The organism is Prevotella sp. SGI.167 (assembly GCF_050313615.1).
Lineage (GTDB): Bacteria > Bacteroidota > Bacteroidia > Bacteroidales > Bacteroidaceae > Prevotella.
Genome location: NZ_JBNPLT010000011.1, coordinates 57,672 through 112,435, shown reverse-complemented (window position 1 = coordinate 112,435; position 54,764 = coordinate 57,672). Strand labels below are relative to the sequence as shown.

Below are 54,764 nucleotides of genomic sequence, written 5' to 3'. Positions count from 1 at the left end.
CATTAGCATTTCTTAATATAAGTTATTGATTTACAGACGATTAAATGTTAATTTAACGCAGTATTGATTTATATATAATATAAGGTATGGGAAAGAGGGGGAGGATGCAAAAAACAGCTGTTAACTGTTAACCTGTTAACTCCTTGCCCTCTTTGTTAACGAATCTAACTCATAGTTTTCTTCCCCAAAACTCACCGTTTCTCGGTACAGAAGTCATCGTTTTCTTCTTGGCAACTCATCGCTTACCGAATCAAAATCCTTGTTTTTTTAATGATTTCATGTTAAAAAAATAACACGGACAAATTCAATTTGTCCGGACTAATTGTCCGATGACTTATAAACAACTGATTATTGGATAGTTACAAGCATCCTGACAAAAGAGCCGGACAAATTCAATTTGCCCGTGTTTTATTTTTCAACCGAAAATCGAATATAAGTTCTATCATCGAAGCTCTTATTGCCCTCTACGATGCCCTTGGTGGCGATAAAGGAATGGATGTTCTGAGGGTCGTTGGCAATCTGCTCTGCCAATGCCACCTCGCTCGCTGCCAAGGTTGTCTCCAGGAACGGATAGCCATCGCTCGCCAAGACTATCTCGGAGGAAGAGACAAAAATTGTACCTGATGCAGAAACGGAGTCAGAGCAAGGGACAGAATCTGATGCTGGGACAGAATCTTGAACAGAATCTTGAACAGAACAAGAATCTGAAACAGAGACAACCTTCACTCCCTCCCGATAGATAGGAAATCCATCGATAACCGTATAGGTCCGGTTCTGCCCCGAAAGCATCGCCTTGATAAGCAATGGCTCTATCTGCTTTCTAGCCACAGCAGGCGAAAGTCCCTGCTCTATCAGTTCTACCCTCTTTCTGGCAATCTCCTGCTCATAAGGCTTGCCGTTCTCATAGAGCTTTCCATCGATGATGGCCTGGCAATCGCCCAGCATCCAGACTTCATTTCTTGTCCGGCTATAAAGGATAGCCGAGGCAGTAAGTCGCTCTTCGGGATGCTCCTTCAAACGTTCTTCCACCCCTAGCTTTTCATACACTTTATTATATATATACGCCGTTACGCCCTGGCAGAAATCATCCGCCGAGGCATCCGCTTTCAACTCCTCACGAATATACTCCGAGATAAGCATCATGGCATATCTTCCGTTCTTCATATCAGGATTGAGATGCTTCGGCGTCTTGCTCGTACTGCCATCAATCACAGCGATGAAATCATCGGTAACTACCATTCCATCCTCACAAGCCTCCTGGCTCTTCTTTCCTATAATGCTGCTTTCTATTATCTTCATAAAATCTACTAATCTATCTGATTACATATCTGAAAAAAGGCTACCCATTCAGGTAACCTTTTTACTCGTTTATTATCTCTTAAGCCTTTGCTTTCTTTAATCTGATAATCAGCTGTATAAAACTTGGAATCATGATGCAGAGAGAGAAGCCTACGGCATAATACATGGTCTTCTCATCGCCATGGAAGAGGTCGATGAGCTTGCCATCGCTCTGCGGCATGATATTGGAAAGTACATACGCCATCGTGTTGTTCACCCAGTGGAGCAGGATGCCCGGAACAAGACTCCCGGTGCGATAATACATCCAACCCAGGAGCAAACCCATCAGAAGGGCATTGATAAACTGCGCCTGGTTGCAATGAACCGCTCCGAAGATGGCTGCCGAAATCATGATGGCTACCCAATGGTTCTTCTTGCTCATGATGCCCAGCAGGGTGCGGAGGATGGCTCCACGGAATACAACCTCTTCGGCAAGAGGCGCCAGGATGCCGACCGCTACATAGCCCCAAGGCTCCTTCATCAGCGAGGTGAATATCTGCTGAGTATTCTCATCCATCTCGATGCCCAGCTGTTCATAGAGGAACGACAGGGGAATGATGGTTCCCAGGGAGAACAATGCCACCCAGAGAAGCGTGCCCCAAGGCTTGGAAAGCAGATAACCGCGGGTAAGCGGAGTCCACTTCGTCTTCAGGAAGATGATGAGGGTGATGACACTGCTGAACACCGAAACAAGCGCCGTAAGAATGGCGTTACCGCCCGTACTTGCAGCCTGAAGCGTTGCCTGATAACCTTCGCCCTTGATGCCTGCCCAGATTCCTGTGCCGGCATACATCATGATGATCTGTACTACTATAAATATAATAAGGTAGAGGACTACATCCGTCAAACCTCTCTTTAAATTAATCTTTGCCATTTTCTATCTCCTTATTAAAAAATTCCATAACCGTCTTTTCATCCTCCTTCAACTGCTCTGCCAGTTCCTCAGGCGAATCAAACTTCTGCTCGCCCCGTATCCGCTTCATAAAGCCTACAAGCAGGAGCTGGTCGTAGATGTCGCCATCGAAATTGAAGACATGAGCCTCCAGGGTTATCTGCTTACCATTGAAGGTTGGGCGATTGCCCACATTCATCATTCCCCGTTTCCATACCACCGTATTCTCCAGTCTTACCTTTACGGCATAGACACCAGGAGCAGGAATCAACTGTCCGAAATGCGAGATATCGAGATTGGCTGTAGGGAAGCCGAGTTTTCTGCCTTCATGGAATCCATTCACCACCTTTCCGATGAGGGTGTAAGGGAAACCGAGGCACCGGGCTGCCATCTCCACTTCTCCCTCTTTCAGGAATGAGCGGATTACGGAAGAAGAGATGTTGATGCCATCTATCTGGAAGGCCTCGTTCCTGATTACCTCAATGCCAATCTCCCTGCCGTAGCGCACGTAATCTTCGAAAGTCTCCTCACGGTTGTGCCCGAATCGATGGTCGTAGCCGATGAAGAGTTTCCTTACGTTGAGATGGTCGTGGAGCACCTGCTGCATAAACTCTCTTGCCGACATCGCAGCCATCGCCTTGTCGAAATGCAGCACCACGGCATTATCCACTTCCGTCTTCGAAAGCAGCAGCAGCTTGGAATCGAGCGTGCTCAGCATCTCAGGCTGATAATCCGCCTGCAATACCTTGCGGGGATGCGCATCGAAGGTGATGACGGTAGATTGCAAGCCATCCTTTCGTGCTGTCTCTACGAGATGATGAATCAGGAACTGATGTCCCCGATGCACCCCATCGAAGAATCCGATGGTTGCCACACATAGCGGCAACTGCACGGTATCGTTATAATGTATTGTATTCATTCTATCTTTATCGTTCATATCAGAAGAATCCCCTGTGGGTTATCTTCTCTTTGCCATCATTCTCTTAAAAGCTCTCCATAGCTCGCCCACCCAAAGTACAACGGAGGTTGAGCCGATGATGAGCAGCCACTCGTGGAGCGACAATGGTGTGGTGCGGAACATTTCGCCACCAAAGGTTACGATAATCCACTGACCCACCAATACCAGTACAAGCACCAGAATCATTCCCTTATCCTTCAGGAAATGGCGGAAGGCGGTGTGATGACTCATCAGCGCCTTGGCATTGAAGAGGTTCCAGAACTGGATCATCACGAAGGTGGTGAAGAACATGGTCAGTTCATGCACATCTACTCCACCCTTGCCTCTGCGCTCACAGTAAACCAGCAGGGCAAACATCACGAGGAAGAAGACGATGCCGCAGAACAGGATACCGAAACCGATGCTCTTGTTGATGATGAAATCGGATGCCTTGCGTGGCTTATCCTTCATCACCTCGTGAGATGGAGGCAATGAGGCAAGTGCCAGGGCTGCGAAGGTATCCATGATAAGGTTCACCCAAAGAATCTGGGTTACCGTCAACGGCATTTCAGTTCCGATAACTGAGCCGCCAAGCACCAGCAGGAGAGCTGCCACATTGACTACCAACTGGAAGAAGAGGAAACGCTGCAGGTTGCGATAGAGCGAGCGTCCCCACATCACGGCGTTGGCGATAGACTTGAAGGAATCATCGAGCAGGGTCATATCCGAAGCCTCCTTAGCCACGGAAGTTCCCGAACCCAGCGACAAGCCCACGTGGGCATAGTGAAGCGCCGGAGCATCGTTGGTACCGTCGCCTGTTACAGCAACCACCTCGCCACGCTTCTGGAGCATGGCCACCAGTCGCTGCTTATCGGTAGGACGGGCACGGCTCATCACACGGATATCCTTCGCCCGTTCGTAAGCCTCTTCATCAGAAAGAGCCTCCCACTGTTCACCCGTAATCATCTGCTGGTCGAGCGAGGTCAGAGAGCCATCAGCTCCGATATTCTCAGGTTCATCTTCGAAGACACCTATCTGCTTGCCTATCTCCAAGGCGGTGGCAGCCGTATCACCCGTAACCACCTTCACCTCGATACCCGCATGGCGGCACTCCTGCACGGCAGCAGGAACATCAGGACGGATAGGATCGACAATGGCTGCAATGGCCTGCAACTGAAGATCGTTGGCATCGAGAAGTGCTACCACTTCGGCAGTAGAGGTTCTGGAAGTTCTCATGATAGAAGTTTCTATCTTCTTATAGGCGAATGCCAGGGTTCTCATAGCCTTATGCTGCCACTCATCGAGTTCTTCGGCTGACTGTCTCAGCATTCTATCTTCAATGATGCATTTCTTCATCACGATTTCAGGCGCACCCTTCACGAAGAGATAGGTCTCGCCATCAACTTCTGCCAAGGTTGCCATCATCTTTCTCTCGGTAGAGAAAGGCAACTGCTTGAGCACATTCACCTGCTTGCGGAGTTCTTCATAATCCTTGCCCTGGGCATCGAGCCAGAGCAGGAGAGCCGACTCGGTAGGGTTTCCGATAGGTTTGCCGTCATTCAACTCGGCTGTAGAGTTGAGGGCGATGGCAGTATCGAGCAGCGCCTCATCGCCCTGCTTGAGTTCCAGGGCGCTCACCTGCATCTTGTTCTGGGTAAGCGTACCGGTTTTATCGGTACAGATCACGGTAACGGCACCCATGGTTTCGCAGGCATGAAGCTTGCGCACCAGATTGTTCGACTTCAGCATTCTTCGCATGTTGAGCGCCAGAGAAAGGGTAATCGCCATCGGCAATCCCTCAGGCACCGCCATCACAATCAGGGTAACAGCCATCATGAAGTATTTCAGCACGATTTCTGCCATATAGAAATAATCCTTGCCACCCCATGCCGGGTTGGTGAGGATATCATGAATCAGGAAGATGAAGAAGGCTGCCACAGATACTACGGAGCCTACCTTGGAAATCATCTTTGCCAACTTATCGAGCTGCATGTGTAGCGGTGTCTCCACCGAAGTCTGCTCGGTAGATTTCTTCGCCACCTTACCAATCTCGGTAGCATCGCCCACGGCAGTAACCACGAACTCGCCCCTACCATTCATCACCATGGTAGAACGGAGGATGACGTTGCGTGGATAGGCTCCATCGCCACCGCCCTCCAGAGATTTCTCGGTAACGGGTTCGCCCGTAAGGGCAGATTCATTAATCTGCAGGTCGTTGCAGACGATGAGTTCGCCATCGGCAGGCACCTCGTCGCCCACTTCCACGAGTACCACATCTCCCACCACCACATCGTGGCGCGGAATTTCCATCACCTTACCATTGCGGCGCACCTTTACCGGCTGCTCTTCGCTGAGTGCCGTGAGCAGATTAAACTTCTTAGCCGCATCGCGCTCAAAGTAGAAGCCCACGGTAGTAGCAAGGAAAACTGCCACGAAGATACCGATGGTCTCCATGAAATTCTTTTCGATAAAAGCGAGGATAAGGGATACGAAAGCCGCCACAAGAAGTATCTGGATAATCGGATCGCGATACTTATCCAAATACAGTTTCCATAATGAGGTACGTTGAGGAGGGGTTAGCACGTTTTTGCCATGCTGTTCCCTACTCTGTTTTACTTGTTCGTCGGTAAGACCGATTCTTTTGTTTTTGTCTATGTCCATTTCTGAATAGAAATACTTTTCTTTTGTACGATTAATAAGTACATACGCACGTGTGCGCACATAATTTTGGTGCAAAGATACGCTATTTTTCTGATTCAAGGAAAATTTTTAAGATTTTATTTGGTTATTTGCCCAAAATCTAGTATCTTTGCACTCGAATTTGATAAAAATTCAATGGACTTGTAGCTCAGTTGGTTAGAGCAACAGACTCATAATCTGGAGGTCCTAGGTTCAAGCCCTAGCTGGTCCACTTTGAAAATCAAGCAGTTAAGCAGAAAGTGCTTAACTGCTTTTTTCGTTTTCAGGAAACAATGATTGAAACCGCGCATTCAAGCATGCAGAAAGAATGTACATCCTAAAAGCAACACCGTAATTCCTCTTTTAAAATTTGGTGGTTTCAATTATTTGCCGTATCTTTGCGCCATACAAATAAAGGAGAAAGGATTATGGCAAACAATGAATACAGAAAGCTGCCTATAGGCATACAATCTTTCAACAAGATAAGAGAAGAAAACTATCTCTATGTTGATAAGACTGACATCATTTGGGATTTGGCGAACAAAGGTAGAAGGTATAATTACTTGAGCCGTCCTCGCCGATTCGGAAAGTCTGTGCTCATTGATACGCTACAATGTTACTTTGAAGGAAGAAAGGAACTCTTCGAAGGTCTCAAAATCATGGACTTGGAGAAGGATTGGAAGGCATATCCTGTGATTCGACTCGACATGAGCCGTGGAGGAGCCAATGCAGAAACCTTGCGTTCGTACCTGAATCTGCGATTCGGATACTACGAAGAGAAGTATGCCATCACTCCCGATCCTACCGCCCAGCTTGCCGACCGCTTTGATGCCATCATTACGACGGCATACAAACAGACGGGCTTGAAGGTTGCCATCCTCATCGACGAATATGACTCTCCACTCCAGCACTCTTGGAAGACCCCGGAACACGAAGCATGCACCGAGGTATATCGTGAAGTCTTTGCCATTTTAAAGGCCGATGATGAATACGAGCGTCTGGTCTTTATCACAGGCATCACCAAGTTTACGCAGATTTCCCTTTTCTCCGTGCTCAACAATTTAACCAACATCAGTTTCCTCCCTGAATATGCAGCCATCTGCGGCATCACTGAGGAGGAGATAAAAGAAAACTTCAAGCCTGAACTTGAAAAAATGGCAGAGGTAAACGGATGGACTTTACAGGAAACCCACGACAAGCTGAAGGACTACTACGACGGTTACCATTTCAGTCGCAGAAACATGGTTGACGTCTACAATCCTTTCAGCCTCATCAATGCGCTTGACACCCAGGATCTCAACAGTTATTGGGCATCATCGGGAGCCACTTCCATGCTGCCGAAGTTCATTAAAGATGCTGAGTTGCGCCTACCTGATTTTGAGGATTGCATGATTCTCCGCAACACATTGGAGACTTCCGATGTTACTGGCGGAGGTCCAGAACTCTTCTTATATCAATCAGGTTATCTCACCATCAAATCGTGCGTAGGAAATGTCTATCACTTAGGCTTCCCAAATGAAGAGGTAAAACAGGCGCTCTACGAATGCGTACTGCCTGCATTGACCATGCGAGAAGAGGCTGATACGCAGTCTCTACAAGCGCAGTTGTACCAATATTTGGAATATAAAGAGTTAGACAAAGCGATGAAAGCGCTCAAAGCATTGGTTGCCGATGTGCCTTACAGCAACAAGAAGTTGGCATCCATGGATATGGAAGAGCGTTACCGTCTGATCATCAGTACCATCTTGAATGCCATCGGCTTGAAGGTGGAAGTAGAGCACATGCTTTCTACTGGCAGAATCGACCTCATTGTCAAAACAACTCATCACATCTACGTAATAGAGTTGAAGTTAAGAAACAATGGAGGCAAGGAAGCTGCCATCAAGCAAATTCATGACCGACAATACCTGGAGCCTTTCAAGGCCGACAAGCGAGAGGTAGTAGGCTTAGGCATAGAACTAGACGAAGAAGGCAAAGGCGTTTTGGATTGGGAAATGGTAAATGAAGAATAAAGCAATAAACTACATTGGCAATAAATTCGGGAACTTCATTGTATGGATAATACTGCATGAAGAAATTCTACATTAAACACAAACCAACTTCTACTATTATGTGGAGGTTGGCTTTGTTTTTTAGCTAATTATCCATAAAAACAAAAATTTGGTTACCAAAATGGTTGCCAAGTCAAATAAAAACATTATCTTTGCACCGTAAACTTTAAAACATTTAAGATTATGTTAGTAGTCAGTACAAGAGATTTCAGAACAAACCAGACCAAATACCTTAAAAAGGCAAACGCTGGTGAACACGTGATTTTAAAGTCACGTACAGGTAGCTTCAAGATTGTACCTATCAGCTCAGATGATATTGTGAGCAACAAGAGAGACCTTGCAGCTGAACTTCGTGGTGCTTTGCAGGAAGTAAAAGACCATATGGAAGGAAAGAAACAACTTCAATCCTTAGACAGTCTTCTCGATGAGCTATAATCTTCACGTTTCTTCTTACTTTGCCAAAGAAGCCAAACGACTGAGTAAGAAATACCCAAGTTTCAAACATGACTTGGATAAATTCAAAAAGAGCTTGCAAGAGAATCCTCTTCAAGGAACAGAACTATCACCTGGCATCCGCAAGATACGAATGGCTATTGAGTCCAAACATAAAGGACTCTCGGGTGGAGCAAGAGTTATCACTTACAATGTTCTAGCACAAGAACAAAATGGAGAGATAGAACTCCTGTTGCTCTATGACAAGGGCGATACTGAGACTGTAAAACTCAGCGTGGTGAAAGAGATTATCAGAGAAATGGGGTTCTCTCTATAAAATGAATCCCTAAAAACTTTGCATCATGCAATCTATCGTTGCACCTGCAAAAAGGATGATTGTTGACTAATTTCATTCTATCAGTGTTCATTAACAGGTTGATAAATAGCATAAAAAGACTTGTAGCTCAGTTGGTTACACCTTGCTAAGTTCGCGGGAGTTAGTAAGGCTCGGCACAGACTCATAATCTGGAGGTCCTTGGTTCAAGCCCAAGCTGGTCCACTTTGAAAATCAAGCAGTTAAACTATTGCGGCTTAACTGCTTTTTTCATTGCAAGTTTGCTTGAATTTGGTCGATTTGTTTTTGCGTATTCCGCAAAAGTTTCTTTGCCCAGCTTACTCCTTCACCATGTTCGGAGAATGCGATATAATCTAGCCCTAACGCAACTAATTCTTTAAACTGCAAAAGAGCATCTTCAGATAAACCGTTAAACATCAACGCAACAGCATAGTCATACTTAACAAGAGGGTCATTGGGTTCTTGCTCAAAAGCTGCTTTTGCATAAGTTAAGCAACCTGCCTTATCCCCAATAGTCTTATAGGTCTCGGAAAGAATCGTCTTCAAATAATACTCTTTGGAATAACGCTTGCAAATGACACGAAGATAACGCACTAGTTTCTCCTTATTGTTACTCTCTTCCAAAGCATCAATCTTTTTCAAGATTCGATTCCGCTGAGATTCTGAAGCATATCCTATATCTGAAGCTTTTGCAACAGTCCTTGGATGACTATACTTTAATACTTTATAGAAAAGAACAGCTTCCTTTTTTGAGAAATCACTTTCAATACCTTTTCCTCGGTGTGACAAATGCTCTTCCATGAGAGCCAAGGCCTCCTTATCTTTAAAAAGGTGATAGAAACAATCTGCCTTATAATATCTGGAATCATTGATGACAGACTTTGCCCATCTGACACCATAGCCATTTTCCGCAACCTCCTCAATAGTCATATTTAAAACAACATCCCACTCTTCTATGGATTGCTCATATTTTTCTAATGACCAAAGGATTCTGCCACGAGTATAATTCAAGAGAGGCATGACAGGGCATACCTCTTTTGCTTTATCGGCATAAGACAAAGCTTCCTTATCTTTGCATCTGTTCCATAGGACATTTGCAAGTTGAGTCAACAAATAGCAGTTATTTGGTGACAAAGCAAGTTCCTTTCTCAACAGTTTTTCTGCTGCTGAGAAGGAATTGCTTTTTATGAGTTCTATCAACCTATCCATCTTACTGTATTATCTTCTTTTAGTATGAAAATGTTCCACTGCTCTTCACCGTATCATTTCTTATGTAAAGCTAGCTGAATTCTTAAAGAATCTACAATACAGCCATATCTACTTTTATCCAATGGACCATAAATCGTATCCTTAACTTTATCTATAATCCAAAACGTTCTTCCTTGCAGTTTCATTTGCTGATAATATTTAATATCCTTTCCGAACCAAACAGTATCATTGTCAAGTGCTGCTGAGTCAAAATTTTGATGTGCCACGATAAACTGTTCATTATAAGCATAATCTATAATTTCAGGAAATAGCACCAATGTGTCAACACCTTGCTCGTTTTGTTTATAAATGCCTTTTTCACAAAAAGAGTAACCGTTGCCTAAATCCCAGTAATCACCATGAATGCAACTTGTTACCAATAGCCCTATTAGTATAAATATCACACAATGTTTCATCTTAAAAGATTTTTATTATTCCTAATTTCCGTAACACCATAATTTAATTTTATAAGAGCAACACATAGTTGCTTTGGATTTTACCATGTCAGAAATTTCACTTATCTTAGTGTTGTATATAAAAACAAATAAAACTCTGAATGACATGGCAAAAATACAAATAAAATCTAAGAAACTTGCTCCTTTTGGAGGAATTCTTTCGTTTATGGAGTTATTTAATGCTCTTTTGGATCAAACAATAGATTTCACCTTGGGATTGAGATGTACATTGTATGGCTATTAATATAGTGAGATTCTACGTTCTCTAATGTTGGTATATCTTTGTGGCGGCTCATGTATTGAGGATGTTACAACACACCTTATGAAACATTTGTCACTCCATCAGTTTCTTCTTACTTTGCCCAAGAAGCCAGACGATTGAGTAAGAGTATCCGGCAAAAAAGAGGGCAACTGGAGCTTTTGCAACCAAGTTGCAGAAACCTTTTCGTAATTTTGCAACCGAAATAGAAAAAGGAACTGAATGTTCCGGAGTATATAGAACTAAAAGTATTGCAAAATTATGGAAGAAATGAAACTTTCTCACGAACATCATCATGAATGCCATTGTGAAAATTCTCACGAACATCATCATGAACATCATCATGACTGCTCATGCTCCACAGAAGAACATGAGCACCAGGGATGCGGTTGCCACCATCATCACCATGAAGAAGGCGGTTTGAAATCCAAACTCATCCTTATCGGTGTAACTGTTATTCTCCTGATAACAGCTGTTTTCATCGAAAAGAATTACGACCTGGCTACCTGGCAGTTACTCCTCGTCTATCTCATTCCTTATTTATTGATAGGACACGAGACGCTGGGCGAAGCTGCAGAAGGTATTGCCAAGGGCGATATGTTTAACGAAAACTTCCTGATGGCTATCGCTACCATCGGAGCCCTTTGCATCGGATTCTTCCCAGGATCAGATACAGAATTCCCGGAGGCAGTCTTTGTGATGCTCTTCTTTCAGGTGGGCGAACTCTTCGAAGGATATGCGGAAGGAAAGAGCCGCGACAGTATTTCGCATCTGATGAATATCCGACCGGATGTAGCGAATGTTGAAAGAAACGGAGAGGTAGAGACCGTTTCGCCGGAAGACGTCAAGATAGGAGAAACTATCGTAATCCGTCCGGGAGAGAAAGTGCCTCTGGATGGCGTTGTCATTGAGGGCAATTCTGCCTTGAATACTGTTGCCCTGACGGGAGAAAGTATGCCACGGGATTTGAACGAAGGCGATACTATCATGTCTGGATGCATCAACCTGTCGGGAGTGGTTCGTGTACGCACCACAAAGAGTTTTGGCGAAAGTACCGTATCCAAGATTATCTCTCTGGTAGAGAGTGCAGACAAGAATAAGTCGAAGAGCGAGGCTTTCATCACCCGTTTTGCCCGAGTCTATACTCCTATCGTTGTTTTCGCAGCCATTACCCTGGCAGTTATTCCTCCATTCCTGGCAGCAACAGGAATCGTAGGTGAAGGAACCTTTGGCGAGAACTTCCCATTATGGCTCAACCGCGCCTTGATATTCCTGGTGGTTTCCTGCCCTTGCGCCCTGGTCATCAGCGTGCCCCTCACCTTCTTTGGCGGCATCGGTGGAGCATCCCGGAACGGTATTCTCATCAAGGGCAGCAACTATATGGATGCTTTAGCCAAGGTGGGAACCGTTGTGTTCGACAAGACGGGTACCTTGACCCACGGAGAGTTTGCCGTGGCAGCTGTTCATACAGACGCTTCCTGCCCAGACCATCCATCCCACAATGCAGATAATGTGCATATTGGCGAATATTCTGACAAGGAGAAGATTCTGCTGCATTTGGCAGCTCATGCCGAGCATTTCACCACTCATCCTATCGGAGCAGCCCTGCGTACTGCCTTCCCGCAAGAAGCAACAGATGGCTGCGAGGTGACCGATGTAGAGGAAATTGCAGGACAGGGTATCCGTGCCCAAGTGACCGGAAAGGTGGTTTGCGTGGGCAACAAGAAGATGATGGAAAGCATCGGCGCCCAATGGCACGACTGCAACCAGGTGGGAACCATCATCCACGTCGCCATTGATGGCAAGTACGCGGGACATATTGTAATCAACGACACCCTTAAGGGAGGAAGCGCCCACGCCATCAGAGAGCTGAAAGAACTGGGAGTAGAGAAAACGGTAATGCTGACGGGTGACCGCAGAGAAGTGGGAGAAGATGTTGCCCACAAACTGGGACTGGACGAGTGCCGCGCAGAACTGCTGCCAACCGACAAGGTTTCGCATGTAGAACAACTGCTGAAGACGAAACCTACAGGCAAGACGCTCGCTTACGTAGGCGATGGCATCAACGATGCCCCTGTATTGAAACGTGCCGATGTGGGCATTGCCATGGGTGGACTGGGTAGCGATGCAGCCATCGAAGCTGCCGATGTAGTACTGATGGATGATGACCCTAGAAAGATTGCCCTTGCCGTAAAGATAGCCAGAAGAACCATTCATATCGCTCACGAGAACGTGATATTTGCAATCGGAGTGAAGGTTGCCGTACTGATTCTCGCCACCATTGGTCTTGGAACCATGTGGATGGCTGTCTTTGCCGATGTAGGTGTTACGGTACTGGCTGTATTGAACGCCATGAGAAGTTTGGGTAAAAATCGTCTTTTTTATCGTTAAATACCAAAATAAGTTGTATCTTTGCAACCGAATTATAATATACAATACTGAATGGTTATGTATAAAAAAGACATTTTGACTATGAATAAGATTTTTAAACTCATCTTCGTGCTCTGCTGCTTCTGCGGCATCGCACAGGCTCAGCCTCAACGACCTAAGCTCGTTGTAGGCATCGTAATCGACCAGATGCGATGGGATTATCTCTATCGCTACTACGCCCGCTACGGCGAAGGCGGATTCAAGAGAATGCTCGGAGAAGGATTCAGCGTAGAAAACTGCAAGATTCCTTACATTCCTTCGGTTACAGCCATCGGCCACTCTTCTATCTGGACCGGTTCCGTTCCTTCCATCCACGGAATTGCAGGAAATAACTTCGTGAAAGATGGAAAGGTAGTGAATTGTACTGCCGACGATACCGTTAACCCTGTAGGTTCCGACAGCAAGGCTGGCAAGATGTCGCCTCGCAATCTGTGGGTAACCACCATCGGCGATGAACTCCGTCTGGCTACCAACAACCGCTCTAAGGTGATTGGTGTAGCCTTGAAAGACAGAGCATCCATCCTCCCTGCGGGCCATCACGCCAATGGCGCTTTCTGGTTTGATGACAAGTCGGGCAAGTTCATCACCAGTACTTTCTATATGGATAAGTTGCCAGAGTGGGTGAACAAGTTCAACAAGCAGAAACTCCCAAACAAGTATCTTTCCAAGAAATGGGAGACGCTCTACCCTATCGATTCCTATAAGGAGAGCACCAACGATGACAACAACTACGAGAATGGAATCGCTGAGGGCGAGAAGGCTGTATTGCCACTCGACCTGCCTACCTTATATAAAAAGCATGGTTACAAGATTCTCCGCAACACTCCATTCGGCTGCAACCTGACTTTCGATATTGCCAAGGCTGCCATCGAGGGCGAGAACCTGGGTAGAAACACAGATACTGACCTGCTAACCATCAGCTGCTCTAGCACCGATTACATCGGTCATCAGGTGGGCGTAAACGCTATCGAAACTGAAGATTGCTATCTTAGATTAGATAAGGCTTTGGCAGATTTCTTCGCTTATCTCGACCAGACCGTAGGCAAGGGAAATTATCTCACCTTCCTCACCGCCGACCATGGAGGCGTGAACAACGCTACCTTCCTGCAGGATCAGCGAATCCCTGCCGGCATCTGGAACAAAAAGGGATTGGTAGAAGAGCTGAATCAGATTCTGAAAGCTAAGTTCAATACCGACAAGGATCTCGTGAAGACGATCATGAACTACCAGGTGTTCTTCAACACAGATATCATCGAAGAACTCGGTTTGGATTACGCAGCCATCAAGCAGGTGGTAGTAGACAGATTGAAGAAAGACAAGGATGTGCACTATGCCTTCGACATGGAGAAGACCTCCACAGAGAGCATTCCTGAAGAGCTGAAGTTCCGTGCCATCAACGGTTACAACCGTGAGCGCAGCGGAAGCGTCCAGATTGTACTGAAGCCTGCCCACTACGAATACGGCAACGGAAAGGGAACTACCCACGGAGCATGGAATCCATACGATATCCATATTCCTTGCCTGTTTATGGGTTGGGGCATCCAGCACGGCGAGAGTGCCCAGCCTCACTATATGACGGATATTGCCGCTACCGTCTGTGCGATGCTGCACATTCAGGCACCTAACGGTTGCATAGGCACACCGATATTCTAAATAAAATAAAGGCTAGATTCCCGATTCTGGGAACCTAGCCTTTATTTCTTTATTCAAAAGAAGTTCTTCTATCCATTCTCAGAAGAATCACTCTTATTCTTCATTCATGATTTCCATATATTCCTCGTAGGAAATATATCTGCCACCCATCGACTTGAGATGCGGGGTTTCCAGCTGACAATCTATCATCTTACCTCCATGCTCCTGCAGATAACGAGCCAGGAAGATAAGGGCTATCTTAGAGCCCGACGGAACCCTGGAGAACATGCTCTCGCCAATGAAGACCTTACCGATGGTGACACCATAAAGTCCGCCTACCAGTTCACCGGTCTCATTATCCCATACCTCCACGCTTGCCGCAAAGCCCTGCTCATGAAGGGCGGTGAATGCCTGGATGATGTTTTCGCCCAACCAGGCACCCTCTTCCTCATAGCGGCCATTGGTCTTGCTGCAGGCACGAATCACAGCATCGAAATCTTCGTTGATTCCCACGCTGTATCGGTTCTTCCTCAGCAGGGTGCGCATGGAATGACTGATGTGGATTTCGTCCGGGAAGATGACGAAGCGCTTCATCGGACAGAACCAGAGAATCTCCGGCTGGTCGCGAAAGCTATACCAGGGAAAGATGCCGTTGCTGTAAGCCAGCAGCAGGCGGTCGATACTCAAGTCGCCACCTATCGCAAAACATCCGTCGTCATCGCCGTAATGCGGATCGGGAAAATAAATCTCTTCCGCATTTTCATCTATCTGTAATATCATCGCTTTCTAACAATTAATCACCAATTCCTTACCATCGAAATCTACACAGCCCTTGCCTGCCTTCTTGAGCTTGCCGAAGAGCAGCGCCTTCATCAGGATTGGCTTCAGGCGGTTGCCGATGACACGGTCCATCTCGCGGGCTCCATATTCCTTGGTGAAGCCCCACTCCAGAATCTTCTCTCTTGCCGCATCGGTAAGCGTAATAGAAACTCCCTTTGCTGCCAACTTTGCATCGAGCTGACGAAGCTTCTTGGCAAGAATCAGTTCTGCCATGTGCTTATCCATATCGTTGAACACCACGGTATCGGAAAGTCGGTTGATAAACTCTGGCTTAAAGGTCTTCTTTACCTGAGCCAACATCGCCTCACCACGGGTTACATTGCCACTGAAACCTACATTTGCCTGCGAAGCATACTGCGCTCCGGCATTCGATGTCATCACGAGGATCACGTTGCGGAAGTCTGCCTTCTGCCCCTTGTTGTCGGTCAATCGGGCATAGTCCATCACCTGCAGCAGGATGTTGTAGATGTCGCTATGCGCCTTCTCTATCTCATCAAGCAGGAGTACACAGTTTGGTGTCTTGCGGATGGCATCGGTAAGAAGACCGCCATCTTCATAACCCACGTATCCGGCAGGCGAACCGATGAGCTTAGCCACGGTATGCTTCTCGGTGTATTCACTCATATCGAAGCGCACCAGTTCGATGCCGAGCTCCTTAGCCAGCACACGGACCACCTCGGTTTTACCCACTCCCGTAGGCCCCACGAAGAGCAGCGACGCCATCGGCTTGTCATCATCCACCAGTCCTGCCTTCGCCATCATCACAGCCTCAACCACCTTATCCACAGCCTTGTCCTGACCATAGATCTTGTCGAGTATGCGCTGGCGGAGTGTAGCCAGAGAATTATTGTTTTCATCCTTGATGGCAGCCGCATCTATCTTGCAGACCTTGGTAAGAATCTGCTGGATAATCGCCTTGGTAACGTAAGAACGCTGGCGATATTCCACAGGATGCACCTCCAGATAAGCACCCGCCTCATCCATCAGGTCGATGGCCTTGTCTGGCAGACAGCGGTTGCTGATGTATTTGGCACTGGCACGGACGGCATATTCCAGAGCGTCCTTGCGATAAGTCACGTTGTGGAACTTATTGTATTTATACTGCAAGCCCTCCAATATCTTGATAGCCTCCTCCTCGGTAGGTTCCTTGATATCTATTTGCTGGAAGCGGCGCACGATGCCCTTGCTCTGCGCCATGTAGCGGTTGAACTCCTCGTAGGTGGTAGAGCCGATGAAACGGATGTCGCCTGCCTCCAGATACTGCTTGAGCATATTGGATGCATCAGGTCCACCATCAGAGCCACGACCTGCACCTATCATATTATGAATCTCATCAATATAGATGATGGTGTTGCCTTCCTTGGCGGCTCCCTCCATCACCATCTTGATACGCTTTTCGAAATCGCCACGATACTGGGCGCCGGCAAGCATCTGTCCCATATCCATACCATAGATGCGGGCTCCCTTAAGACGATTAGGAACCTGATTCTCATTGATGAGCTTGGCAAGACCATAAACCAGGGCGGTCTTGCCTACACCCGGTTCACCGATGTGAAGCGGATTATTCTTTTCGGCACGACAGAGCACCTGGATGGTTCTATCCAGTTCCTGCTCTCTGCCGATAAGCGGATTATGCTCCTCCACCTTATCAGAGATACAGGTAACCAGATGATGCCAATCCTGAGGCTGTCGGCTTCTGCCTTCCTCCTCGTCTTCATCATAGTCATTGTCATAATCGTCGTCATCATAGTCGGCGCCTATGCCTATATTAGCCTCCGCAGCCTCGTTTTCCAGCGGATAATAGCTATCCACACTCGCCAGGAACTCGCCCTGCCGGTCGCCCACATTCTTGCACAGCAGGAAGGCGGCTTCTGAATTCTGCAAGCCAAACATTGCCTGTACGAAATGAGGCACGTTCACGAGTTTTCGGTCAGCGGCAGCAGCCAAGGCGCAAGCCGTACCAAACATCGTCTTGAAGAGCGATGAAGGCTCAGGCAGATATTTGATATTTTCAGGCACACGCTCCTGCTTGGCGAGCCATCCCACCAAGTCCTCGTGCATCTTGAAACTATCCACGCCCTCCTCCTGCAAAGCCTGGCAGAAGGCATACTGGCGGAGCAATGACAGGAGCATGTGCTCCGGCATCACAAACTCATGGTCGAAGAACCGAGCCTGCTTCATTGCGTCATCCATCAAGACACTCATATATCGGGTTAATCCCATACTATCCATCTATTCTTTTCCCTTCTTTTTTATGGGGAAAGCGAAAAAAGTAAATATCATTCTAGGAGCTATCGCCCCCAAAAATCACTCTAACTTGCCTTCACTTCCCTCTAAATTCCCATTTATTATTCTGGCATATAAGTGAGCTTCAGGGGATACTTCTGCGTACGGGCTTTCTCCATCGCTTTCTCCACTTTGCTCTTGGCGATGTCATAGCTGTAGGTGCCCACCACGGCTTTCTCTTCGTGATGAACCTTGAGCATGATTGCTTCAGCCTCAGCCTGCGACTTGAAGAAGATGGTTTCGAGGATGTCTACCACGAAGTCCATCGGTGTAAAGTCGTCGTTGAACATCATTACCACGTAACGCCCCGGCTCCTTGAGCCTCGTTTTCTGGCGTTCACGAATTGCTGTCTGTTCTTGAGCCATATTTGAATTATTACTTTGTATAAGCATTGGTAATCTCCACGACATAGACATCGTGGAATCCACCCTTGGCACCATACCACTGCAGCAAGTCCTTGTCGAGGAACTTCTCCGCTGTCATATTGTCCTTATAGAGTTTGCGGCATTCCAGGGTGAGTCGAGACTGTTCGAATGCAATGCTGCCGTTATCGGTCTCTACAGGAGTCAATCCTGTTTCCTTTGCCTTATCGAAATCACGTCCACTCTTAGAACCGCAGAAGTTATATATCTTTCGAGCCTCCTCGCTATTTCCGAGGAAAGAGAGGGTCATGAACTCATTCTCCTCGATGATGCCGTGAGTAAAGCGCTCCGGACGGATAAAAACTACTGCCACCGGCTTGTTCCAAAGCCATCCCAGGCAGCCCCATGAGGCGGTCATCATATTGAATTTCTCCTTATTGCCGGCACAAACCAGCATCCACTCCTTACCTATCGTGTCGAAGATATTATCATTCAGTTCTTTTACGTTGATCTTTTCCATTTTATCTGTTCCTTTCTTTTTATTTACTAATAGTTTTAATGATGAAATCATACAGCATTCAGCAAAAGCCATGCCAAGTCATTGCCGAAGGCTGCTCATATCAGTTGCAAAGATACAAGAATAATCTGAAAAAGCAAATGATTCTCCAAGAAAATCGCAAAATAGATAGGAATAGATTGCATCCTGCTCAAAACAATTGGCATAAAAGCCACTCTCGATTTTACTCTTCACTCTTCACCAAATCGCCGGGAACCCCTGTGTTTATCGGCATTATGGGAGGTGAAGAGTGGTCCTTCACTCTTCACTACTCTTCACCACACTTCACCTGAACAGCGTCCTGACGTTCAGTTTTTTATCTCAGGAGAGCAAAATATTGCCCTTGCCGTGGCAATATTTTGCCCCGACCAGGCACAAAACGAAACGTCGTGACAGAAAAAAATCTCCTACAGGACGATTATTTTTTCCTAGTAAGAGAATCCTCGCATTTAGTGCAGGAACGGACAGAAAGCCCTAAGACTATTAATTCTGAAAGGAAGAAAAATTCAAAAAAGGTGAAGGGTGGTGAAGAGTGGTGAAGAGTGAAGGACCACTCTTCACCTCTCACACCCCCAGTGTTTATCGGCATTTCAGGCGAAAAGGTGAAGAGTGAAGAGTAAAATACAAATTCGCTTGATTTAAATTAAAACTTTACGATGGAAATAAAATAAATCACATTTTGCTTTGTCATTTCAAGGAAAGACATTACCTTTGCACCCCGAATGCCGAAAACCGTGCAGGCTTGCGGCTTCGATTTATTATTCATTTATAAACATTTTATTTAATGTACAAAACAATTTACAACAAGCGCAACAGCTTGAAGTTCAACCGATTCTCTAACAAGAACTACTCACTCTTCGCAGTTTTGGGAAGAGAGGTTCTTGTTGGCGCACTCAGCGTTGCTACGCTGAGCCATGCCAAGGCAGCAGGCGTAAGCACAGAGGGAGCCAAGGTTGATTCTACCCTCTACAAGGGCGGAAAGGCTTACGAGCTGGATGCGGTGAGCGTTACCGGATCTCGTGCGCCGATGACTGTAGAGCAGTCACCTAAGATTGTGTCTGTCATTACCCGCGACGATATTCATCGTGCGGCTGCGCAGACTATCAACGATGTATTGAAATTAGCTACCGGCGTGGATGTCCGTCAGCGTGGTGGCTTTGGTGTTCAGACGGATATCTCCATCAATGGTGGAACCTTCGACCAGATTACCATTCTCCTGAATGGCGTCAACATTTCCAATCCACAGACTGGTCACAATGCTTCTGATTTTCCTGTAGCTCTTGCTGACATCGACCACATCGAAGTGCTCGAGGGGGCAGCATCGCGCGTATTCGGAACTTCAGCCTTTAATGGTGCCATCAATATCGTGACCAAGAAGGCAAAGAATGATGGAGTATCTGCAAGTGTAGAAGGCGGAAGCTTTGGAAGTTTCGGAGCACAGGGGCGTGTGCAGACGGCTTTTGAAACGGGCAAGTGGACTCAGGCTTATTCCGTAAGCGGAGGCTACAAGCGCTCGGATGGCGGCACGGAGAACAGCGACTTCGAGAAGGGACAGGGCTACGGCAATCTCTCGTTCTCTTACGACCAGCGTTTCGACATCATCGCCCAGCTGGGTATTGCTACCCAGAGCTACGGTGCCAACACTTTCTACAGCGCCAAATACAACAACCAATATGAGAAGACAGACCACGGTATGGCTTCGCTCAACCTGAGTCTGCACAACCAGGAGAAGACCTGGGAGATTGCACCTCAATTCTATTATAACAAATTCAAGGATCACTATCAGTTGATTCGTGGAAAGGCTGGAGCTGCAGCAGGCGAGAACTATCACGACCTAGATGTTTATGGTGGTGGTCTGAATGCCAACGTGGCTTGGGCTTTGGGTAAGACCGCAGTGGGCTTCGATATCAGCAAGGAGTGCATCTACTCTACTGCATTGGGCGAGGAACTCGCAGAGAAAGACTATAAGGACATCTCGGGTTCCGACCGTCAATATACCCGAAAGGGTGAGCGCACCAACACCAACATCATGTTGGAGCACAACTTCATCTTCGGCGGCTTCACCTTGTCGGCTGGTATCTTGGCTAACAAGAATACAGGTTTGGACAACGACTTCCGTTTCTATCCTGGTGTAGATATGAGTTATCGTCCTAACGACAACTGGAAGTTCTACGCATCCTGGAACAAGGCTCTGAGAATGCCTACCTACACCGACTTATATATAAGTAATGTGGTGCAGCAGGGCGACATCAACCTGAACCCGGAGAAGAACTCCACCTTCAAGGTAGGAACCCTGTATCGCCAGACTGGTTTTGCCGCAACCGTAAGCGGATTCTACGCACACGGCACCAACATGATTGACTGGGTTCAGACATCCGTGACCGAGCAGAACGACAGCAAGTATCACGTGATGAACATCGGAAAGCTCAACAACATGGGCTACAACGTAGATGCTACTATCTACATGAGAGAGTTGGTACCAAACAGTTTCATCACCCGCATCAAGTTGGGTTATGCTTACATCTATCAGGATCATAAGACCGAGACCAACATTCTGAAATCACTCTATGCATTGGAGTATCTGAAGCACAAGGCTGTATTCGGACTGGATCATCAGATCTGGAACAAGCTTTCAGCATCCTGGAGCGTAAGATGGCAGCAGAGAATGAATGGCTATCATCCATACACCAAGGTGGATTGCAAGCTGATGTGGGACGAGAAAAAATACAATATCTTCGTGAAAGCCGACAACATCACTTGCCACCGCTACTACGACCTCACAGCTGTTAAGCAGCCAGGTTTGTGGATTATGGCAGGAGCCAGCGTAAATCTCGGCCGATAATATAATCAGATAATAATCATCCCAAAAGATGATAAATATCCGAAACACGATTCGGATATCAAATAAAATAACGAGCCTTGATGGAGGTTTCTTCCTACCGTCAAGGCTCGTTTCCTTTTATTCCGGCTATTTCCTTTTATTTCAGTTATTCCGGTTTCTGATATTTTCCGTTCACTTTAATCGGTTCGAGATGGATTCCCACATGGGTATCTGCGCCGAAGTGCTGCTTCAGTTTTGTTTCTATATGAGTAGCATGCTCATGCGCCTCATAAAGCGAGAGAGAACCCGGCATGCGGACATGCATTTCTATCGCAATCTTGTTTCCGATGCGACGGGTACGCAGGTTATGAATCTCTCCAACCCCCTGCTCTTCGTTCGCAATCTTCAGAATTTCATCTTCCTCCATTTCTGGAAGACTGGCATCCGTCAGTTCTTTCACAGACTGCGTCACCAGTCCCCAGGCAGCCTTGATGATGAAGGCACTCACGATGATGGCTGCAAGCGGATCGAGCACCGCCCACTTTTCTCCCAGAATGATGGCGCCACCAATACCGAACATCGTTCCGATACTCGATAAAGCATCGCTGCGATGATGCCAGGCATTTGCCACTACAGCCTCGGAATGATATTTCTTTCCGGCTTTAACCGTAAACTGATAAGCCCACTCCTTCATCACGATACTTACGATGGCAGCAATCAAGGCTACAATGCCCGGCTGCTGGAGTGTCTCGCCGCAGATGGCACGATAGGTCTTGGTAACGCCAGAATAACAGATCATCACACCCACCACGAAGAGCGAAATACCGATGATCGCTGTGGCAAGCGTCTCGTATTTGCCATGCCCATAATCATGGTCCTTATCCTTCGGCTTATTGCTCAGTTTTACGAATACCAGTACCACCACATCGGTGGCAAAATCGGTAAGCGAGTGGATGGCATCCGCTATCATGGCTGCCGAATGTCCGAGGATACCTGCAGCAAACTTCAGCACGAGCAGCACCACATTGATGATGCTTCCCGCTATCGTCACCTTATATACTTCCTTAACTCTATCCATAACTGTTTTTGTATAACGGCTTTCCTTTCAAGCCTCCCTGCTTTTGTATAATTATCTCCCACTTCGTGGAATTAGGGCGCAAAGGTAAGGCAAAATTATGAAAGCGGATAAGAAATGCGATTAAAAAAATATAAAAAGCACCTTATACTTGCTACTTTATCAGCTAAACTTCGTACATTTGCAATTAATTTAATGACCATTACATTATGAAGTTTTACGATAGAAGCCAATGAACAGAGTACCACAACATAAATCAGCGCAATACATAAGGTGTGGAGTGGTCGTAAGAGAGATTGCCCCGCATAGCACGAATCATCCGCCAATCACATACGATCATCAGGACGACTATTACATATTCGGCTTGATCGAGAGCGGGACGGCTTGTGGAATGATTGACTTCAAGGAATTGCATCTGGCACAGAATGACGTTTTTATCGTGCAGCCAGGACAAATGCACAGATTCATTGCAGCAGAAGGCATAAAGGGTTGGCTACTGATGGTTGACTGTTCCTATGTGGACTCTGACGAGAAATGCATCCTTGACCATCTATTGCTTTCTGCATCAGCATTCAAAATAGAAAATACCGAGCGAAATGACTTGTGCGGTCTTGCTTCCATTCTTGCTCATCGCCTCAACAGCAACAAGGGGATGTCTATTGGCATTGGCACCCAACGCATGGCAGAAGCTTTTGTATCTGTTGTAGCTGAACAAGCACAGAAATTCACACTGCAAACAAAGCATAGCCATCGCCACACGGAGATTATGCTGCAACTGCGCAACCTGCTGGCACAACACATTGCGGAAAACCATCAGCCAGCATTCTACGCCTCGCAGCTGAACATTTCCACCGTCTATCTGAATGAAATCGTCAGAAAGCTAACAGGATTGAGTACCTCATCCTATATAAAAAACGAGATTGTGCTACTGGCAAAGCGTATGCTTGCACGCACCGACTTGTCGGTGAAACAGATAGCCAATCAACTCGGTTTTGAGGATTGGGCGTACTTTACACGTCTGTTTACACAGGCTACAAGCATCACCCCAACCGCCTTCCGTAGCAAATACCTTGAATAGAGCAAAAGCTACATCGTTTTATCCAACTTACCTTTCAAAAAAAAGGACTAATTTTGCAGCCAAAAAAGAGATATGGTAAATTGCAAATTTTCAACAAGGCAAGCCCTTAGGCAAAAGCCCAAGGGCAAGGTACGCTCAGGCTGCATCATGGCTTTAACTTTCAGTCTGTCCGTAGTAACTGGTATTGGTTTTCATCTTGCAGGACGTGGAAGCAACCATGAAGCTTGGCACAACTGGGCAGTCAGTCATATTGTATCAACACTTCTCTGGCTGATTGTCGTCGTATTGCACACCAAGCGATATAGAAAGATGTTTATGTCGCTGGCGAAACGAAGAGCCTACAAAAAGTTCTTCCCTACACTTGTCGCATCCACCTTGTTTATCATTACTACAATCACAGGCATCGTATTGCTTTTGTTCATTGAAGGAGCCAATTCAAGTATCGGACTGTGGCATTGGGAATGCGGCATCGCCTTGGCTGTGCTGACACTGGTTCATGCCTTTAGCATAAAGAAATAATAGTCCTTTAAGCTTTAATCAGATACAAGTATGATGAAATCAATTGGAAGAGCCGTTTGATTGGCATTGTGTGACCACGAGGCGTGGGAATATCCACGATGATTCTCCAACGCATCTTTAAGTTTTTCACCAAAGGCTGCTGCAATGTGGGGTAAGCTAAATACTACTTCGCTCCAATAAATAGAAAACAGTTTTACTTTATAGCTTTTATCTTACGCCTACGTACGTAAGATAAAAGTTTGTTTTCACTTTATGAATAGGGAATAATGTGATGACAAAGCGCAAAACTCTCGGATTTTTGTGATAAAACACCTTAAAACAACAGGAATTTTGTGATTTTCAGAGTAAATTCCTTTGGAATTTTGTGATAAAGTTGTATCTTTGCACTCGAATAAGAACTATAAACATATTGATTATGAAGCTTTTGCGCAGAAAGATTGACAATTATCTCAAGGAATGGAAAAGCGATAAGGAGAGAATGCCCCTCATCGTGAAGGGAGCCCGACAAGTAGGAAAGACCGCTTCCATCCTACAATTCGCCCATGACAACTATCAAAATGTGGTTGCCATCAACTTCGTATTGCAACAAAAATACAAGGCAATCTTCGAAGAAGGTTACGAGGTAGACAGCATTATCCGGAACCTCACCCTCATCAATCCTTCTCTCAAGATAGAAGCAGGTAACACACTCATCTTCTTCGACGAGATGCAGGATTGTCCTGCCTGCGCCACCAGTCTGAAAGCCTTCAAGATAGATGGCAGGTACGATGTTATCTGCTCTGGCTCGCTTATGGGTATCAATTATCGCGAGATAGAATCGAACAGCGTGGGATATAAGGAAGACTACACGATGCACTCAATGGATTTCGAGGAATTCCTATGGGCAAAAGGTTATGATTCTGCCTTTATAGAACGCCTTTACGAAAAGATGGTCTCCATCACACCACTTTCTAATATGGAAATGGATATTTTAGAGAGGCTATTCCGTGAATACATGACCATCGGAGGAATGCCTGCCGTAGTCAATATGTTCGTGAGCAACGGAAACTTCAGCGGCACGCTCAAGATACAGCGCCAGCTTCTTCTTGACTATGAGGAAGACATTACGAAATATGCGCAAGGACTCGACAAAGGAAAAATCAAGAACGTGTACGACCATATTTCTGTCTTCCTGGGACAAGACAACAAGAAATTTCAGATAAGCAAGATTGCCCATGGAGCAAGAAACAGAGAATACGTTGGCACCATCGAATGGCTTCGTGATGCAGGTATCATCAACGTTTGCTATTGTCTCGCCCAAGTATCCTTACCTCTGAAAGGCAACTACGACCTGAAATCGTACAAACTCTATTATAAGGACACGGGCTTGCTGGTTGCCTCGCTAGATGAGGAATCGCAAGAAGACATCAGGGTGAACAAGAACTATGGTACCTACAAGGGCGCCATCTACGAAAACATCGTTGGAGACATGCTGGTAAAGCAAGGCTATAATCTTTACTTCTATCGCAACGAGAAATCTACCCTAGAGATGGATTTCTTCATTCGTGATGCCCAGTCGCTCATCCCCGTTGAAGTAAAAGCCATGGATAATGCCACCAAGTCGCTCGCCAAGCTAACAGCACAAGATAGTAAATATCCCGACATCAGATACGGCATCAAGCTCTGCAATAAGAACATCGGTTTCAATGGTAAGTTTTACACCTTCCCCTACTTCCTCACCTTCCTGCTCAAACGATTTGTGAGAAGAGAAAGATAGAAATGCAGAAAAATCCCTCAGAGAGGGATGATTCTGTATTTACCATTATAAGTTAACGAACTTAAAATATCAAGCGGTAACCGTTAATTCTGCGAAAGAAAACTGCGGAAATCCGCAAAAATTCTACATAGAATTAATAAAAGTATTATCTTTGCAAAAGAAAAATGCGGAAATCCGCAAAAATCTTTCCTGTTATGATTGTAAATAGAGACAAATATCTACAAGAGTTGGTTAGTTCACGCCATAATGGACTGGTAAAAATCATTACCGGTATGCGCCGTTGCGGAAAATCCTTTCTGCTGTTTCGTCTCTTCAAGCGTTTCCTTGAAGACGATGGAGTCATGCCCGACCACATCATAGAAATGGCATTCGATGACTATGCATTCAAGGAGTTTCGCAATCCTGACAAGTTTTATAAGTATGTAAAAGAGAAGATTGCTGACGACCAACCTTATTACATTCTGCTTGATGAGGTACAGATGCTTGACGAGTTTGAAGATGTACTAAATGGATTATTACATATTCCCAATGCTGATGTTTATGTGACGGGAAGCAATGCACGCTTCCTATCCAAGGATATAATAACCGAATTTCGTGGACGAGGATACCCAATACACGTTTCACCACTCAGCTTTGCTGAATTTATGACCGTATATGATGGCGACAAGCAGGATGGTTGGAACGAATATTTGCTTTATGGTGGTCTTCCGCCTGTTGTTCTACAAAAGACAGAAGAAGAAAAAGTGAGACTTCTGAACAGCCTCTTGACAGAGACTTACATGATAGAGGTCATCAACAGAAACAAGATAAAGAACGATGCAGAACTCAACGATTTATTCAAGATTCTCGCATCGGGAATTGGCGGACTTACCAATCCGCAACGACTTGCCAATACTTTCCAATCTGTAAAGAATGTCTCTATAAGCTCTGCAACCATCAAGAAATACATCGAATATCTTGCAGATGCGTTCTTGCTTGAGCCATGCAATCGCTATGACGTAAAAGGCCGTAAGTATATCGGAACGCCATTGAAATATTATTTTTCTGACTTAGGCATTCGCAATGCACTTCTCGGCTTTCGCCAACAAGAGAAAACCCATCTGATGGAGAATGCCATCTATAATGAACTTCGCTACCGTGGATATAGTGTGGACATTGGCAACGTAGAAATCAACGGCGTGGACGAAAAAGGAACCAAAGTGAGACGGATGCTTGAAGTTGACTTTGTTTGCAACCAAGGCTACAAACGCTGCTACATCCAGTCGGCTCTCAGTTTGCCAGACAAGGAGAAGACGAAACAAGAACTTGCCTCTTTGCTACGTATAGACGATAGTTTTATGAAGTATGTGATAACAGGCGACCTCATCAAAAAATACCAAAACGATGACGGCATCGTATTTATGGACGTATTTGATTTCTTGTTGGATAAAGATTCTATATGAAAACATAAATAAAAGGAGGGTGTGTCATAAGTTAATGATTCACCCTCTTTTTGTTGGAATATTACTGATATGTTGTTGAAAAACATAGTATATGTTGTTGAGAAAGTTAGTATCTTCGGTCGCACAACAGCTGTTGTGCGCTTGCATAGCAGCTGATATGCGCATGCACAACAAGTGATGTGCATGCGGTGGTCAACTGTTATGCGCCAACTATTATCCAGACTTATGACACCCCCTCTTTTCTAAATAAAGGGATGTGAATTAACACATCCCGAGAGCACCTACCGTTGCTATATTCTGACAATGCATGAAGTTTGCGAAGTTTCAGAAAGTCAAGAACAAAGCGCTAAGTATGCGCCTTTTCCATTATGTCGTGATTCTTACTCAGAATCATCGGCAAATATACGAATAATGTTTGAAAGAACAAAAGTTGTTAGCAAAAAATCCTCATTGAGGGATAAAAATCATCAAATTCCTCCATCTCTGAGGGATTTTTCTGTATTTAACCACGCTATGCGAAATTTTTATTGTACTTTTGCACCCGTGCTTGGAAAAGCAACAAATAAAACAGAAGAGTAAACGATATGGCAGAAAAGAATAGCATACCCCAATTCGTGAATAGCGAATCTATTATGTCGGATAGCAACTATGTGAAGTGGCTCTCCGATTTGAAAGGTCGTATTCGCATCGCCCAACTCAAAGCGGCTATCAAAGTTAATGAAGAGTTGCACAAGCTTTATTGGAGTTTGGGAGAAGACATTTGTAACAAGCAAAAGCTATATAAGTGGGGCACTAATTTTATAAAACAGCTTAGTTTGGACTTGCGTTCTGCATTTCCAAATGTAGAAGGATTTTCTTGGTCAAATCTTTATAAAATACGCAAGTGGTATCTCTTCTATTCTTCGCAAAATGAATTTTTGTACCAAGCTGGTACAAAATTAGAAACCTTAGAAAGTATTAGCGGTCCTATGCCTGCGATTTTGCTTCGTGTACCCTGGAGGCATCAGACTGTCATTGTCTCGAAATGAAAGAGCAATCCGCAAAGAATTCCACTAGCAATAACAACGATTAAGAAAGCATAAACAGAATATGGTTTTAAATTACATTTGGATAGCATTTTTCGTGATTGCGTTCATCTTCGCACTCATCGGATTGGCAATGGGAGATACGACTATCTTCCAGAAGATTGTAGATTCCACCTTCGATTCTTCCAAGAATGCCTTCGAGATTTCTCTCGGACTGACGGGCGTGCTCGCCCTCTGGCTTGGCATCATGAAGATTGGAGAGAAGGCGGGAGTAGTGAATGTGTTGGCCCGAGCACTCAGCCCGGTCTTCACCCGTCTCTTCCCTGATATTCCGAAGAACCATCCGGTGATGGGAAGCATCTTCATGAACATCGCTTCGAATATGCTGGGACTCGATAATGCAGCAACACCTACAGGATTGAAGGCGATGCAGCAGATGCAGGAACTCAATACGAAGAAGGATACGGCAACGAACCCGATGATCATGTTCCTGGTTCTGAACACCTCTGGCCTCACCATCATCCCTACCACCATCCTCGCCTTCCGTGCCTCCTACGGAGCAGCCCAGCCTACGGATGTCTTCATCCCTATCCTGATGGCTACGCTCGTGGCTACGCTTGCCGGAATCATCATCACTTCGCTCTGGCAGCGCATCAACATCCTGCAGCCGGTATTGCTCGCTACTCTGTTGGGAATGTGCGCCTTCGTTGGCATCATCATCTGGGGATTCGGACAGATGGACAAGGATACGATGAACACGGTTACCACCTTGGCTTCTAACATGATTCTCCTGGGCATCATCCTCTGCTTCATCCTGGCGGGATTCTGGAAGAAGGTGAATGTTTATGATGCATTTATCGAGGGAGCGAAGGAAGGTTTTACTACTGCGGTGAAGATTATCCCTTATCTCGTAGCTATCCTTGTGGGCATCGGCGTGTTCCGTGCTTCGGGAGCGATGGATATGGTGATTCAAGGCATTTCATGGTCGGTAGAACAATGCGGCTTGAATGCCGATTTCGTAGGCGCCCTGCCTACCGCCATCATGAAACCGCTGTCGGGAAGTGGTGCACGAGGCATGATGCTGGAGGCGATGAAGAACTATGGTCCTGATTCGTTTGTGGGCAGATTGAGCTGCATCTTCCAGGGTTCCACCGATACCACCTTCTATATTTTGGCAGTATATTTCGGAAGCGTAAGCATCAGGAATACCCGCCACGCCGTGGCTTGCGGCTTGCTCGCCGATTTGGCAGGAGTCATCGCAGCAATCGCTATAGCATACCTTTTCTTTTAAAGGTAAAAAAGTAAAAGGGTAAAAAGGTAAAAAAGACTTATATTATATATTCATCTAAAAAATGAAAATATGGGCAATAATGTCATTTATGAATTAAGTAAAAAGTTTGCCATACGAATAATCAAACTTTATGTTTTCCTCAAAGAAGAGAAACATGAATTCGTTATGTCTAAACAAATATACAGATGTGGTACAAGCATTGGAGCAAACATTGCAGAAAGCACTTATGCTCAAAGTACACCAGATTATATAAGCAAACTTAGCATCTCCCTAAAAGAAGCAAGTGAAACTCAATATTGGCTGGACTTACTTCAAGAAAGCAATTATATAACAACAGAACAATACGAATCAATATCCAATGATGTTAAGACAATCATAGGAACTCTCGTAAATATCATCAATAAATTGAAACAAAAAAATAATCAATAAACAAAAGTAAAAAGCGAAAAGGCAGAGAATCAAGCTTTCTTTTACCTTTTTACCTTTTTACCCTTTTACTTTTAAACATATGGCAAGTTTAAAATCACTAGCAAAGGATACCGCCATCTATGGTTTGAGCAGTATCATCGGCAGATTCCTCAACTATCTGCTTGTACCACTCTATACGGCAAAGATCAGCGCCGCCAGTGGTGGTTATGGTGTCATCACCAACATGTACGCCTATACGGCGTTACTCCTCGTTATCCTGACCTACGGAATGGAGACCACCTTCTTCCGTTTCGTCAATAAGGAGGGAGAAGATGCTCATAAAGTTTATACCACGGTTTTGAGCATGGTGGGCTTCACCTCCTTACTCTTCATCGCCCTGGTATTCCTCTTTATCACGCCTTTGAGCGATGCGATGGGCTACGCCGATCATCCGGCTTATGTCTGGACGATGTTCGTTACCGTGGCTATTGATGCTTTCCAGTGCATCCCATTCGCTTACCTCAGATACAAGAAGCGTCCATTGAAGTTTGCTGCCTTGAAGATGCTTTTCATTATTGGCAACATGACAATGAATATCGCCTACTTCGGTTTTATGGGCGGAAGTGACGTAGAGTATGCTTTTTACATCAATATCATCTGTACCTCTACTATGACCATCTTCTTCTTCAAGGAACTGAAGGAAGGTTTCTCCGGTCCTTACGCCTCTTGGGCTGAGACCAAGGTGCTCATCAAGAAGATGCTTAGCTACAGCTGGCCAATCCTTGTGCTTGGTATTGCAGGTATATTGAACCAGACTGCCGACAAGATTCTCTTCCCTTACATCTATGAGAAGGGAGATGCTCACACCCAGCTCGGAATCTATGGTGCCGCATCGAAGATTGCGATGATCATGGCAATGATTACCCAGGCTTTCCGCTTTGCCTACGAACCTTTCGTGTTTGGCAACGCCAAAGAGAAAGACAATAAAAAGATGTATGCTTCGGCTATGAAGTATTTCGTTATCTTCACCCTCCTGGCTTTCCTTGTAGTGGTAGGATATATGGATTTGCTTCGCCACATCATCGGTCGCGACTACTGGGATGGTTTGAAGGTAGTGCCTATCGTAATGGCTGCCGAAATCATGATGGGAGTATATTTCAACCTCAGTTTCTGGTACAAGCTCATCGACAAGACCATCTGGGGTGCTTACTTCTCGGGCATCGGTTGCCTGGTATTGATTGCCATCAACGTTATCTTCGTACCTATCTATGGTTACATCGCCTGTGCATGGGCTGGTTTCGCTGGATATGGAACAGCCATGCTTCTCTCCTACTTCGTGGGTCAGAAGAAGTATCCTATCAACTATCCGGTGAAGGAGATTATGATTTATGTGGTTCTCGCCCTCATCCTCTTCGCAGGAATGACCGAGGCAAACAAATACTTCTCTACAGCCATCGCTTGCCTCATCAATACGGTACTCATCCTCATCTTCGCCGCCTATCTCGTGAAGAAGGATTTCCCATTGAAGAGTCTGCCGGTGGTGGGTAAGTTCTTTAGATAGTTGTTTAAGGGCTAAAAGCTCAACTAACTAAAGAGGAAATGGCTGAACTGGTCGCAAATTGCGACCGGTTCAATAGTTTGAAGCATTCAACAGTTCACTCATATGCTTTTACAGAACAGGGAGTAGCAATGCTCTATACCATTCTCAGAAGCGAAACGGCTATTCAAGTAAGCATACGTATTATGGATGCGCAAGCTGAAGAAGACGACTGCGTAAGTGAAAGAAGACGTCTGATCAGGTTCAAAGAGATAGAATATGGAGTTCAAGGAGACTGCTTCTAGAAAGTTGTCACTAGGCTCAGCAGCTCTGCTGAGCCTAGTCAGCAGGTCTGCTCACTGCAGTCAGCAAGTCTGCCGAGCCTAGTGACAACACCTTTTAATCGTACAACTATACCCCCTTTAGTTGTACGACTGTACACCTTTAAGTTGTACAACTACACACCCTTCAGTTGTACAACTATAAACCTTTAGACGTACAACAATGAATCCATCGATTGTTCAACTTGACTTTTTCTCCCATTCTATACCTCAAAAACAAGAAATATTCCGAGAATTCTCAAAAAAGTAATCTTCCTTTTCGTTATTCCCTCATAAAAGTATATCTTTGCAACGATTATTCCCTCATAAAAAATAAAGAGCATGAGAAAGATACTACAGGACAAGATCAATATGAACGATATCAACAAGATATGCATCATGACACAAGGTAAGGAGAACGACCACCAGAAGGAAGAACTTTATCAGCTCACCTTTGATGAAAACGACCGTGTATCGTTCAATGCGCTTTGGGCTTTAACCCATTTCGATGAAGCCAACAACCCTTGGCTCTTTCAGAAACATGACGAACTGATAGATAGGGTTCTCGTAGAGAAGAATGAGACCAAGCGACGCCTAATGCTCCATCTTCTTCTCCGTCAGCCTTTCGAGGAAGAATCACTCCGTTCTGATTTCATCGATTTCTGCATCGCCAAGATTACAGCCTGTTCACAACCCTACGCCATCCGCAGCTACTGCATGAAACTCGCCTACGAGCAGATGAAGTACTATCCCGAACTCCTCGAAGAGTTAAGAATGGCTCTGGATATGCTGGATCAGGAGGTTCTTTCCCCAGGAATGTTATCGGCAAAAAGGCAAATTATGAAGAAAATCAAGCGAAGCCTTGGAAAATTCGGGAAATAGTCGTAACTTTGCAAACGTAATATTCTAACAATATAATACATAAATGGATGGAGATACAACTGAACGATTATCACAAAAAAGTCAATGCCCAGAAGATGGCTTCAATGGCTTATTGGCGAGAGCATCCGCTTTCGCTGGAGGAGTGCTTAGCTCAATTCAAGCGCTTGCGGGAACAACGGCTTGCAAGGGAGTCAAAATCGCAAAGTTAAATATCAAGCATTACATCTATGAATAAAGATAATATCAACGAGTTCGCATCCTTCGATGAATATCTTCGACAAGGAGAGCCTTTGCAGAAGGAAAGGGCCGAGAACTGGAAGACGGCTATCGGATTGCAGGCTGTAGATGGGCTGCAACCGTCGGCGTATCTCATAGATGTGGCTAAACGAAACATCGAAGGGGAAATCTCTCTGGATGAAACCAGAAAACTGATTGACTCTTACTATCAGAGCAAGACGGTCCGTACACCTAAGGACGAAGACGAGGAAGAGGCAGATAAGGTTTCAGCCAACATCGCAAAGATTCTCGCCAGCAAGACCTTTGCCTTCAATACAAACGGTTATGTCTCCCTGCATCGAAGAATATTCGAGGGAATATTCAAGCACGCAGGAGAAATCCGCCAATACGATATTTCCAAGAAAGAAAGGGTGCTCGAAGGAGATTCCGTAAACTACCTGAATTGGGAAGACTTACGAAGAGCCTTGGATTGGGATATTGAACAGGAGAAGAACTTCTCATATAAAGGTCTGACGGATGATGAGAAGATTGAGCATATTGCCAAATTCATTTCAGGCATCTGGCAAATCCATGCTTTCAGAGAGGGAAACACCCGAACCACGGCGATTTTCACCATCCAATATCTCCGTTCGTTAGGATATGAAGTGAACAACGAAATGTTTGCCAAGCATTCCTGGTATTTCCGCAATGCCCTGGTTCGTGCCAATTATCGCAATATCAATAAAGATATAGAGTACTCTCCTATCTACCTTGTTCGTTTCTTCAGAAACTTGCTGCTAGGCGAAAGTTGGGTTCTCAAAAACAGATACTTGCATATAAATCCTACAGATGAATGGAAGGTACAGCCAAGACTTGCTACCCCACAAGTACCCCATACGCCTCATCAAAAGGTGGACAGAAAAGGTGGACAGAAAACAGAAAAGGTGGGCAGAAAAGGTGGACAGAAAACCAAAGACTCTATCCTTTCCCTTATCGCATCCGACCCATTTGTCACCACCAATGAGATGAGTAAACGATTGGAAATCAACCGAAGTGCCATCTCTAAACATATAAAGAAACTGAAAGAAGATCACATAATAGAACGAATAGGACCAGACAAAGGAGGGAAATGGATCATCAAAAAATAAGAAACACTTTTTTTATGGCGCAAAGATAGCACTATTTTTTCACTTATACAAGAAAAAACCGCTGCTTTTGTAATCTTTTTCATGTATAAGTGAAAAAACATTGTATTTTTATCGAATTTTTCTAGTATAAGTGAAAGAAATAACTCTAAAAAGGAAACTTTGATGGAATTTTTCGCTTTTTTCTGTTCTACTTGATGTTATCTCGCAGAAAAATCGTAACTTTGCAAATCATATAACAACAACACAAAGAATAAAATGAAGAAAAAAGCAACGGTCCTTATCGCCTCTATCATGGCGTTCTGCGGAATCAATACCGCACACGCTGACGAGGGAATGTGGACGATTTACAACTTGCCAAACGCTGTGTATGAGATGATGCAGCGCGAAGGCTTCAGTATGACTTACGACCAGCTCTACAACGGCGAGAACGCCTTGAAGAATGCTGTGGTTAACTTCTCTGGCTATTGCTCAGGCGTAGTCGTTTCTCCAGACGGTTTGGTATTTACCAACCACCATTGCGGTTTCGAGGCTATCAGAAGCCACTCTACCGTAGAGCACGACTATATGCTCAACGGTTTCTTTGCTAAATCTTACGCAGAGGAATTGCCTAACGAGAATATGTTCGTCAGCTTTATGGTTGAACAGAAAGATGTAACCGATAAGGTGATGAGCCTCGGATACGAGAAACTCGACAACAAGAAGCGTGATGAACTCATCGATTCTCTGGAGAACGAGATGACTACGGAGGTGAAGAAGAACGATTCTACCCTTCATATCACCGTTCAGCCATTCTACGAGGGCAACAAGTGGTACGCTACTACCTATCGCGACTTCACCGACCTGCGTCTGGTTTTCACCGTGCCAAAGTCTATGGGTAAGTTTGGTGGCGATACAGACAACTGGATGTGGCCTCGCCAGACCTGCGACTTCTCTGTATTCCGCATCTATGCCGACCCTAAGACCAACGGTCCTGCTGCCTACAGCAAGGACAATGTGCCTTATCATCCAAAGCGTTGGGCACAGGTTTCTCTCCAGGGTTATAAGGATGGCGACTATGCGATGACCATGGGTTACCCAGGCAGCACAGAGCGCTATCTTTCAAGCTACGGAATCCAGACCATGCGCGATGCTGAGAATGCTCCTCGTGCCCAGGTTCGTGGCGTAAAGCAGGAGGTGATGCAGAAGCACATGCGTGCCGACGAGGCTGTACGCATCAAGTATGACAGCAAGTACGCCCAGAGCTCCAACTACTGGAAGAATGCCATCGGTATGAACAAGTGTATCGACTCTATCGGCATCGTGAATCTGAAGCGTGAGTACGAAACCCGTCTCCGTGCTTGGCAGGATACAGCCAAGGCAGCCAACGACCTCGCCCACAAGGTAGATTTCGACAAGCTCGCCAAGCTCTACAAGGAGAGCGCAGACGTGAAGTATGCCTGGACCAACTTCTCTGAATCTTTCACAAGAAGAAGCAACATCGAGTTCTCTACCCGTGCCATCAAGCTCCAGACCAACATGGAGGTGAAGGGTCCTGAGAAGAACAAGAAGAAGCAGTATCATGAGTTTGAAGATAACTCTGCAGAATGGGATATGGCGCTCGATAAGGAGGTGCTCGCTACCCTCTTGAAGAACTACAAGGAGCACGTAGACAGCAAGTGGTTGCCTAAGTTCTACAAGACCATCGACGCTGAGTTTGGCGGCAACTACGCCAAGTATGTGGATTATCTCTGGGAGAAGTCGCTCATCATGAAGAAGGGTGCTAAGCTCTACTTCAACAAGAAGGGATATGAGAAGGATCCAGGCGTCATCTTCGGTATGGATCTGAACGATGTATATGGTGATTTCGCTGCTCAGATGGGCAGCATCAACGATAGCATCGCCGAGCAGGAGAAGTATCTCTGTGCTGCCAAGCTCCGTATGGAGGAAGACATGCCTCACTACAGCGACGCCAACTTCACCATGCGATTGAGCTATGGTCAGGTAGGCGGTTTCGACCTCGGTGGCAAGCCATCAGGCTATTATACCACAGCCGAGAGTATCGTTGAGAAGATGAAGCAGGGCGATAAGATAATCGATTACTACGCTGAGCCTATCATGCACGAGCTTCTCTCTGAGAAGGATTTCGGCAAGTATCAGGACAAGACGACTGGCAAGATGCAGCTCTGCTTCCTCACCAACAACGATATTACCGGTGGTAATTCTGGTAGCCCTATGTTCAATGGTAAGGGTGAGTTGATTGGTCTTGCCTTCGATGGCAACTGGGACAGCCTCAGCTCTGACATCAACTTCGACAAGCGCCTGGCTCGCTGCATTGGTGTGGATATTCGCTACGTGCTCTACCTGATGGATAAGTGGGGACACGCAGACCGCCTCTTGAAGGAGATCAATGCGAAGTAAATCCTATCTCTGAATCAACAGAGATGATAATAAAGGTTTATCCTGGGATAAAGATTAATCCCAGGATGATATAAAAAGAGCGGAAAATCAGCTGTTAACTGTTAACCCTGTTAACTCCTGGCTTTCCGCTCTTGTTTTATTTAGTCTTCCTATTCTTGTTATCTTGCTGATTTTCAGCTTATTTTTATTTTACAGATTCGCAACTTACAGAATTCCTATTAATATTGCGAGATATTATTCAGCTCCTTCAATGAAACCTGACGAGGCTTCTCGACAAGTTTCTTTTTCAATTCATCCACCGTTATTTCTGCAGATGGATTGAAAGAAGCAGAGCGCATATAATCAATTACACTCTGATAGAAAGCCTTGCCTTCCGGGTATTTGGCAGCCTTCTCCAAATCACTCATGCAGACGAGAAGCTTTCCGGCTCCCACCTTCCATTCCATTACCAAGCCCAACTTATGATTCCGCTCGATATTATCTATCACCTGAACTATCGGGCGATAATCCTTGGCGAAGTTGTCAAGCACCAGCGGATGCGATTCCTTAATAACCGGGAACCATTGCCAGTTGGTGTGCATTTCCGTAGGGAATCCCTTGAATATCGGATGTTCCGGATTCGTCAGAATGCCCAGAGTTCCTGGAGAAACCTTCTTCTTGTTGTTCTCGCAGATGGTCTTGAACATGCGATAATTCCAGTAATCGGTCTGGAAGAGTCCGCCCACTGTATAAGGCGTGGCATTATCTGCCTGCGAAAGCGTATCATTGGCAGCCACAAAATGACTGGAAGCCGTAGGCATCCAAAGCACCTTTCCACCATTTTCCAAGACTTTCACCACTTCCTGGTTCAAATCTCTGGCAATGATGACGCCCTTCTTTTCCAACGTCTTCTTCGGATAAACCCAAAATTCGTAGGAGTTTCTTGCCTCTGCTCCTTCAATGTTTAATGTAAGAAGCAGCTTGGTAGGTTTCTGCACGTGGAAAACACCATTCAGTTCACCCAAATCCACCAAACCTTCATCGTATGAAAAGATGTTCAATACTCCCTCATCCTCAGCCATCAAGTCGCCCACATTCTTTCTCACTTCACCATCCTTGGTGCTGAAAGTTCCATCATCCATACAGAACAATCCGTTCTCGGCAGCCAGATGCCATTTCAGTTTCTTACCCTTCAGCGAAGAACCGCCATAATTGGCTACCTTTACCTTAGCCTGAATCTTCTCGCCATCCTCGAAGCAGAACTTCTTCATTTCCAGCAGAGGAACCACAGGCGAGCACCACTGGCGCCATTCCTCGGGCGTAGTGATTCCCTTGCTCTCCATAAACGCATCCAGGATGCCTACGAAAGCACTTCCCTGACCGGGATAATCCTGAATATCGAGCAGTTGGAAGCCCGCCATATTCCGGGTTCTCAAATCCATCTCTATATCGGCTTTATAGAGTTTCACGCTCCATAAGCCCGAAGCCTTGTGGAAATCATCTGCCTGCGAGAGCATTCCGGCTGCAGCCAGCCTGCGGCGGAACACTTCAAAGTTATAAGGATGAAGCACTCCGGTGTATTTCTTCATCTCCCGATAATCAGGATAGGTCTGAAACTGGCCTGTTTCGTGAGAGATGATTGGGATTCCGGCCTTATCGCAAGCCTCATCAAAATTCATCGTAGAATTAGGATGGAAATGATTGATCATTCCTCCATCGTAGGCGTCGGCAAACGAGAAGGAACCACGGGTATGAGTATTGTATTTGCCCCATCCCTCGCCTCCGATGCGGCAAGTGGTGAAGTAATCCATTCCTTCTTTTATTCCCTGATAACCGAGATAGTAATTGCTTCCGAAGGTATAGTATTTATCTGGCGCAATCTTGCGGAAATCATCCACAAACTCCTTCATCTTGTCGATGTCGCCCCAGAGTTCATTCCCCAGCGCCATCATTCGGAAAGAAGGATGATGACCATATTCTCTGAGGATATTTTCGCCTTCCTGATGCAGGAACGCCATCAGCCTTTCATCCTTCTTATCGAAAGAACCCCAGAAAGGAAGCTCCGGCTGGAGATAGATTCCCAGACTGTCCGCAGCCACGAAAGCCGCCTCCGGTGGGCACCAGGAATGAAAGCGCACATGGTTGATTCCATACTCCTTGCAGGTTCCGAGATACTTCATCCAGCCTTCCACGCTCATCTCCACATGTCCCGTCAGCGGCCATACAGCCGCATCGTGCTTGCCACGAAGGAATATCCTATGGCCATTGGCGTAAAAGTGGGCACCTTCGATATGGAAATCCTTGGCGAAATCAGGCATCTGAAGGGCGGAAGGAGAAGCTACAGAACGGCTAGGGATTGCTCCTGTTAGAGTTTCTGCAGATTTGCTCTCTACAGAGCTGGCTAGCTGGAGTTCTATCCTTCCGATAATTCCATTCCAGTTGGTCTGCGTATCTTCTGTATAAGCATGGCTGGAGCCGTAAACCTGCTCAGGCACACTTCTTCCATTATCCACCACGATTTCCAGGAAATGCTTGCCCGGCTTCACCTTCTTGGGCAGAAGATAGCGCTGAGGAGTAGAGATGAAGTTGCAGGAGTCCACCAGTTCTCCATCCACATACACCCATGTCGGGCGGGTACGCTCCAGGAAGAGTTCTACCGGCTTCTTCTTCCAATCCTTCGGGATATTGATGGTTCTGGAATATCTAGCAGCTCCTTTATAGGCATAGAGTCTCGTAAGATGCGTTGTTTCCATCGTATCTTTCGGAGCGAATCCCAGATGGTTCGTATCGATGGTGCCGGGAAGGATGGCACGCTTCACCTCACCCTGCGAGGCACGCTTACTCTTGGCGAAAGCACTACCGCTCTTTCCCAACTCCACATTCCATTCACCAGCGAGCGAAATGCTCTGTGCTTGCAAGCCCAGACTTACCAGTCCCAGACAAGCGATAAGAATAGTTTTCTTCATTAACTTATAATTGTCTAATAGTTCATACCAAAAGCCCAGAGTGGAATAACATTACCCATGCCTGTCTCTATATCATCCTTCACAACATATCCCTCTTTTGCCTCAGAAATCTGCTTCTGACCTTTCTTTTTACCACCAATCTCAAAAGTCTTGTCTTCTATCATGAAATCAGAGATTGGAGAATTGAAGACAGCATGATTCACACGCATCTGATTAAAAAAGAAAGTCTCTCGTTGATTGCCAATATCAGGCACCGAAGAAGAGAGAGCAAAGGAGAGGTTGGTATTATCAAGAAACACCTTTTCTACCTTGCCCAAACCACGCACACCTTCTGTGGACTCGTGAAGTTGGGCTATCAAACCTGCACGCTCCATCAGTTCGAAGTAATCGGGCAGATTATTGCGATCTACCTTGATAGTTGTAGCAATGGTACTCATGTTTGGCTTGAAAGGCACACTATCAGCTATTACCTGCATCAGTTCCTTCAATTTTCTGGACACCATCACCGTATAATTGGCATATTGTGGAATATCCGTCTCCAAAGTCATACTCACTACTTGATTCAGTCGCATCCTATAGCCCTCATCCTTAGAAAAAGGATAGTAGCCCTTGCGCAGATATTCATTAAACAATGCCAACGGATGCTCAATCTCCTCCGGCAAAACGACTTCATTGTTTACGATTTGTTCCAATGTAGAGACAGGAATGTCTATGCCCTTTTCCATACCGATGTATTCACGAAAAGACAAACCTTGCATCGTAAAGACCAGTACTCGTCGACTTAAATCTGCTGTACCTTTATAAATATCAAGCACAGAAGAACCGGTAAAAACCACCTGCAGGGGTGGCAGATTATCGTATATCATTTTAAGTTCTGTAGCCCATCCCTTATATTTATGTATTTCATCGATAAAAAGATGCTTGCCTCCAAGTTGGCTAAACTTCATTGCAGTTTCAAAGAGAGTATGATTAGCGAAATAGATGGATTCCGCACTCACATAGAGTGTGTCTTTTATCTGAAGATTCAATTTGATATACTGCAAAAGAAGTGTCGTCTTGCCGACTCCACGAGGTCCAACAAGAGCCGTCATCCGATTCGACCAAGGAATCCGATGATACATATATCGTAGGTATCGAGTATCGATACGCTTGATAAGATTGTCTGAAAGTTGCTTCAATAATTCCATATTTCTTGCCTTATTTGATGTTTACGGCTGCAAATATACAAAAAATGCGGTAAAAATACCGCAATTTACCAAAGAAATAGCTGTATTCTTACCGCAAAATATGAATATTGCATCAAAACATCCCTTTGATGCAGGCTTTCATCTTATAATAAATCGCTGCCTAAATTACTTCTTCTTAGGTCTGCGGCGAGCCCAACCTTCTTCCTCGAAGTTTGGCTCCTCGCCCTTGAACTTCACGTTGTCGTTGTTCTGGAAGAACTGGCGCCAATCACCTGTATCCTCCTGGCTGCGTGATTTTCTTCCGCCACGAGATTCGCCACGGCTTCCACGTCCTCCCTTTCCACGAGAATCACGAGAGTCTCTTGCATCATCAGAAGAACCTCTGCGGCTGCGTCCGCCTCTTTCTGAAGAACGGCCGCCACGGCTCTCGGCATCACGTCCGCCACGGGCTGCTCTGCCATGACCTTCCTCATCAGCATTGTTACATCTTACGGTTCTGCCCTTGTACTCAGTACCGTTCAAAGCCTTCATCACGCGCTTAGCATCCTCCTCTGGCACCTCGATGTAGGCAAACTTACTCAGCAGGTCGATGTGACCCACCTCCTGGCGACCCTTCACGTGCTTGTTCAGATACTGCATGATTTCGCCCGGATAGAAACCATCCGCCTTACCCAGGTTGATGAACAGGCGCTTGAAACCAGACTCTGTCTCATGCTTTCTGCGGCCATTGGAAACCTTGCCACGGCCCTCGCCACGGCTTCCACGACCCTCACCACCACGGGAGCCTTTGCCTGTTTCAGGCTTGATAATCTCAGGAGCATTCTTATAGTAATCGAGGAACTTACCGAAGGTGATGGTTACCATCTTCTTGATGATGTCCTCCTTGTCGATGTACTCAAACTGGCGGTTGATTTCAGCCATGTATGGTTCAATCTGATCCTCGTCCACATCGGTCTTCATGATGTCGTCCATGGTCTTGAAGAGCTGCTTCTTGCAGATTTCCTCTGGAGTTGGCAAAACGCCATCCACGAAGTCCTTGCCAATCTGCTTCTCAATCTGGCGAACCTTGAACTTCTCTCTGGTATGGATGATAGAGATGGATGTTCCCTTCTTTCCGGCACGACCCGTACGACCGCTTCGGTGGGTGTAGCTAGCCACATCATCAGGCAAACCGTAGTTGATAACGTGAGTCAGATCCTCTACGTCCAGACCACGGGCAGCCACATCGGTAGCCACCAGGAACTGAACGGTATGGTTGCGGAACTTCTGCATGGTGAGGTCACGCTGCTGCTGACTCAAGTCGCCGTGCAGTGCCTCTGCATTATAACCGTCCTTAATCAGCTTATCTGCAATATCCTGAGTCTCCAGCTTGGTGCGGCAGAAGATAATTGCAAAGATGCGCGGATAGAAATCCACCACACGCTTTAGGGCGAGATACTTGTCCTTGGCATTTACCAGATAGTAGATGTGGTTTACATGCTCAGCACCCTCGTTGCGCGAACCCACTACGATTTCCTTGTGGTCGTGCAGATAGTTGAGGGCAATCTTCTCGATGTCCTTGCTCATGGTAGCCGAGAAGAGCAGAGTGTTTCTATCTTCCGGCACGTTCTCGAAGATGGCATTGATGCTCTCAGAGAAGCCCATGTTCAGCATCTCGTCAGCCTCATCAAGCACCACGTTGTTCACGTTCTCCAACTGAGCCACGCCACGATTAATCAAATCGAGCAGACGACCAGGGGTAGCCACGATAATCTGCACACCATGCTTCAGGGTGCGAATCTGGCTTCCGATGTCGGTACCGCCATAAACAGCGACAATATGCAAACCGTTGATGTACTTGGCAAAACTGTTCAAATCGTCTGCTATCTGGAGGCAGAGCTCACGTGTAGGACTGAGGATGATAGCCTGTGTCTGCTTGCTGCTGGCATCAGTTTTCTGGATAACCGGAATACCGTAAGATGCAGTCTTACCCGTACCGGTCTGCGCCAACGCAATCACGTCGTTCTTATTACCAAGCAAATATGGGATTACTTCTTCCTGAACTGGCATTGGATTTTCAAATCCAAGCTCTTCGATGGCACGGCGAATCTCCTCGCTCACGCCCAATTCTTCAAATGTCTTCAAATCTTTTTAACCTTAATTCATTATAATCAAAATGGAAGGCCGAATTCACCCTCCCAGCCATGAATTAGGGTGCAAAATCCTTCCGAAACGCTTGCGGCAATCGTACGTATTTATTAAGATTGCCTAAATTCGGGTGCAAAGATACGAAAAAAATGTGACTTTCTTGCATTTTTTGCGCAGAAATCATTATCTTTGCATTATCTTTACAGATAATTCGGACGACATTTCATGCCGAACGACTAACAAATAGATATAATAACCCGAGAAATAACGACATCGCATCACAACGAATATCGATTATAACCTCGAATAACAAAGAATCGAAAGATATGAAAAAGGTAATTTTCACCCAAGAATGGATGACAATGCATCCATACGAGAAACCAAATGAAGTAGATCAGTACTATACAGAACTGGCTAACGAAATATACCATGCCCTCGATGAGGCGTGCTTCACCCACCAGTTTAAGAACGTGGAAGAAGCCAAGCAGCTTGCACTCAGCATCGCCGGCTACTTTGAGGACGTCATCTCAGGTACCTGCATCTGGAAGACCTTTACTGCAGAATGCAAGAAGCGCTATGGCACTTACATTCCTTTCTACGAGAACGAGAAGGAATTTATCCAGAATACGCTGAACGATGATGAGTCTCCATACGATCCTGACGAAATCAACTATGCAGACATCAAGTTCCTGTGCTGGCACCATTACCAGCAGAGCAGTTATGTGCAGGAACCTGTGCCATTCCTGTTCAGCACCCTGGAGCTGGCAGCCAAGATGGCTTATAATGTGCTCGACAAGGAATACGAGACAGCGCCGGAGAACGAGCGTCTCTACGATTTCCTTTGCGAATTGCCAACCGATGAAGACAAGTTCTATGAATATCGCGATGCCTTAGCCTGGTTCCACTATGGCTGCTTCTTCAACGTGGGAAACCGCTTCCGCCTTCAGATGGAGCTGGAGCGCCTCGCCCACTCTCCACAGGGCTTCAATGATGTCATCGCCTACTCTATCCAGATAGAGCATACGATGAACAGCCGCAACAACCTCCTCGCCCTCACCTCTGCCGAATGGCTTGCCAAGGTGAGCGAACATCATCCTGCCCACAAACTCTGGACAGAAATCAACTACAAGGGCACCCGTGCCTTCAAGATGATCAAGGAGGATGAGAACTTCTTCTATCTGAAGGATTTGTATGATGCTTCTGAGAAAGATGCTTCTGATAAGGATGCTGAGGAAGAGAAGTTATATAGAGTTCGAAAGGATTCTACCAATATCGAAGATGCCAGCGCATTCCTCAGTGGCGAGCAGCTGATGGTTACCAATCTCTTCTACTTCGGTGGCGACTGGTGGCAGACGGGTGCTTTGCTGAACCCAAACTACGAGGAGAACAAGGAGCAGATTGAGGCAGAGAAGGCTCAGGTGAACCACGAGCAGCCTATCAACGATTACAACCTGCTCAAGGCAAAAGGCTACGGTGATAAGTTCATCTTCCTGGAGGATGTCAAGACCTTGAAGAGTTTCCTAAAGGAAGTTGGTTTCGAATTACCAGCCAACATCAAGTTCCCTCCAAAGTACGAGAAGGGAATCATCGTTTGCGGAAGTCCATATACCGGAATCAATATCTGCTTCGGTATGGCTCACTGCATCGCATCGCCTGAGAATCCATATTACAACGCTGAGCATGCAGAGCTCGACAGCTTCAATATCATCTCTGGCTTGGGCCGTCCATTCCCTTACGAGATTGTGTGCAAGCTGATAGAAAACAATATGTTACCTGATGCCAACCTCTTCACCAGCAAATATGTAAGAGAAATCGGTTTGAAGGTTACCCAGGCTTACATCCAGTTCCTTGCCGATTACTATCTGATGGGCAGAAAGGACAAGGATCTGTCGCCTGCTGAATTGTGGTAATTTCATATTGAAAAGAGCGGAAAAACAACTGTTAACTGTTAACTCTGTTAACCCCCGGTTGTTCTTCCGCTCTTTTTTATTTTTAGTAATTTCTCAGTTAGTTATTCCAAAATCACTAATTTAAAAATTGCTTGCAATAAAGAAATACTACAGCATAAAAACCATGTTATTCTACTTTGAACAAATCATCCAGCACCACCTCGTTCTGAATGTTTTGCCAACCGGCATTATGCTCCACACCATACGAAGTTATCATCGTTAGATGGAGAGTCTTCTTCGTTCCTGTAGCTTGCTTGAACAACTCCCTGCGCTTGATTAACCAAGCCGCATAATCGGGAGTGATAGAATAAGGATGATTCACAAATTTCATCTCACAGAGATTAATCGTCTTGTCTCCCCTATCAATTATCAAGTCAATCTGTGCCCCAGGTTGCTTATTACCCTCTGCATCCGTAAAAGCACGGCACGACCACGTACAGATGTTCGACAGAATACCACCGATTCCCAACTTCCTCTTGATTTGAGGAATATGATGCAGACAAACCTGCTCGAAAGCATAGCCCTCCCAACTGGAAATATCCATCTGGCGATGACTCCAATAATGCTCATCCTCACCATGATAGTTCTTCACATACTTCAGATAGAAAAGCGAATACAGGTCGGTCAACTGATACATGAAATCCCTATCCGTCTTGCCAAAAGCCGAATATTTGCGGATGAAATCACAGTTGCATAAGTCGGAGAGCACGGTAGAAACATACCCGGAATCCTCCACCTTCAGCTCCTCTATCAACTCAGGGCGAGTCATTCCCTTCAGTTTCTTAGCCAATGTCTCCACCACCCTTCTATAGAGCGTAGATTCCTTGAAGAGCGATTTGAAAAGGAAGCCATATTCGCTTCTCAAAGGGGCACTGGATGAGAAGAAGAGTTCATCGATATTCTGCGCCACGCTCAGCGAACGATTCAGCATATTGAGATAAAAAGGGGTTCCACCTATCGCCATATACAACTCGGCTATCTGGAAGCGCTCCATCGAGAATCCTCTTGAAACCAGAAACTCCTCCGTCTCTGCCAGATTGAACGGACGGAGATAGATGGAGCGAGTCACACGATTGTGCAAACCGCCCTTGTTGCCCAGCAAGGTATTCGTCATCCAGGTGGTTGCCGAACCACAAACTATCAGTTTCAGATTGTCCTGCTTCGAAGCCCACTCGTTCCAAAACAGTTCGAAAGCCTTGAGAAAGCGAGAATAACGGGTATCCAGCCAAGGCATTTCATCAAAGAACAAGAGTACTGGTTTTTCCTTTTTTAATGTCTCCTGTTTTAATGTCTCCAGATACTTGCGAAGCATAAACAGAGCCTCCATCCAGTCTTTTGGAGTTTTCTGTTCCTTATGAGAATAAAACTCCAGCTGATGGGCAAAGTTTGCCAACTGCTCCTTACGGGTACCCTCATAGATACCCGTCATATAAAAGTCGTACTTATCGCCAAAGAACTTGTCGATAAGATAGGTCTTACCGATACGTCTTCTGCCATAAACAGCCACGAACTCCGCCCTAGGAGATTCGTAAATCTCCTGCAACAGAGCCATCTCACGCTGTCTTCCTATAATTCCATTAAAAGTACCCATACTTGCAAACTTTATATTTTGTTGGGTGCAAATATACAACTTTTTCTCGGGAAACACAAGCAAAAACGCAAAAGTTTACTACGCTAACGCCTTTTTTTTAGGGGTTAGCGTAGTAGACTTTTGATATTTAAGAGAAGAAGGTACAGAAAAACAGCTGTTAACTGTTAACTCTGTTAACCCCTATTTCAGATTCTTATCCAGAAACTCCAGCATTTTCTCCTGCGCCTTCAAACCGCAGGAATGAGGGATTTCCCAAAGTTCCGTATCCAGCAGATTATCAGATTCCTGACTCTTCCAAACCTTGCGCATTTCGGCGAAAGCATCCTTTACACCAGGCACAGGGAAGAGCTTGTCTTTTGTGCCGTTGATAAAGAGCATCGGCTTCGGACAGGCGAGAGAGGCGATGTGAGGATAGTCGAGATATTGCCTCAACCCTGGGATGCAATTCGCAAAACCGCCATTCTCCTTTCTTCCAAATCTTCGGGTAAGCTGAGCATCGGTGGTAATCATCCAGCAGATGGAAGCACCCGCCTTGATTCTATCCGATAATGCAGAGAGCATCCACGAGCGATAGGCTCCCATCGAACAGCCCACGCATCCGATACGCTTCGCATCTACCATCGGCAGCGAAGCCAGGAACTCGGTGCTGGAAATATCATCGTAAGTCATGAAGGCAGAGAGGTCTCTACCCAGCATCATCATGTTGCCGGCTATCAGGTCGTATTTGTTTCTATCCACGCCCTCCTTCCGGCCTCGTTCTCCCCACATCGGCGCATCAATCGAAAGCACCACATAGCCATGTTTCGCCAGGTAATCGCCCACGTACTGACCCTCGTAAAGCTGGTTTACCCACGCATCTGCATCATCCAATATTTCCTGGTTGGCAGCCTTCTTCTTTTCAGAAATCTTCCCATCCGCATCCTGCTCTTCAGAAGCGATAAAGAAAGGGCGAATCATCTTCTCCTTTCCGATAAAGAGATGGGCACCATGGTCGTGAAGCGCCACCACGGCTGGGAATTTTCCAGCTTTCTTATTCTGAGCAGAAAGCAGCAATCCATCTTCTGCTTTCGAGTTCTTTCCATCTTCTGCGTTCGAGTTCTTTCCGTATTCAGAATCCGGAAACAGGAGATAAGCCGTAATTCGGGAATAGGCGTTGATATTGAAGGCAATTTTCTGCGCTTTATATCCGTCTCTCTGTTCCTCGCCCAATACTTCCATATCCCAAGCCGCAGCCGCTTTCGGAGGCGTCATCATGCATTCAAACACCTTCGCCCTTGCCGCCTTCTTCCACTTCTTAAAGTTCCTGATAGGACTGTTGCCCCAAGCCATCGGATAGGTCAGTTCCTTCTTCAGCGTTTCTACATAGGTAGGAATCTCTCCCTGCCATTCATACTTCTCCCGCTTCTGAAGCTTCGGCTTCGGAGAGGTTTTCGCAAGCGACACAGAGGTCTGAGCAAGCGCCACAGAGGTCTGTGCAAGCGATACCGATGCCTGCAACAATGCGATGATACTATATGTGATAATCCTTTTCATTCTCTTGTATCGTTTATAAGATTTCTATCTTTCTGTTTATAAGATTAGTTATAGTTTGCAAAATTAAGAAATTATCCGCAAAAAGAGCCCAATTATCTCGATATTTTTGCGTACCTTTGCCTAAACATCAATAAATAACGGATAAAACATTATCAAATAGAAGATAAAGCAATATGAAAATAGCAGTTTTTTGTTCAGCAAATAAGAATATCGACCCCGACTTCTTCACGATGACTGAAGAGATGGGAAAGTGGATGGCTGAGAACGGCCACGACCTGGTTTTCGGCGGCTGCAACTCCGGTCTGATGGATAGCATCGGCAAGGCAGTGAAGGCGAATGGCGGCAGAACCATCGGTGTGGTTCCTACGCTTGTAGAGCGAGGCGGCAGAACCTTCCCAGACCTCGACATCGAGATTCCGTGTGATAATCTCAGCGACCGCAAGGACCTGATGCTCGCCCAGAGCGACATCTTCGTAGCCCTTCCTGGCGGCGTCGGCACCCTGGATGAAATCTTCACCATCGCCGCCGCCCACACCATCGGCTACCACCACAAGATGGTGATTCTCTACAACATGAAAGGCTTCTGGAACTCCACCATCGCCCTGTTGGATGATATGGCAGAGAAAAGCATGATTCGCGGCGATTGGCGAGATGTGATTGAAGTGGCGAATAACCTGGAAGAATTGGCAAGGCTCTGCGAGGCATAAAAATCCTATATAAAGATAAAGAAAGAGCGGAAAAACAACTGTTAACTGTTAACTCTGTTAACCCCTGTTGTCCTTCCGCTCTTGATATTTTCTTCAAGACCATCTATCCCTGATTTTCTTTCCCCAAGAGGAAATCGGAGAGGCTCATCATCAGAATGCCTTCTTCATTATAACCCGAACGATACCTATCCCCTACGATTATCAGTTTGCGGAAGCCATCGTTTATATTCAAAAGAGAAGCCTGCTCCTGATTTACCTTCTCCTTATCCGGCAAGGCGTAAGCCGACTGGATATAGAGGCGTTCATCATGACGGTTCACCACAAAATCTATCTCAAGATTCCTACGCTGCAGTTTGCCATTCTCATCCCGCCTGAAGTTCTCCACTGACCCCACATCCACAGTATAACCCTGCTTCCGCAACTCGTTATAAACCACATTCTCCATGATATGGGTGAATTCTATCTGTCGGAAATCTACCACGGCATTTCTAATACCGATGTCCTCGAAATAATACTTGGTACCAGTACCAATGTATTTGCGCCCCTTCACATCATAGCGCAAAGCCTCGCTGATGATGAAGGAATCCAGCAGGTATTCCAAATACCTGCTGATAGTATTGCCACTTATCTCTACTCCACCAGCCGATTTAAACGTATTGGAGATTTTCAAGACATTGGTACAAGAACCTATCGTAGATGCAAGGAGACGTACCAGCTCTTTCATTCCCTCTGGATTCTTCAAGCGATTTCGATCCAATACATCTTTCAGATAAACGGTCTCATAAATCTCTCGAAGATAGTTTTGCTTGGCTGCAGGGCTTTCCATCTGCACCACAGCAGGCAATCCACCATACAGATAATAGGTTTCCAAAGCTTGTTGCATCTCACCTCCCACAACCTCGTAGTATTCAGAAAAGCTCAATGGATGAATGCGGATTTCCCAACCTCGTCCTCTGAACTCTGTGATTACGTCCTTTGACAAGAACCGGGCATTGGAACCAGTTACGTACACCTCAGCATTTTCTACATGAAGATAGGAATTGAGCACATCCTCAAACTCCTTTACCATCTGAACCTCATCCAAGAGAATGTAATACTTCTCCTTGTCAACCATCTGAGCATCTATATGCTCCAGCAAAGCATCCGGGTCACGGAGTTTCTTGTTTCTACGGTCTTCAAGATTTACTTGTATGATATGGTCTTCCGCAACACCTCTTTCAAGCAAATGCTTGCAAAAGATGTTGAAAAGAAGAAAAGATTTACCACATCGGCGGATGCCGGTGATAATCTTTATCATCCCATTGCCTTCGGCAGAGATGAGCTTATCCAGATATTCCTTGCGCTCGAAATACATCATTTCACTGAAAATTTTCGTGTCAAGACACATATTTTTGCAGCAAAAGTACACTTTTTACTCGACTTCACCAAGTTTTATCGTAATTTACACGGAATATTTAAGGTATTTAAACAAAGAAAGAGCGGAAAAACAACTGTTAACTGTTAACTCTGTTAACCCAGTTGTTCTTCCGCCCTTAAACTTTTATTCCGCCAGCAGCTTCTCAGCCATTGCCTTACCCAGAGCCTCGCACTTCGCCTTGACCTCTGGAGTAATCGCCTGCTTCATATCTACCGGCTCACCCACTGGCTCGTAGTGGAGCTTGGTTTCGTTCCACTCCTGAATCTTAGCCACAGCCTTGCTTGCCCAGCAATGAGAACCATACCAGCCAAGGAGGTGGTTCTTGATGTCCTTATTGGCAAGCTCAGAGAGGAGAACCTCCATCTCGTGATAAAGACCGGCATTGTAGGTTGGAGCACCCACGATAAGACCCTTGTAGCGGAAGATGTCGCGCAGGATGTAGCTGTGGTGAGTCTTCGAGATATTGTACATTACGATGTTCTTCACGCCTGCCTTGCTTGCTGCACGGGCGATGATTTCGGCCATACGCTCGGTGTTGCCGTACATGGTGCCGTAGCAGATAACCAAGCCTGGCTCCGTCTCGTACTTCGACATCTTATCATACATGCCGATAACCTTCTCAATATGCTCGTGCCAAACAGGACCATGGGTTGAGCAGATATAATCCAGCTCCACGCCAGCCAACTTCTTCAAGGCATTCTGAACAGGGATTCCATACTTACCCACAATGTTTGAGTAGTAGCGAACCATCTCCAGCCAGAAAGTCTCGCAGTTGATTTCCGTATCGATGATTCCGCCGTTCAGCGCGCCGAAGCAGCCGAAGGCATCGCCCGAGAAGAGCACCTTGTTCTTCGCATCGAGGGTTACCATGGTTTCTGGCCAGTGAACCATAGGGATGAGAACGAAGCTCAGCTCGTGGTTGCCCAGAGAGAGGGTTTCGCCATTCTTCACCTCTACCACGTCATCAGTTACGCCATAGAAGCCTTCGAGCATTCCCAGGGTCTTCTTGTTGCCCACAATCTTGATGTTAGGGTAATATTTCTTGATGAGGGCGATGGAACCGCTGTGGTCAGGTTCCATGTGGTTGATGATGAGGTAATCGATTTCACGGTCACCAATCACCTCGTGAATATTCTCGAGGAACTGGGTGAAGAAATCTACCTCTACAGTATCTACCAGCGCTACCTTCTCATCGTCAATGATATACGAGTTGTAGCTCACTCCGTTAGGCAATGGCCAGAGGCCCTCAAAACGATGCTTGTTGCGGTCGTTAACGCCTACGTAATAAATCTTGTTTGTAATTTCTGTCATATTATTTACTTTGAACTTTGAGATTTTAACTTTGAACTTTGAGATTTGAACTTTGAACTTTATGATATGCTGTTTCTCAAACAACTTCTACTAATCATAAAGTTCCCAGTTCAAAGTTCCAAGTTTTTTCTTTCTCCGAATTCCTTGGAAACATAATTGTAGATGTCCTTGCAACATTCGGTGGAGAAATCCTGGGCCGATGCAAGCAGGCTATCCCATTGCGCCTCAGATAAGCCGCGGTCGATATCCTCGCGGGTGATTCCATCCTTGATCAGTCCGAACACGAAACCGGCATTGAAGTTATCGCCGGCACCGATGGTGCTCACCGGCTTCATCTTCTCCGAAGGATAACTCTTGGCAAAGCCGTTCTCGGCACGAACCTCTACAGGCTCTGCGCCCTGGGTGCAGATAAACTTCTTGCAGTAGAAACTGATTTCGGCATTATACACCTTGTCAGCCTCCGGTTTCTTATAGAGGATTCCGAAGTCCTCGTGGCTGCCACGAACGAAATCGGCGTGCTCCAGGTTCTCTATCAGATTAGGTGTAATCTTCATAATCTCATGCTGATGAGAAGAGCGGAAGTTTACATCATAATAGAGGATGGCGCCACGACTCTTGGCGTACTCCAGGAAGCCTGCCACCTGAGGACGGACCACAGGATTCAGGGCGAAGAACGAACCGAAGAGCACGATGTCATCGGGATTGATTTCGGGAGTGGCAAACTCCAGCTGGTCGTGAGGATGATCCTTGTAGAAAATGTAGTCAGCATTATTGTTCTCGTCGAGGAACGCCAGCGAGAGTGGCGACTTCGAATCAGGGAAGATACTCACGTTGTCAGCATTCACCCCATTATCTCTCAAGAACTGAATCACATACTCTCCGATACGGTCGTTGCCCGCCTCGCTGATAAACGAAGCATTCACGCCCGCACGTCCCAACGAGATGACTGCATTGAACGATGAGCCACCCGGTACTGCCTCTATCGGCTTGCCGTTCTTGAAGATGATGTCAAGCACGGTCTCTCCTATTCCTATAACCTTACGCATTGTTTATGTCTCTTTTATTTTGTTTTTGGGGGACAAAGATAAGTCTTTTTGGCGATAATGCAAAATAAATGCCCAATATTTTGGATAAATTACATTTTCAAAGTAACTTTGCACCTTGAAATGAAATACAATACTTATACATTAGACAACGGACTCCGCATCATCCATCTGCCATCGGATAGCAAGGTGGTGTATTGCGGCTACCAGATAAACGCCGGCACCCGCAACGAGGAGCCGGGCGAGGAGGGGTTGGCGCATTTCTGCGAGCACGTCACCTTCAAGGGCACCGAGCGACGCAAGGCGTGGCACATTCTCAACTGCCTGGAGAGCGTGGGCGGCGACCTGAATGCCTACACCAACAAGGAGGGCACGGTTTATTACTCTGCCATCCTGAAGGAGCACATCGCAAGAGCAGTGGACCTGCTTTCCGACATCGTCTTCCACTCGGTTTATCCGCAAGCGGAGATAGACAAGGAGGTGGAGGTGATCTGCGATGAGATTGAGAGCTATAATGATTCGCCAGCCGAACTGATATATGATGAATTCGAGAATATCCTCTTCAAGGGTTCGCCGCTGGGGCATAATATCCTGGGCACTGCCGAGCAGGTTCGCTCCTTCAAGACGGAGGATGCGCTCCGCTTCACAAGGAAGCTTTATCGACCGGATAATGCGATATTCTTCGCATACGGGGATATCGATTTCAAGAAGCTGGTGAAGCTTATCAGGAAGGCTTTGGGAGAGTGCCCAAAAGGCCGAGAGCTTGCTTGCTCGGCGGATTGCAAATCCGCCGAAACGCCTACGGAAGAAAGGATTGCAGAAGAAACGCCTACGGAAGAAACACCTACGGAAGAAATGGAAGCAGGCGATGCAAATCATAAAGTTCAAAGCTCAAAGTTCAATGTTCAAAGTAAAGTCGCGGGAAAGACGATTGTAATGCAGAAGAATACGCATCAGGCTCATGTGATGATAGGAACCCGCGCTTACGATGTGAACGACGACCGCCGAATGCCGCTCTATCTGCTCAATAATATGCTGGGCGGACCGGGTATGAACGCCAAGCTGAACCTCGCCCTCAGAGAGCACAACGGACTGGTTTACACCGTAGAGAGCACGATGGTGGCTTATGGCGACACGGGCACCTGGAGCATCTATTTCGGATGCGATGAACACGATGTGAAGCGCTGCCTCAGACTGGTCCGCAAGGAACTGGATAAGTTCATGCAGAAGCCATTGAGCGATGCGCAGCTCAAGGCTGCCAAGAAGCAGATCAAGGGGCAGATAGGCGTGGCCTGCGACAACCGTGAGAACTTCGCCCTCGACTTCGGCAAGAGTTTCCTGCATTATGGCTGGGAGAAGAACGTTGACCGCCTCTATGAGCAGGTGGATGCGATTACCGCCGCCCAGATTCAAGCCGTGGCTCAGGAGCTGTTTGATAAAGACAGGCTCACCACCCTGATTTTCAAGTAGTTCTTAACAGAAAGCCAAAAGCAAAAAGCAGAAGCCATTGCCCACACGCCCTGATCAAGGAAATCGCCAACCGCCGTGGCTTGACCTACATCGACCTCTTCTCTGAGTTCGTAATCCCTGGAACCCAGGACATGAACCCGGATTATACCAACGATGGCTTGCATCTGCTCGGAAAAGGCTACCAGAACTGGGTAAGAATCCTGAAGCCATATCTTGGAAAATAAATTCAAAAGAGATATATTTACCTACATATCAATAAGTTACGTAATTTCTTCTATGTAGTAAATCTCAAAATCATCCTCGAATAGGGATATAAACAAAGAAAATCGGGCTGTTAACTGTTAACCTGTTAACCAACCCGATTTCCTTTTATATATATGTATGTCTGTCTGATATTCAATGTTAAACGAAAAAAGGAGCATCATCCGCTCCTCAATCCCAGGAAAGCCCTGTTGACTCTCCCTCTGCATCTCGGAAGCCCATATTGGCTTCCTACTTTGCTTCAATTACTGTTTTCTGAACTTTTAAAGTTCCTTACCTCGTTGGCTTATTACTTAAGCGAGCTTGTTGCTTGCTGCACCAACTGTTGCAGCAAATGCTACTACTGCTGCGAATGCAATTCCTAATACTAACATAACTTTTCCCTTTCTTAACTTTAAATCAAACTTATCCTTTTTATTAACAATCTTTTATTGTTATCCCTTTTTCAATCTTTACCTAGATTCTAATACCTTCGTATCCTGATGTAATCAATCTTTCTTCCTTATAATCAATACCTTTCGTATCCTGATATTATCAATCTTTTATCCTTTTTTCT

At 45.9% G+C, this 54,764-nt stretch carries 40 protein-coding genes, 1 tRNA gene and 3 pseudogenes; 25 read left to right on the top strand and 19 right to left on the bottom strand.

Annotated features, from left to right (window positions below; translation table 11 throughout):
* Positions 1-408 precede the first annotated feature (408 nt).
* The 4 genes from ACQRBJ_RS07740 to ACQRBJ_RS07725 all read right to left on the bottom strand — a co-directional run bounded on the left by ACQRBJ_RS07740 (position 409) and on the right by ACQRBJ_RS07725 (position 5,828).
* Positions 409-1,299, bottom strand: coding sequence for a hypothetical protein (locus tag ACQRBJ_RS07740; RefSeq protein ID WP_445303274.1), 891 nt, complete (start codon positions 1,297-1,299; stop codon positions 409-411).
* A gap of 79 nt (positions 1,300-1,378) precedes the next feature.
* Positions 1,379-2,212, bottom strand: a complete 834-nt coding sequence (locus ACQRBJ_RS07735) for a CPBP family intramembrane glutamic endopeptidase (RefSeq protein ID WP_445303273.1) — start codon at positions 2,210-2,212, stop codon at positions 1,379-1,381.
* Positions 2,199-3,149, bottom strand: coding sequence for a bifunctional riboflavin kinase/FAD synthetase (locus ACQRBJ_RS07730; protein WP_445303272.1), 951 nt, complete (start codon positions 3,147-3,149; stop codon positions 2,199-2,201). Before ACQRBJ_RS07730 ends, ACQRBJ_RS07735 begins: the two co-directional genes overlap by 14 nt.
* Positions 3,150-3,188: 39 nt before the next feature.
* Positions 3,189-5,828, bottom strand: coding sequence for a calcium-translocating P-type ATPase, PMCA-type (locus ACQRBJ_RS07725; protein WP_445303271.1), 2,640 nt, complete (start codon positions 5,826-5,828; stop codon positions 3,189-3,191).
* Between the two features lie 176 nt (positions 5,829-6,004).
* Between ACQRBJ_RS07725 and ACQRBJ_RS07720 the strand changes: the two genes are divergently transcribed.
* From ACQRBJ_RS07720 to ACQRBJ_RS07705, 4 genes are all read left to right on the top strand, one after another.
* Positions 6,005-6,078: transfer RNA gene (locus tag ACQRBJ_RS07720), tRNA-Ile, on the top strand.
* Between the two features lie 196 nt (positions 6,079-6,274).
* Positions 6,275-7,858: an AAA family ATPase gene (locus ACQRBJ_RS07715; protein ID WP_445303270.1), complete on the top strand. Its 1,584-nt coding sequence runs from the start codon at positions 6,275-6,277 to the stop codon at positions 7,856-7,858.
* Between the two features lie 222 nt (positions 7,859-8,080).
* Entirely contained in the window at positions 8,081-8,332 is a 252-nt protein-coding gene (locus tag ACQRBJ_RS07710) for a prevent-host-death family protein (RefSeq protein WP_287562838.1), read from the top strand.
* Entirely contained in the window at positions 8,322-8,666 is a 345-nt protein-coding gene (locus tag ACQRBJ_RS07705; protein WP_294967801.1) for an addiction module toxin RelE, read from the top strand. The genes ACQRBJ_RS07710 and ACQRBJ_RS07705 overlap by 11 nt, the downstream gene beginning before the upstream one ends.
* A 267-nt stretch (positions 8,667-8,933) precedes the next feature.
* On the opposite strand, the gene ACQRBJ_RS07700 is transcribed toward ACQRBJ_RS07705, so the two are convergent.
* Both ACQRBJ_RS07700 and ACQRBJ_RS07695 read right to left on the bottom strand, forming a co-directional pair.
* On the bottom strand, positions 8,934-9,893 hold the full coding sequence (locus tag ACQRBJ_RS07700) for a hypothetical protein (RefSeq protein WP_445303269.1): 960 nt from the start codon (positions 9,891-9,893) through the stop codon (positions 8,934-8,936).
* Between the two features lie 53 nt (positions 9,894-9,946).
* Positions 9,947-10,348: a DUF3997 domain-containing protein gene (locus ACQRBJ_RS07695; RefSeq protein ID WP_287562843.1), complete on the bottom strand. Its 402-nt coding sequence runs from the start codon at positions 10,346-10,348 to the stop codon at positions 9,947-9,949.
* A 145-nt stretch (positions 10,349-10,493) separates the two neighbouring features.
* On the opposite strand from ACQRBJ_RS07695, the pseudogene ACQRBJ_RS07690 reads away from it, so the two are divergent.
* The 3 genes and pseudogenes from ACQRBJ_RS07690 to pafA form a co-directional block, all read left to right on the top strand.
* A pseudogene (locus tag ACQRBJ_RS07690) lies at positions 10,494-10,745 on the top strand (hypothetical protein); the annotation flags it as partial.
* Positions 10,746-11,066: 321 nt separating this feature from the next.
* Positions 11,067-13,037, top strand: coding sequence for a heavy metal translocating P-type ATPase (locus tag ACQRBJ_RS07685; protein ID WP_445303278.1), 1,971 nt, complete (start codon positions 11,067-11,069; stop codon positions 13,035-13,037).
* Positions 13,038-13,118: 81 nt separating this feature from the next.
* Complete coding sequence (gene pafA, locus ACQRBJ_RS07680) at positions 13,119-14,729, top strand: alkaline phosphatase PafA (protein WP_445303268.1); 1,611 nt, start codon at positions 13,119-13,121, stop codon at positions 14,727-14,729.
* Between the two features lie 93 nt (positions 14,730-14,822).
* Here pafA and aat read toward each other — a convergent pair whose 3' ends face one another.
* The 4 genes from aat to ACQRBJ_RS07660 form a co-directional block, all read right to left on the bottom strand.
* Complete coding sequence (aat, locus tag ACQRBJ_RS07675; protein WP_295346366.1) at positions 14,823-15,488, bottom strand: leucyl/phenylalanyl-tRNA--protein transferase; 666 nt, start codon at positions 15,486-15,488, stop codon at positions 14,823-14,825.
* Positions 15,489-15,494: 6 nt separating this feature from the next.
* Positions 15,495-17,729 carry an AAA family ATPase gene (locus ACQRBJ_RS07670; RefSeq protein WP_445303277.1) on the bottom strand — a complete coding sequence of 745 codons (2,235 nt, stop codon included), beginning with the start codon at positions 17,727-17,729 and terminating at the stop codon, positions 15,495-15,497.
* Between the two features lie 167 nt (positions 17,730-17,896).
* Positions 17,897-18,199, bottom strand: coding sequence for an ATP-dependent Clp protease adaptor ClpS (locus ACQRBJ_RS07665; protein ID WP_153122911.1), 303 nt, complete (start codon positions 18,197-18,199; stop codon positions 17,897-17,899).
* Between the two features lie 10 nt (positions 18,200-18,209).
* Entirely contained in the window at positions 18,210-18,716 is a 507-nt protein-coding gene (locus ACQRBJ_RS07660) for a flavin reductase family protein (RefSeq protein WP_153122913.1), read from the bottom strand.
* 820 nt (positions 18,717-19,536) lie between these two features.
* Here ACQRBJ_RS07660 and ACQRBJ_RS07655 point away from each other — a divergent pair.
* Positions 19,537-21,594, top strand: coding sequence for a TonB-dependent receptor plug domain-containing protein (locus ACQRBJ_RS07655; RefSeq protein WP_445303267.1), 2,058 nt, complete (start codon positions 19,537-19,539; stop codon positions 21,592-21,594).
* Between the two features lie 145 nt (positions 21,595-21,739).
* On the opposite strand, the gene ACQRBJ_RS07650 is transcribed toward ACQRBJ_RS07655, so the two are convergent.
* Complete coding sequence (locus tag ACQRBJ_RS07650; RefSeq protein WP_445303266.1) at positions 21,740-22,651, bottom strand: cation diffusion facilitator family transporter; 912 nt, start codon at positions 22,649-22,651, stop codon at positions 21,740-21,742.
* A 277-nt stretch (positions 22,652-22,928) separates the two neighbouring features.
* Here ACQRBJ_RS07650 and ACQRBJ_RS07645 point away from each other — a divergent pair, with 277 nt between their 5' ends.
* From ACQRBJ_RS07645 to ACQRBJ_RS07585, 13 genes and pseudogenes are all read left to right on the top strand, one after another.
* Positions 22,929-23,726, top strand: coding sequence for an AraC family transcriptional regulator (locus tag ACQRBJ_RS07645; protein ID WP_287609994.1), 798 nt, complete (start codon positions 22,929-22,931; stop codon positions 23,724-23,726).
* 147 nt (positions 23,727-23,873) lie between these two features.
* Entirely contained in the window at positions 23,874-24,245 is a 372-nt protein-coding gene (locus ACQRBJ_RS07640; protein WP_287592844.1) for a hypothetical protein, read from the top strand.
* Between the two features lie 415 nt (positions 24,246-24,660).
* On the top strand, positions 24,661-26,001 hold the full coding sequence (locus ACQRBJ_RS07635) for an ATP-binding protein (protein WP_445303265.1): 1,341 nt from the start codon (positions 24,661-24,663) through the stop codon (positions 25,999-26,001).
* Between the two features lie 194 nt (positions 26,002-26,195).
* On the top strand, positions 26,196-27,443 hold the full coding sequence (locus tag ACQRBJ_RS07630; protein WP_445303264.1) for an ATP-binding protein: 1,248 nt from the start codon (positions 26,196-26,198) through the stop codon (positions 27,441-27,443).
* 584 nt (positions 27,444-28,027) lie between these two features.
* Positions 28,028-28,471 carry a DUF1016 N-terminal domain-containing protein gene (locus ACQRBJ_RS07625; protein WP_445303263.1) on the top strand — a complete coding sequence of 148 codons (444 nt, stop codon included), beginning with the start codon at positions 28,028-28,030 and terminating at the stop codon, positions 28,469-28,471.
* Positions 28,472-28,532: 61 nt separating this feature from the next.
* Positions 28,533-29,759, top strand: a complete 1,227-nt coding sequence (locus ACQRBJ_RS07620; RefSeq protein WP_200756657.1) for a nucleoside recognition domain-containing protein — start codon at positions 28,533-28,535, stop codon at positions 29,757-29,759.
* A gap of 69 nt (positions 29,760-29,828) precedes the next feature.
* Positions 29,829-30,188, top strand: coding sequence for a four helix bundle protein (locus ACQRBJ_RS07615; RefSeq protein WP_118201736.1), 360 nt, complete (start codon positions 29,829-29,831; stop codon positions 30,186-30,188).
* A 79-nt stretch (positions 30,189-30,267) separates the two neighbouring features.
* Positions 30,268-31,728 carry an oligosaccharide flippase family protein gene (locus ACQRBJ_RS07610; protein WP_445303262.1) on the top strand — a complete coding sequence of 487 codons (1,461 nt, stop codon included), beginning with the start codon at positions 30,268-30,270 and terminating at the stop codon, positions 31,726-31,728.
* 32 nt (positions 31,729-31,760) lie between these two features.
* Positions 31,761-32,009: pseudogene (locus ACQRBJ_RS07605) on the top strand (ORF6N domain-containing protein); the annotation flags it as partial.
* 357 nt (positions 32,010-32,366) lie between these two features.
* Positions 32,367-32,906 (top strand): hypothetical protein, encoded by a 540-nt coding sequence (locus tag ACQRBJ_RS07600; protein WP_445303261.1) that lies wholly within the window; start codon positions 32,367-32,369, stop codon positions 32,904-32,906.
* Between the two features lie 43 nt (positions 32,907-32,949).
* Positions 32,950-33,141 carry a hypothetical protein gene (locus tag ACQRBJ_RS07595; protein ID WP_445303260.1) on the top strand — a complete coding sequence of 64 codons (192 nt, stop codon included), beginning with the start codon at positions 32,950-32,952 and terminating at the stop codon, positions 33,139-33,141.
* Positions 33,134-34,270, top strand: coding sequence for a Fic family protein (locus ACQRBJ_RS07590; RefSeq protein WP_445303259.1), 1,137 nt, complete (start codon positions 33,134-33,136; stop codon positions 34,268-34,270). The genes ACQRBJ_RS07595 and ACQRBJ_RS07590 overlap by 8 nt, the downstream gene beginning before the upstream one ends.
* Before the next feature lie 255 nt (positions 34,271-34,525).
* Positions 34,526-36,667 carry a S46 family peptidase gene (locus ACQRBJ_RS07585; RefSeq protein ID WP_294967774.1) on the top strand — a complete coding sequence of 714 codons (2,142 nt, stop codon included), beginning with the start codon at positions 34,526-34,528 and terminating at the stop codon, positions 36,665-36,667.
* 218 nt (positions 36,668-36,885) lie between these two features.
* On the opposite strand, the gene ACQRBJ_RS07580 is transcribed toward ACQRBJ_RS07585, so the two are convergent.
* The 3 genes from ACQRBJ_RS07580 to ACQRBJ_RS07570 form a co-directional block, all read right to left on the bottom strand.
* Positions 36,886-39,612, bottom strand: a complete 2,727-nt coding sequence (locus ACQRBJ_RS07580; RefSeq protein ID WP_445303258.1) for a beta-glycosidase — start codon at positions 39,610-39,612, stop codon at positions 36,886-36,888.
* A 14-nt stretch (positions 39,613-39,626) separates the two neighbouring features.
* Positions 39,627-40,799, bottom strand: coding sequence for an ATP-binding protein (locus tag ACQRBJ_RS07575; RefSeq protein WP_445303257.1), 1,173 nt, complete (start codon positions 40,797-40,799; stop codon positions 39,627-39,629).
* Between the two features lie 165 nt (positions 40,800-40,964).
* Positions 40,965-42,923, bottom strand: a complete 1,959-nt coding sequence (locus ACQRBJ_RS07570; protein ID WP_445303256.1) for a DEAD/DEAH box helicase — start codon at positions 42,921-42,923, stop codon at positions 40,965-40,967.
* A gap of 329 nt (positions 42,924-43,252) precedes the next feature.
* On the opposite strand from ACQRBJ_RS07570, the gene ACQRBJ_RS07565 reads away from it, so the two are divergent.
* On the top strand, positions 43,253-44,836 hold the full coding sequence (locus tag ACQRBJ_RS07565) for a DUF3843 family protein (RefSeq protein ID WP_445303255.1): 1,584 nt from the start codon (positions 43,253-43,255) through the stop codon (positions 44,834-44,836).
* Positions 44,837-45,002: 166 nt separating this feature from the next.
* On the opposite strand, the gene ACQRBJ_RS07560 is transcribed toward ACQRBJ_RS07565, so the two are convergent.
* On the bottom strand, positions 45,003-46,466 hold the full coding sequence (locus ACQRBJ_RS07560; protein ID WP_445303254.1) for an AAA family ATPase: 1,464 nt from the start codon (positions 46,464-46,466) through the stop codon (positions 45,003-45,005).
* A gap of 180 nt (positions 46,467-46,646) precedes the next feature.
* Positions 46,647-47,999, bottom strand: a complete 1,353-nt coding sequence (locus tag ACQRBJ_RS07555) for an alpha/beta hydrolase family protein (protein WP_445303253.1) — start codon at positions 47,997-47,999, stop codon at positions 46,647-46,649.
* Between the two features lie 173 nt (positions 48,000-48,172).
* Here ACQRBJ_RS07555 and ACQRBJ_RS07550 point away from each other — a divergent pair, with 173 nt between their 5' ends.
* A complete protein-coding gene (locus ACQRBJ_RS07550) occupies positions 48,173-48,706 on the top strand; it encodes a TIGR00730 family Rossman fold protein (RefSeq protein WP_445303252.1) in 534 nt (177 codons plus the stop codon).
* 103 nt (positions 48,707-48,809) lie between these two features.
* Here the strand turns inward: ACQRBJ_RS07550 and ACQRBJ_RS07545 are convergent, their stop codons facing one another.
* The 3 genes from ACQRBJ_RS07545 to ACQRBJ_RS07535 all read right to left on the bottom strand — a co-directional run bounded on the left by ACQRBJ_RS07545 (position 48,810) and on the right by ACQRBJ_RS07535 (position 52,480).
* Positions 48,810-50,060: an ATP-binding protein gene (locus ACQRBJ_RS07545; protein ID WP_445303276.1), complete on the bottom strand. Its 1,251-nt coding sequence runs from the start codon at positions 50,058-50,060 to the stop codon at positions 48,810-48,812.
* A gap of 186 nt (positions 50,061-50,246) precedes the next feature.
* Complete coding sequence (locus ACQRBJ_RS07540) at positions 50,247-51,434, bottom strand: FprA family A-type flavoprotein (protein WP_294967762.1); 1,188 nt, start codon at positions 51,432-51,434, stop codon at positions 50,247-50,249.
* Positions 51,435-51,544: 110 nt separating this feature from the next.
* A complete protein-coding gene (locus ACQRBJ_RS07535; protein WP_153122171.1) occupies positions 51,545-52,480 on the bottom strand; it encodes a carbohydrate kinase family protein in 936 nt (311 codons plus the stop codon).
* Between the two features lie 120 nt (positions 52,481-52,600).
* On the opposite strand from ACQRBJ_RS07535, the gene ACQRBJ_RS07530 reads away from it, so the two are divergent.
* Both ACQRBJ_RS07530 and ACQRBJ_RS07525 read left to right on the top strand, forming a co-directional pair.
* The gene (locus ACQRBJ_RS07530; RefSeq protein WP_445303251.1) at positions 52,601-53,947 is read left to right on the top strand and encodes a M16 family metallopeptidase; all 1,347 of its coding nucleotides are present in this window, start codon (positions 52,601-52,603) and stop codon (positions 53,945-53,947) included.
* 80 nt (positions 53,948-54,027) lie between these two features.
* A pseudogene (locus tag ACQRBJ_RS07525) lies at positions 54,028-54,171 on the top strand (sialate O-acetylesterase); the annotation flags it as partial.
* Positions 54,172-54,764: the final 593 nt, after the last annotated feature.

Excerpts from the sequence above, each read along its gene's own strand:
- ACQRBJ_RS07630 (WP_445303264.1), top strand. The coding sequence starts at position 26,196 with ATGATTGTAAATAGAGACAAATATCTACAAGAGTTGGTTAGTTCACGC.
- ACQRBJ_RS07640 (WP_287592844.1), top strand. The coding sequence starts at position 23,874 with ATGGCTTTAACTTTCAGTCTGTCCGTAGTAACTGGTATTGGTTTTCAT.
- ACQRBJ_RS07665 (WP_153122911.1), bottom strand. The coding sequence starts at position 18,199 with ATGGCTCAAGAACAGACAGCAATTCGTGAACGCCAGAAAACGAGGCTC.
- ACQRBJ_RS07725 (WP_445303271.1), bottom strand. The coding sequence starts at position 5,828 with ATGGACATAGACAAAAACAAAAGAATCGGTCTTACCGACGAACAAGTA.
- pafA (WP_445303268.1), top strand. The coding sequence starts at position 13,119 with ATGAATAAGATTTTTAAACTCATCTTCGTGCTCTGCTGCTTCTGCGGC.
- ACQRBJ_RS07705 (WP_294967801.1), top strand. The coding sequence starts at position 8,322 with ATGAGCTATAATCTTCACGTTTCTTCTTACTTTGCCAAAGAAGCCAAA.
- ACQRBJ_RS07730 (WP_445303272.1), bottom strand. The coding sequence starts at position 3,149 with ATGAATACAATACATTATAACGATACCGTGCAGTTGCCGCTATGTGTG.
- ACQRBJ_RS07735 (WP_445303273.1), bottom strand. The coding sequence starts at position 2,212 with ATGGCAAAGATTAATTTAAAGAGAGGTTTGACGGATGTAGTCCTCTAC.
- ACQRBJ_RS07695 (WP_287562843.1), bottom strand. The coding sequence starts at position 10,348 with ATGAAACATTGTGTGATATTTATACTAATAGGGCTATTGGTAACAAGT.
- ACQRBJ_RS07660 (WP_153122913.1), bottom strand. The coding sequence starts at position 18,716 with ATGGAAAAGATCAACGTAAAAGAACTGAATGATAATATCTTCGACACG.
- ACQRBJ_RS07585 (WP_294967774.1), top strand. The coding sequence starts at position 34,526 with ATGAAGAAAAAAGCAACGGTCCTTATCGCCTCTATCATGGCGTTCTGC.
- ACQRBJ_RS07620 (WP_200756657.1), top strand. The coding sequence starts at position 28,533 with ATGGTTTTAAATTACATTTGGATAGCATTTTTCGTGATTGCGTTCATC.
- ACQRBJ_RS07600 (WP_445303261.1), top strand. The coding sequence starts at position 32,367 with ATGAGAAAGATACTACAGGACAAGATCAATATGAACGATATCAACAAG.
- ACQRBJ_RS07560 (WP_445303254.1), bottom strand. The coding sequence starts at position 46,466 with ATGGGTACTTTTAATGGAATTATAGGAAGACAGCGTGAGATGGCTCTG.
- ACQRBJ_RS07625 (WP_445303263.1), top strand. The coding sequence starts at position 28,028 with ATGGCAGAAAAGAATAGCATACCCCAATTCGTGAATAGCGAATCTATT.
- aat (WP_295346366.1), bottom strand. The coding sequence starts at position 15,488 with ATGATATTACAGATAGATGAAAATGCGGAAGAGATTTATTTTCCCGAT.
- ACQRBJ_RS07550 (WP_445303252.1), top strand. The coding sequence starts at position 48,173 with ATGAAAATAGCAGTTTTTTGTTCAGCAAATAAGAATATCGACCCCGAC.
- ACQRBJ_RS07650 (WP_445303266.1), bottom strand. The coding sequence starts at position 22,651 with ATGGATAGAGTTAAGGAAGTATATAAGGTGACGATAGCGGGAAGCATC.
- ACQRBJ_RS07610 (WP_445303262.1), top strand. The coding sequence starts at position 30,268 with ATGGCAAGTTTAAAATCACTAGCAAAGGATACCGCCATCTATGGTTTG.
- ACQRBJ_RS07580 (WP_445303258.1), bottom strand. The coding sequence starts at position 39,612 with ATGAAGAAAACTATTCTTATCGCTTGTCTGGGACTGGTAAGTCTGGGC.
- ACQRBJ_RS07565 (WP_445303255.1), top strand. The coding sequence starts at position 43,253 with ATGAAAAAGGTAATTTTCACCCAAGAATGGATGACAATGCATCCATAC.
- ACQRBJ_RS07740 (WP_445303274.1), bottom strand. The coding sequence starts at position 1,299 with ATGAAGATAATAGAAAGCAGCATTATAGGAAAGAAGAGCCAGGAGGCT.
- ACQRBJ_RS07700 (WP_445303269.1), bottom strand. The coding sequence starts at position 9,893 with ATGGATAGGTTGATAGAACTCATAAAAAGCAATTCCTTCTCAGCAGCA.
- ACQRBJ_RS07670 (WP_445303277.1), bottom strand. The coding sequence starts at position 17,729 with ATGAAGCAGGCTCGGTTCTTCGACCATGAGTTTGTGATGCCGGAGCAC.
- ACQRBJ_RS07615 (WP_118201736.1), top strand. The coding sequence starts at position 29,829 with ATGGGCAATAATGTCATTTATGAATTAAGTAAAAAGTTTGCCATACGA.
- ACQRBJ_RS07710 (WP_287562838.1), top strand. The coding sequence starts at position 8,081 with ATGTTAGTAGTCAGTACAAGAGATTTCAGAACAAACCAGACCAAATAC.
- ACQRBJ_RS07540 (WP_294967762.1), bottom strand. The coding sequence starts at position 51,434 with ATGACAGAAATTACAAACAAGATTTATTACGTAGGCGTTAACGACCGC.
- ACQRBJ_RS07590 (WP_445303259.1), top strand. The coding sequence starts at position 33,134 with ATGAATAAAGATAATATCAACGAGTTCGCATCCTTCGATGAATATCTT.
- ACQRBJ_RS07655 (WP_445303267.1), top strand. The coding sequence starts at position 19,537 with ATGTACAAAACAATTTACAACAAGCGCAACAGCTTGAAGTTCAACCGA.
- ACQRBJ_RS07635 (WP_445303265.1), top strand. The coding sequence starts at position 24,661 with ATGAAGCTTTTGCGCAGAAAGATTGACAATTATCTCAAGGAATGGAAA.
- ACQRBJ_RS07555 (WP_445303253.1), bottom strand. The coding sequence starts at position 47,999 with ATGAAAAGGATTATCACATATAGTATCATCGCATTGTTGCAGGCATCG.
- ACQRBJ_RS07535 (WP_153122171.1), bottom strand. The coding sequence starts at position 52,480 with ATGCGTAAGGTTATAGGAATAGGAGAGACCGTGCTTGACATCATCTTC.
- ACQRBJ_RS07715 (WP_445303270.1), top strand. The coding sequence starts at position 6,275 with ATGGCAAACAATGAATACAGAAAGCTGCCTATAGGCATACAATCTTTC.
- ACQRBJ_RS07595 (WP_445303260.1), top strand. The coding sequence starts at position 32,950 with ATGGATGGAGATACAACTGAACGATTATCACAAAAAAGTCAATGCCCA.
- ACQRBJ_RS07575 (WP_445303257.1), bottom strand. The coding sequence starts at position 40,799 with ATGGAATTATTGAAGCAACTTTCAGACAATCTTATCAAGCGTATCGAT.
- ACQRBJ_RS07530 (WP_445303251.1), top strand. The coding sequence starts at position 52,601 with ATGAAATACAATACTTATACATTAGACAACGGACTCCGCATCATCCAT.
- ACQRBJ_RS07545 (WP_445303276.1), bottom strand. The coding sequence starts at position 50,060 with ATGTATTTCGAGCGCAAGGAATATCTGGATAAGCTCATCTCTGCCGAA.